At 39.5% G+C, this 57,671-nt stretch carries 56 protein-coding genes and 1 pseudogene (2 of these 57 cut by a window edge); 31 read left to right on the forward strand and 26 right to left on the reverse strand.

The window, feature by feature from the left end:
- The 6 genes from rpsA to GQR47_RS01710 all read left to right on the forward strand — a co-directional run.
- Nucleotides 1-646, forward strand: the end of a protein-coding gene (gene rpsA / locus GQR47_RS01685; RefSeq protein ID WP_002961176.1) for a 30S ribosomal protein S1. It extends 1,022 nt beyond the left edge of the window; only the last 646 of its 1,668 coding nucleotides appear in the window; the start codon falls outside the window, past its left edge; its stop codon occupies nt 644-646.
- A gap of 67 nt (nt 647-713) precedes the next feature.
- Nucleotides 714-1,001, forward strand: a complete 288-nt coding sequence (gene ihfB, locus GQR47_RS01690; protein WP_002961178.1) for an integration host factor subunit beta — start codon at nt 714-716, stop codon at nt 999-1,001.
- A 21-nt stretch (nt 1,002-1,022) separates the two neighbouring features.
- Nucleotides 1,023-1,304, forward strand: coding sequence for a LapA family protein (locus tag GQR47_RS01695; RefSeq protein WP_039489780.1), 282 nt, complete (start codon nt 1,023-1,025; stop codon nt 1,302-1,304).
- A gap of 2 nt (nt 1,305-1,306) precedes the next feature.
- Nucleotides 1,307-2,443, forward strand: a complete 1,137-nt coding sequence (gene lapB, locus GQR47_RS01700) for a lipopolysaccharide assembly protein LapB (RefSeq protein WP_002961182.1) — start codon at nt 1,307-1,309, stop codon at nt 2,441-2,443.
- 44 nt (nt 2,444-2,487) lie between these two features.
- Entirely contained in the window at nt 2,488-3,192 is a 705-nt protein-coding gene (gene pyrF, locus GQR47_RS01705; RefSeq protein WP_002961184.1) for an orotidine-5'-phosphate decarboxylase, read from the forward strand.
- Nucleotides 3,193-3,285: 93 nt separating this feature from the next.
- A complete protein-coding gene (locus tag GQR47_RS01710) occupies nt 3,286-3,660 on the forward strand; it encodes a hypothetical protein (RefSeq protein WP_024595713.1) in 375 nt (124 codons plus the stop codon).
- Nucleotides 3,661-3,699: 39 nt separating this feature from the next.
- Here the strand turns inward: GQR47_RS01710 and GQR47_RS01715 are convergent, their stop codons facing one another.
- Both GQR47_RS01715 and GQR47_RS01720 read right to left on the reverse strand, forming a co-directional pair.
- Entirely contained in the window at nt 3,700-4,533 is an 834-nt protein-coding gene (locus GQR47_RS01715; protein WP_002961188.1) for a S1-like domain-containing RNA-binding protein, read from the reverse strand.
- A 2-nt stretch (nt 4,534-4,535) separates the two neighbouring features.
- A complete protein-coding gene (locus GQR47_RS01720; RefSeq protein WP_002961190.1) occupies nt 4,536-5,864 on the reverse strand; it encodes a DEAD/DEAH box helicase in 1,329 nt (442 codons plus the stop codon).
- Nucleotides 5,865-6,072: 208 nt separating this feature from the next.
- Here GQR47_RS01720 and GQR47_RS01725 point away from each other — a divergent pair, with 208 nt between their 5' ends.
- From GQR47_RS01725 to GQR47_RS01735, 3 genes are all read left to right on the forward strand, one after another.
- Nucleotides 6,073-7,080: a rhodanese-related sulfurtransferase gene (locus GQR47_RS01725; protein WP_002961191.1), complete on the forward strand. Its 1,008-nt coding sequence runs from the start codon at nt 6,073-6,075 to the stop codon at nt 7,078-7,080.
- A 148-nt stretch (nt 7,081-7,228) separates the two neighbouring features.
- Nucleotides 7,229-9,124 (forward strand): DUF294 nucleotidyltransferase-like domain-containing protein, encoded by a 1,896-nt coding sequence (locus tag GQR47_RS01730; RefSeq protein ID WP_154903183.1) that lies wholly within the window; start codon nt 7,229-7,231, stop codon nt 9,122-9,124.
- 3 nt (nt 9,125-9,127) lie between these two features.
- Nucleotides 9,128-9,838, forward strand: coding sequence for a 3'-5' exonuclease (locus tag GQR47_RS01735; RefSeq protein ID WP_154903181.1), 711 nt, complete (start codon nt 9,128-9,130; stop codon nt 9,836-9,838).
- Between the two features lie 64 nt (nt 9,839-9,902).
- Here the strand turns inward: GQR47_RS01735 and GQR47_RS01740 are convergent, their stop codons facing one another.
- Entirely contained in the window at nt 9,903-11,483 is a 1,581-nt protein-coding gene (locus GQR47_RS01740) for a BCCT family transporter (protein ID WP_002961195.1), read from the reverse strand.
- Between the two features lie 894 nt (nt 11,484-12,377).
- Here GQR47_RS01740 and egtB point away from each other — a divergent pair.
- Both egtB and egtD read left to right on the forward strand, forming a co-directional pair.
- Nucleotides 12,378-13,649, forward strand: coding sequence for an ergothioneine biosynthesis protein EgtB (egtB, locus tag GQR47_RS01745; RefSeq protein WP_154903179.1), 1,272 nt, complete (start codon nt 12,378-12,380; stop codon nt 13,647-13,649).
- Nucleotides 13,646-14,620: an L-histidine N(alpha)-methyltransferase gene (gene egtD, locus GQR47_RS01750; RefSeq protein ID WP_154903177.1), complete on the forward strand. Its 975-nt coding sequence runs from the start codon at nt 13,646-13,648 to the stop codon at nt 14,618-14,620. The genes egtB and egtD overlap by 4 nt, the downstream gene beginning before the upstream one ends.
- A 283-nt stretch (nt 14,621-14,903) precedes the next feature.
- Here egtD and GQR47_RS01755 read toward each other — a convergent pair whose 3' ends face one another.
- The 6 genes and pseudogenes from GQR47_RS01755 to pxpB form a co-directional block, all read right to left on the reverse strand.
- A complete protein-coding gene (locus GQR47_RS01755) occupies nt 14,904-15,779 on the reverse strand; it encodes a PhzF family phenazine biosynthesis protein (protein ID WP_154903175.1) in 876 nt (291 codons plus the stop codon).
- Nucleotides 15,763-17,436 carry an asparagine synthase B gene (gene asnB, locus GQR47_RS01760; protein WP_165723420.1) on the reverse strand — a complete coding sequence of 558 codons (1,674 nt, stop codon included), beginning with the start codon at nt 17,434-17,436 and terminating at the stop codon, nt 15,763-15,765. Before asnB ends, GQR47_RS01755 begins: the two co-directional genes overlap by 17 nt.
- A 153-nt stretch (nt 17,437-17,589) precedes the next feature.
- On the reverse strand, nt 17,590-18,258 hold the full coding sequence (gene pcp, locus GQR47_RS01765) for a pyroglutamyl-peptidase I (protein WP_165723421.1): 669 nt from the start codon (nt 18,256-18,258) through the stop codon (nt 17,590-17,592).
- Nucleotides 18,251-18,534: pseudogene (locus GQR47_RS20625) on the reverse strand (DUF979 family protein); the annotation flags it as partial. The gene pcp and the pseudogene GQR47_RS20625, both read right to left, overlap by 8 nt.
- A gap of 44 nt (nt 18,535-18,578) precedes the next feature.
- Nucleotides 18,579-19,505: a biotin-dependent carboxyltransferase family protein gene (locus tag GQR47_RS01775; protein ID WP_165723422.1), complete on the reverse strand. Its 927-nt coding sequence runs from the start codon at nt 19,503-19,505 to the stop codon at nt 18,579-18,581.
- Complete coding sequence (gene pxpB / locus GQR47_RS01780; RefSeq protein ID WP_165723423.1) at nt 19,498-20,163, reverse strand: 5-oxoprolinase subunit PxpB; 666 nt, start codon at nt 20,161-20,163, stop codon at nt 19,498-19,500. Before pxpB ends, GQR47_RS01775 begins: the two co-directional genes overlap by 8 nt.
- 248 nt (nt 20,164-20,411) lie before the next feature.
- On the opposite strand from pxpB, the gene msrA reads away from it, so the two are divergent.
- Both msrA and GQR47_RS01790 read left to right on the forward strand, forming a co-directional pair.
- Nucleotides 20,412-21,701: a peptide-methionine (S)-S-oxide reductase MsrA gene (gene msrA / locus GQR47_RS01785; protein WP_165723424.1), complete on the forward strand. Its 1,290-nt coding sequence runs from the start codon at nt 20,412-20,414 to the stop codon at nt 21,699-21,701.
- 132 nt (nt 21,702-21,833) lie between these two features.
- Entirely contained in the window at nt 21,834-22,610 is a 777-nt protein-coding gene (locus GQR47_RS01790; protein WP_165723425.1) for an amino acid ABC transporter substrate-binding protein, read from the forward strand.
- A gap of 881 nt (nt 22,611-23,491) precedes the next feature.
- Here GQR47_RS01790 and GQR47_RS01795 read toward each other — a convergent pair.
- The 9 genes from GQR47_RS01795 to GQR47_RS01835 form a co-directional block, all read right to left on the reverse strand.
- A complete protein-coding gene (locus tag GQR47_RS01795) occupies nt 23,492-24,373 on the reverse strand; it encodes a LysR family transcriptional regulator (protein ID WP_002961883.1) in 882 nt (293 codons plus the stop codon).
- A 344-nt stretch (nt 24,374-24,717) separates the two neighbouring features.
- Nucleotides 24,718-25,374, reverse strand: coding sequence for a CoA transferase subunit B (locus GQR47_RS01800; RefSeq protein ID WP_039489749.1), 657 nt, complete (start codon nt 25,372-25,374; stop codon nt 24,718-24,720).
- A 14-nt stretch (nt 25,375-25,388) separates the two neighbouring features.
- On the reverse strand, nt 25,389-26,087 hold the full coding sequence (locus GQR47_RS01805) for a CoA transferase subunit A (RefSeq protein WP_165723426.1): 699 nt from the start codon (nt 26,085-26,087) through the stop codon (nt 25,389-25,391).
- Nucleotides 26,088-26,348: 261 nt separating this feature from the next.
- The gene (locus tag GQR47_RS01810; RefSeq protein ID WP_165723427.1) at nt 26,349-27,245 is read right to left on the reverse strand and encodes a hydroxymethylglutaryl-CoA lyase; all 897 of its coding nucleotides are present in this window, start codon (nt 27,243-27,245) and stop codon (nt 26,349-26,351) included.
- Nucleotides 27,245-29,248 carry an acetyl/propionyl/methylcrotonyl-CoA carboxylase subunit alpha gene (locus GQR47_RS01815; protein ID WP_165723428.1) on the reverse strand — a complete coding sequence of 668 codons (2,004 nt, stop codon included), beginning with the start codon at nt 29,246-29,248 and terminating at the stop codon, nt 27,245-27,247. Before GQR47_RS01815 ends, GQR47_RS01810 begins: the two co-directional genes overlap by 1 nt.
- A gap of 8 nt (nt 29,249-29,256) precedes the next feature.
- The gene (locus GQR47_RS01820) at nt 29,257-30,027 is read right to left on the reverse strand and encodes an enoyl-CoA hydratase/isomerase family protein (protein WP_165723429.1); all 771 of its coding nucleotides are present in this window, start codon (nt 30,025-30,027) and stop codon (nt 29,257-29,259) included.
- A gap of 12 nt (nt 30,028-30,039) precedes the next feature.
- A complete protein-coding gene (locus GQR47_RS01825; protein WP_165723430.1) occupies nt 30,040-31,647 on the reverse strand; it encodes a carboxyl transferase domain-containing protein in 1,608 nt (535 codons plus the stop codon).
- A 10-nt stretch (nt 31,648-31,657) separates the two neighbouring features.
- Nucleotides 31,658-32,833, reverse strand: a complete 1,176-nt coding sequence (locus tag GQR47_RS01830; RefSeq protein ID WP_165723431.1) for an isovaleryl-CoA dehydrogenase — start codon at nt 32,831-32,833, stop codon at nt 31,658-31,660.
- 56 nt (nt 32,834-32,889) lie between these two features.
- Entirely contained in the window at nt 32,890-33,324 is a 435-nt protein-coding gene (locus GQR47_RS01835) for a MerR family DNA-binding transcriptional regulator (protein WP_165723432.1), read from the reverse strand.
- 330 nt (nt 33,325-33,654) lie between these two features.
- Between GQR47_RS01835 and GQR47_RS01840 the strand changes: the two genes are divergently transcribed.
- From GQR47_RS01840 to GQR47_RS01870, 7 genes are all read left to right on the forward strand, one after another.
- Complete coding sequence (locus GQR47_RS01840; protein WP_024595699.1) at nt 33,655-34,836, forward strand: acetyl-CoA C-acyltransferase; 1,182 nt, start codon at nt 33,655-33,657, stop codon at nt 34,834-34,836.
- Between the two features lie 125 nt (nt 34,837-34,961).
- Nucleotides 34,962-36,452, forward strand: a complete 1,491-nt coding sequence (locus GQR47_RS01845) for a CoA-acylating methylmalonate-semialdehyde dehydrogenase (RefSeq protein WP_165723433.1) — start codon at nt 34,962-34,964, stop codon at nt 36,450-36,452.
- A 162-nt stretch (nt 36,453-36,614) separates the two neighbouring features.
- Nucleotides 36,615-37,772, forward strand: coding sequence for an acyl-CoA dehydrogenase family protein (locus GQR47_RS01850; RefSeq protein WP_101163877.1), 1,158 nt, complete (start codon nt 36,615-36,617; stop codon nt 37,770-37,772).
- A gap of 10 nt (nt 37,773-37,782) precedes the next feature.
- Nucleotides 37,783-38,574, forward strand: coding sequence for an enoyl-CoA hydratase (locus GQR47_RS01855; RefSeq protein ID WP_165723434.1), 792 nt, complete (start codon nt 37,783-37,785; stop codon nt 38,572-38,574).
- Nucleotides 38,574-39,725: an enoyl-CoA hydratase/isomerase family protein gene (locus tag GQR47_RS01860; protein WP_165723435.1), complete on the forward strand. Its 1,152-nt coding sequence runs from the start codon at nt 38,574-38,576 to the stop codon at nt 39,723-39,725. Before GQR47_RS01855 ends, GQR47_RS01860 begins: the two co-directional genes overlap by 1 nt.
- A gap of 10 nt (nt 39,726-39,735) precedes the next feature.
- Nucleotides 39,736-40,635 (forward strand): 3-hydroxyisobutyrate dehydrogenase, encoded by a 900-nt coding sequence (gene mmsB / locus GQR47_RS01865; protein ID WP_024599747.1) that lies wholly within the window; start codon nt 39,736-39,738, stop codon nt 40,633-40,635.
- Between the two features lie 9 nt (nt 40,636-40,644).
- Nucleotides 40,645-41,415: an SDR family oxidoreductase gene (locus GQR47_RS01870; RefSeq protein ID WP_024599746.1), complete on the forward strand. Its 771-nt coding sequence runs from the start codon at nt 40,645-40,647 to the stop codon at nt 41,413-41,415.
- Nucleotides 41,416-41,663: 248 nt separating this feature from the next.
- Here GQR47_RS01870 and GQR47_RS20405 read toward each other — a convergent pair whose 3' ends face one another.
- Nucleotides 41,664-41,846, reverse strand: a complete 183-nt coding sequence (locus GQR47_RS20405; RefSeq protein ID WP_346776150.1) for a phage integrase N-terminal SAM-like domain-containing protein — start codon at nt 41,844-41,846, stop codon at nt 41,664-41,666.
- A gap of 239 nt (nt 41,847-42,085) precedes the next feature.
- On the opposite strand from GQR47_RS20405, the gene GQR47_RS01880 reads away from it, so the two are divergent.
- The 3 genes from GQR47_RS01880 to GQR47_RS01890 all read left to right on the forward strand — a co-directional run bounded on the left by GQR47_RS01880 (nt 42,086) and on the right by GQR47_RS01890 (nt 43,635).
- Complete coding sequence (locus GQR47_RS01880; protein ID WP_165723436.1) at nt 42,086-42,484, forward strand: hypothetical protein; 399 nt, start codon at nt 42,086-42,088, stop codon at nt 42,482-42,484.
- Between the two features lie 43 nt (nt 42,485-42,527).
- Nucleotides 42,528-43,100, forward strand: a complete 573-nt coding sequence (locus GQR47_RS01885) for a hypothetical protein (RefSeq protein WP_165723437.1) — start codon at nt 42,528-42,530, stop codon at nt 43,098-43,100.
- Nucleotides 43,101-43,209: 109 nt separating this feature from the next.
- The gene (locus GQR47_RS01890; RefSeq protein ID WP_165723438.1) at nt 43,210-43,635 is read left to right on the forward strand and encodes a retropepsin-like aspartic protease; all 426 of its coding nucleotides are present in this window, start codon (nt 43,210-43,212) and stop codon (nt 43,633-43,635) included.
- Nucleotides 43,636-43,740: 105 nt separating this feature from the next.
- Here GQR47_RS01890 and GQR47_RS01895 read toward each other — a convergent pair whose 3' ends face one another.
- On the reverse strand, nt 43,741-44,772 hold the full coding sequence (locus GQR47_RS01895; RefSeq protein ID WP_165723439.1) for a methionine synthase: 1,032 nt from the start codon (nt 44,770-44,772) through the stop codon (nt 43,741-43,743).
- 78 nt (nt 44,773-44,850) lie between these two features.
- Nucleotides 44,851-45,828 (reverse strand): DUF1852 domain-containing protein, encoded by a 978-nt coding sequence (locus GQR47_RS01900; protein WP_165723440.1) that lies wholly within the window; start codon nt 45,826-45,828, stop codon nt 44,851-44,853.
- A 621-nt stretch (nt 45,829-46,449) separates the two neighbouring features.
- Between GQR47_RS01900 and GQR47_RS01905 the strand changes: the two genes are divergently transcribed.
- The 7 genes from GQR47_RS01905 to GQR47_RS01935 all read left to right on the forward strand — a co-directional run bounded on the left by GQR47_RS01905 (nt 46,450) and on the right by GQR47_RS01935 (nt 53,376).
- Nucleotides 46,450-47,199: an ATP-binding protein gene (locus tag GQR47_RS01905; RefSeq protein ID WP_165723441.1), complete on the forward strand. Its 750-nt coding sequence runs from the start codon at nt 46,450-46,452 to the stop codon at nt 47,197-47,199.
- Nucleotides 47,200-47,335: 136 nt separating this feature from the next.
- Entirely contained in the window at nt 47,336-48,349 is a 1,014-nt protein-coding gene (locus GQR47_RS01910) for a DUF5924 family protein (protein WP_138489039.1), read from the forward strand.
- A 72-nt stretch (nt 48,350-48,421) separates the two neighbouring features.
- A complete protein-coding gene (locus GQR47_RS01915; protein ID WP_165723442.1) occupies nt 48,422-48,658 on the forward strand; it encodes a hypothetical protein in 237 nt (78 codons plus the stop codon).
- A 379-nt stretch (nt 48,659-49,037) separates the two neighbouring features.
- Complete coding sequence (locus GQR47_RS01920) at nt 49,038-49,841, forward strand: hypothetical protein (protein WP_024594873.1); 804 nt, start codon at nt 49,038-49,040, stop codon at nt 49,839-49,841.
- Nucleotides 49,842-49,983: 142 nt separating this feature from the next.
- Complete coding sequence (locus tag GQR47_RS01925; RefSeq protein WP_024594874.1) at nt 49,984-50,643, forward strand: NAD(P)H-dependent oxidoreductase; 660 nt, start codon at nt 49,984-49,986, stop codon at nt 50,641-50,643.
- Between the two features lie 267 nt (nt 50,644-50,910).
- The gene (locus GQR47_RS01930) at nt 50,911-51,360 is read left to right on the forward strand and encodes a hypothetical protein (RefSeq protein ID WP_024594875.1); all 450 of its coding nucleotides are present in this window, start codon (nt 50,911-50,913) and stop codon (nt 51,358-51,360) included.
- A gap of 198 nt (nt 51,361-51,558) precedes the next feature.
- Nucleotides 51,559-53,376, forward strand: coding sequence for a serine/threonine protein kinase (locus GQR47_RS01935; RefSeq protein ID WP_165723443.1), 1,818 nt, complete (start codon nt 51,559-51,561; stop codon nt 53,374-53,376).
- A 106-nt stretch (nt 53,377-53,482) separates the two neighbouring features.
- Here the strand turns inward: GQR47_RS01935 and GQR47_RS01940 are convergent, their stop codons facing one another.
- Both GQR47_RS01940 and GQR47_RS01945 read right to left on the reverse strand, forming a co-directional pair.
- On the reverse strand, nt 53,483-54,013 hold the full coding sequence (locus GQR47_RS01940) for a hypothetical protein (RefSeq protein ID WP_024594604.1): 531 nt from the start codon (nt 54,011-54,013) through the stop codon (nt 53,483-53,485).
- A gap of 13 nt (nt 54,014-54,026) precedes the next feature.
- Nucleotides 54,027-55,031 carry a YHYH protein gene (locus GQR47_RS01945; protein WP_165723444.1) on the reverse strand — a complete coding sequence of 335 codons (1,005 nt, stop codon included), beginning with the start codon at nt 55,029-55,031 and terminating at the stop codon, nt 54,027-54,029.
- Nucleotides 55,032-55,237: 206 nt separating this feature from the next.
- On the opposite strand from GQR47_RS01945, the gene GQR47_RS01950 reads away from it, so the two are divergent.
- Complete coding sequence (locus GQR47_RS01950; RefSeq protein WP_024595282.1) at nt 55,238-55,669, forward strand: DUF3859 domain-containing protein; 432 nt, start codon at nt 55,238-55,240, stop codon at nt 55,667-55,669.
- A 98-nt stretch (nt 55,670-55,767) separates the two neighbouring features.
- Here the strand turns inward: GQR47_RS01950 and GQR47_RS01955 are convergent, their stop codons facing one another.
- The 3 genes from GQR47_RS01955 to GQR47_RS01965 form a co-directional block, all read right to left on the reverse strand.
- Nucleotides 55,768-56,184: a VF530 family protein gene (locus GQR47_RS01955; RefSeq protein WP_024595281.1), complete on the reverse strand. Its 417-nt coding sequence runs from the start codon at nt 56,182-56,184 to the stop codon at nt 55,768-55,770.
- A gap of 72 nt (nt 56,185-56,256) precedes the next feature.
- Nucleotides 56,257-57,249, reverse strand: coding sequence for an MDR family oxidoreductase (locus GQR47_RS01960; RefSeq protein ID WP_165723445.1), 993 nt, complete (start codon nt 57,247-57,249; stop codon nt 56,257-56,259).
- A gap of 49 nt (nt 57,250-57,298) precedes the next feature.
- A protein-coding gene (locus GQR47_RS01965; protein WP_024595368.1) for a TetR/AcrR family transcriptional regulator crosses the window boundary here: on the reverse strand, nt 57,299-57,671 show its 3' portion. Its footprint extends 263 nt past the window's final position; 373 of the gene's 636 nt are visible here — the last part of the coding sequence; its start codon lies beyond the right edge, outside the window; it ends in the stop codon at nt 57,299-57,301.

The following is a 57,671-nucleotide window of genomic DNA, read 5'->3' on the forward strand; positions in this document are numbered from 1 at the left end:
TATTTCTCTTGGTCTTAAGCAATGTATTGCTAATCCTTGGCAGGAATTTGCTCGTCTACAAAACAAAGGCGATCAAGTTACTGGTAAGATCAAATCAATCACTGACTTCGGTATCTTTATCGGTCTTGACGGTGGTATTGACGGTCTTGTACACCTTTCAGACATTTCTTGGAATACACCTGGCGAAGAAGCTGTACGTGAATTCAAGAAAGGCGACGAAATCACTGCTATCGTATTGCAAGTTGACCCAGAGCGTGAACGTATCTCTCTAGGTGTTAAGCAAATCGAAGCTGACCCATTCAATAACTACCTTGATGCAAACAAAAAAGGTGCTATTGTTAAAGGTAAAGTGACTGAAGTTGATGCGAAAGGCGCAACTGTTGAACTTATCGAAGGCGTTGAAGGTTACATCCGTGTAGCTGATATCGCTCAAGAGCGCGTTGAAGATGCAACTACTGTTGTTTCTGTAGGCGACGAGATTGAAGTTAAATACGTTGGTGTTGATCGTAAGAACCGCACTTTAAGCTTATCTGTAAAAGCTCTTTTCGAAGCAGAAGAGAAAGAAGTACTAGAGAAGCTTAAGAAAGAAGAGCCAGTGTTTGAAAACGCAATGGCAGCTGCTTTCGCAAATGCACAAAAAGACTAATATATAATTAGTTTTTAGTTGGAAGGGCATTTTTTGCCCTTCCTATATCTCTTTTTAAGGAAACGCTATGACTAAGTCAGAATTGATAGAAATACTTGCGGAACAACACGCACACGTTCCAGTGAAAGATGTTGAGAATGCTGTAAAAGAAATTCTTGAACAAATGGCCGGCTCATTATCTACTTCAGATCGTATTGAGATCAGAGGTTTTGGTAGTTTCTCTTTGCATTTCCGCGCTCCTCGCACAGGTCGTAATCCTAAGACTGGTGATACAGTTGAGCTTGAAGGAAAGCATGTACCTCATTTTAAACCAGGCAAAGAATTACGCGACCGCGTGAATGAAAGCATTGCCTAGTTAACTTAGTGGAGTAGTTACTTGTTCAAGGTATTAAAAATTATTCTGGTTGCACTATGCCTTATCAGTGCATTTGTATTAGGGTCACAAAACCCACAGTTAGTACAAGTAAATTACATTATAGCCAGTAATACACTACCTTTAGCTGTAATAATAAGTATCTGCTTTTTATTAGGTGTTTTGATTGGTTGTTTTATTAGCTTTAAATTGTTTTCGCAATTAAAGTGGCAAAACTACCGCTTAAAAAAGCAATTAGCGCCTGAAAAAGATAAAAAAAAGCTTGCCGCGAATAAAGACACCTAACTATGATTGAGCTTTTGTTTTTACTATTACCTGTTGCCGCTGGTTACGGTTGGATTATGGGTAAAAACAGTGCTAAAAACCAAGCTCATCAACTTAATCGTCAGATCACTTCTGAATATAGCAAAGGCTTAAAATTTCTACTCGATAGAGAAGAAGATCAAGGCTTAGAGCATTTAATCAACTTACTTGAAGTTTCAGCCGACTCTGTTGAACACTATTCTACACTTGCCACCATGTTTCGCCGTAGAGGTGAATTAGACCGCGCAATAAAAATTCACGAACTTCTATTAAAACACCCAAGCTTAAATGAACAACAAGCTGCAACTAGCCGTTTAGAACTAGCCGAAGATTATATAATGGCCGGACTACTAGATAGTGCGGAAGAGCACTTAGTTTGGTTAGTTAAAGCAGGGCATGTAGAAGCGCTGGACCCTATTATCACTTTATATTCGCAAACCCGTGAGTGGGAAAAAGGCATCAACATGTTTGAAGCCCATAGCGAACTATTTTCAAAAGAACAGCAATTTAAAGCAATTGCTAATTTTTATTGTGAGTCAGCTTTAAGTGACAATACACCCCAACTAATGAGAAAAGCGATTAGCTTAAATTATAAAGCCGTGCGTCCGCTTTACGAGTTAGGGTTAGTTGCTTACGCAAAAGAAGATTACGTTAAAGCTATTTATTACTGGCGTGAACTTGTCTCTCAATTTACCTTGTTTGCTCCGTTGTTTATTGATGAGCTGGCACACAGTTATAAACAATTGAATTTGACGCATCAATTTCACGAGTTAGTCAGTGACTTGTTAGAGAAGGGCGGAGTATTAATTAAAATAAAGCATTGCCAAGCATTACTTGAGCAAGGTCACACTAAGCAAGCCTTTGAATTTTTAACTGATAGCTTAAAACGTCAACCTACTATTCGTGGTTTTAGTTTTTTACTGCAATTAATGGGTGACCAAAATAAAAATACTAAAGAAGTACTTAACGAAATTGATAAGCTTGTAACCTCTTATATTGCTACAAAACCAGATTTCCAATGCCAGCATTGTGGTTTTACAAGCTACACCATATATTGGAACTGCCCTTCTTGTAAGCATTGGGAAACCATTGTTCCAAGTCGAGGCTTAGACGGATTTTAATAACCCCATAATTTATAACTTTACTGCCATTCACTAGGATAGTTATGTCTTTCGAACACTCAAAAAAAATTCTTATTGCATTAGATTACGATGATCAAGAAGTTGCTTTAAACTTTGTTAAACAACTTTCTCCTGATACTTGCCGTCTCAAGGTCGGCAAAGAAATGTTTACCTATTTTGGACCTGCATTTGTTAAAGAGTTAATTGATTTAGGTTTTGATGTTTTCTTAGATTTAAAATTTCATGATATTCCTAATACAGTAGCTAAAGCGGTTACTGCAGCTGCTAAAATGGGGGTGTGGATGGTAAACGTTCATGCTTCTGGTGGCTTTGAAATGATGAGTAAAGCTAAATCGGCTCTAGAGCAATTTGGTGACAAAGCGCCATTACTTATCGCTGTGACTGTATTAACAAGTATGGATGAAACAGAACTTAAGCGTTTAGGTGTTGATAAATCAGCTCAAGAGCAAGTTATCTATTTAGCTAAGCTTGCAAAGGAAGCTGGGCTTGATGGTGTTGTGTGTTCTGCACAAGAAGCAAAAGCTTTAAAAACAGAGTTAGGTGATAGCTTTAAGCTTGTTACGCCTGGTATACGCCCTGAAGGGAGTGATGCGGGTGATCAAAAGCGTATAATGACTCCTAAGCAAGCTATAGATTCAGGAAGTGACTATTTAGTTATAGGCAGACCGATTACTCAAGCAGATAATCCTGTAAAAGTGCTTAGTGATGTTAATAACTCTATAGCTTAATTTAACAATAAGCAGTCATATAGTGCTAAAACCCCTTACCTTATGTGAGTTTTATGTTACATTAATAAAATCAAAATGTAGTAGGGGTTTGTTTTGAAGTTATTTTTTGGTTCTATAGTAATTGTTATTGCGGGTTTTTCAGTAAATAAGTACGTTTTTTCTAATAAAGCATACGATGGTGTAACAACCGTTACAGATATAATTCCAACGTACCCAGTCGATATGTTTGATTTTAAAAAAACAATGCAAGATTATGCTCATCATCTGTGTTACAAAAATGAAGATACACTCATATCTCAGCATGTAAGCGTTAGTGAATGTATATCAAAGCTTGATGATAAAAAAACAGAATGTGAAAAAAAGGTTTTTCGTTTGGCGCCGCTCAATCTTGAGTCGGAAGTTGAAGTGCTTGATTATTCAAGGCAATATACGCAATGTACATTGCCTTATAAATATATTTTAGGTTAATTACAAACAGGTATTATTAGTAATTACAGCCAATTATAATTAAGATCTTAAGCGAATGGATTTCGCTTCAATATCTATTAACTCTTGTTTAAATAAGCCACCAATTGCTTTTTTATAATTAGCCTTACTTGTAGAAAACATCTTTTTTATTGCTTCAGGATCAGACTTATCACCAAGTGGAATAACACCGCCTTCGTTTTTAAGCTTTTGCATAATAGTTTCACCAAGGTCACTTACTTTTCCCATACCTGGCTTTTCTAGTACAACATCAATTTTTCCGTCGTCACGTACTTTTTGAATATAGCCTTTAAGCTTTTGACCCACAAATAAGCTTTTAAATACCATATTGTAAAAAACAACACCGAAGTGCGACTCTTCAATTAATACTTTGTAGCCAATATCTGTTTTGCCAGCAACAATTAAATCCACTTCTTGTAAGTGAGTATATTGCGGCTCATCTTTTGATAAGAAACGATTAAAATTGTTTGAGGCACAAATACGTTGGCTTGCATTATCAAGGTACAGGCGTACTAAATAAGAATGGCCTTCTTGCATGCGTGGCTTTTGTTCATTAAAAGGTGCAAGCACATCTTTCTCAAGCCCCCAATCTAAAAATGCCCCAATACTATTTATTTCTTTAACGCGTAGTAGGGCATACTCGCCAACTTGAGCATGTGGTTTCTTTATTGTTGCTGTGGCTAAATTAGCATTGTCTAAAAAGATAAATACACTAATACTATCGCCCGCTTCAAGCTCATGTTTTATTTCTTGTTTTGGTAAAAATACTTCACCTAAATCATGGCCGTCTAAGTAAGCACCTTCGTTACTCACTTCTTTTACAAATAATGTTTGTGTGGTTCCTAGGTAACTCATAATTATTCCTGCTCAGGCTTTTTTTTACGGCGCATTGGTGTATCGCCATCAATGTTCATCGGTGCTTTAATTGGTGCTGTAGGCTTTTTAGGTTTAGCTTTGCGTTTAAATGCAGGCTTTTTAACAGCGGCGGCTTTTTCTTTAGATTTGTCCCACGCTGCCTCAGGTTTTTTCTCTTTTAAACCTTTAAACTTAGCTTTTAGGCTCTCTACGCTCGCAAATTTTAATTCGTCATTTAAAAATGCTTTAATAGCTAAATAACTTGCCCAATCTTTTGGGCCAACTAATGAAATTGCATTTCCTTTAAAGCCAGCACGTCCTGTACGACCTATGCGGTGTACATACTCTTCAGCGTGTTTTGGTAAATCAAAGTTAATAACGTGCGTTACGCTTAATAAATCTAAACCACGAGATGCAACGTCGGTGGTGATCAATATTTTAAAGTTTTCGCGACTAAACGAATCCATGATATCTAAACGTTTGTTTTGCGTTAAATCACCAGCAAGCGCTACAGATTTGAAGCCTTTAGCATTAAGGGCTTCACTCAAACGGCTCGTGTCAGAACGCGTTGCTGTGAAGATAATACATTGACCAACATCATCTTGGTTTAAAAAATGCTCTAATAACGCTTCTTTATGATCAAGGTGATCGGCAAGGTATAACGTTTGTTTAATATCACTATGTTGCTCATTTGCTGCACTTAGCGTAATTTGCTTTGGTTTTTTTAATAGGTTACGTGATAGTGCATCTACTTGTGCATGGTCAAGTGTTGCAGAAAACAATAACGTTTGGCGTAGACGGTGATTAGCTTGCTCGTTAATCATTTTTAACTGCTCGGTAAAGCCTAAATCTAAAATACGATCGGCTTCATCAAAAATAAGCAGTTCTAGTCCGCTCAATTGTAATGAACGTTTTGTAATGTGATCAGCTAAACGCCCTGGTGTAGCAACTACGAATTGTGGGTCGTTTCTAAGAGCTTTTATTTGGTCATTAAAGTTTTCGCCACCAAGTATTTTTACGGCCTTAATGGCTGTGCCTGCAATTAATAAACGTAGCTGAGTAAATACTTGCGTAGCAAGCTCACGCGTAGGAGCAACAATAAGTACACGAGGATCGCGTTTACTGAGTGCTTTTTGTTTCATAACCCTTTGTACAGCAGGTAATAAAAACGCCAAGGTTTTGCCCGACCCAGTTTTAGACTGAGCGAAAATGTCATGCCCTGCAAGTGCGGTAGGCACTGCATGCGCTTGAATATCGGTGGGCTGGGTGATCCCTTGATGTGCTAGTTGTGTTTCAAGGCGTGTATCAATCCCAAGATCAGTAAACTGCAATGTGTGTTTCTCCAAAATGAGCAAATTAACTCTATAAATTTATCAGCGCATTATAGCTTACACAGCTAGGTCGCTAACAGTAAAAACCAATCTATAGCGCTATTTTTTGCAATTAAACTAAAAAAGCGTAAAATATGCGCCCCATATGCGCCGGATTTACGATTCGGTAGACGCCAATATTGGCTAACAAGGCAAAATAGGAAATATAATGACTGTTGTTCATAAAGATAATGTAACGGGCGATCACTTTGTAGTGTGTGCGCTGTATAAGTTTGTAGGTTTACCTGAATTTGAAGCTATCCGTAAGCCATTACTAGAAGTGATGGAAGCAAATGAAGTACGCGGTACTTTATTGCTCGCTGCCGAAGGTATAAACGGCACTGTTTCTGCAAAACGAGAAGGGATAGACAACTTATTAGCATGGCTAGATGAGCAACCAAATTTAAAAAACATCGTTACAAAAGAATCTTACGACGATGAATGTCCGTTTTACCGCACTAAAGTAAAACTAAAAAAAGAAATTGTAACGATGGGCGTTGAAGGCGTAGATCCGCTTAAAGTTGTGGGTAGCTATGTAAAGCCAAATGAGTGGAACGCACTTATATCTGACCCTGAAGTAATTTTAATTGATACACGTAATGATTACGAAATTGAAATTGGTACATTTCAAAATGCGGTCGATCCAAATACTAAAACCTTTCGCGAATTTCCACAGTGGGCAAAAGAAAACTTAGACCCTGAGAAACACAAAAAAGTGGCGATGTTTTGTACCGGCGGTATCCGCTGCGAAAAATCGACAGCCTACATGAAAGAGCAAGGTTTTGATGAAGTTTATCACCTTGAAGGCGGTATCTTAAAATACCTAGAAGAAGTACCAAAAGAAGAAACCATGTGGGAAGGCGAGTGTTTTGTATTTGATAATCGCGTTGCGGTTGATCATGACCTACAAAAAGGCTCTTATGATCAATGCCACGCGTGTCGTATGCCAATTACAGAAGACGAAAAGTTAAAGCCTGAATACATGGAGGGCGTCTCTTGTCATCATTGTATTGAAGAAGTAACGGACGAACAACGCGCACGTTTTGCAGAGCGCCAAAAGCAAATAGAATTAGCGCAAGCGCGTGGTGAGGGCCATATTGGTAATGAAGCACAAGCTGTTTTACAGCAACGTAAAGAAGCTAAAAAAGCCCAAAAAGACGCTCAGCGCGGTAAATAAATTTATACAATAAGTATTACATTTAAAGAGTCTATTTAGGCTCTTTTTTTGTGCCTAAATTTGTACAGTAATTGTTTTCACACCCCGATGATAGTGTTAATCTGCAAAACAGATTTAGTCATTTTAATGCGCATACAGGAAGGGATTTATGCAAGCCGAACAAGTTGAAATCGCACAATTTTTAGCACAACATCCTCCTTTTGATGACTTACCTCAAAAAGCGCTTAATGAGCTAGCTCAACAAGTAGAAGTGGCTTATTTTAGAGCAAAAACAGATATCTTGAGTTTTGGACAAGACATTTCTGATTTGTATGTAATTAGAAGTGGCTCTGTAGAAATGTACCGCCGAAATGGCGAGCTGTATAATCGTTTGGCTACCGCAGGTATATTTGGTCAAATGGGTTTATTGATGAACCGTAAGGTACGTTTTCCTGCAACTGCTCTTGAAGATACGTTAGTATATTGCATAAATGTCGAGCTATTTAATCGTTACTGTGATCAGTTTGATGCGTTTGCTGATTACTTCGAAACAGACGGTAACGTGCGTTTGCATCAAGCTATTGTCGAGCAAGCCGATGGCAATGACCTGACAACCGCGAAGGTAAAATCATTAATTCACAGAGATGTAGTCACCGTAGATGCAACCTCTACGATACAAGATATCGCTAAATTAATGACCGAAGAGGCGGTATCATCAGTGTTGGTAACCGATGTAAATAAACCCATAAATGATGACCCAGAAGAAGATGATGGACAAGTAGTTGGTATAATAACCGATAGGGATTTACGCACTAAAGTAGTGGCTAAAGGGCTTGCCTTTAACACGCAAGCAAAAGACATTATGTCCACTAACTTAGTACTATTAGATGCTAATGACTATATTTTCGAAGCTGTATTGGCCATGCTTAGAGATAACTTACATCATTTGCCAGTAGTACAGAAAAGACGCCCAATAGGCGTTATCTCCCTCTCTGATATTTTGCGTTATGAATCCCAAAGCAGCTTATTACTTGTACGTGGCATACTGGCTCAACAAACAATAGAGGATTTGGCGCATTATGCACGCCAATTGCCCAATGTGTTTGTTCGTATGGTGAATGAAGATGCAAACTCACACATGGTTGGTACAGCCATGGCTGTTATAGGGCGTACATTTAAACAAAGATTACTTGTACTAGCAGAAGAAAAGTTCGGGCCACCTCCTGTGCCTTACTGTTTTATTGCTCTGGGCTCAATGGCTCGAGACGAGCAACTTATTGTAACCGATCAAGACAACGCGCTTATTTTAGATGACTGTTACGACGATGAGAAACATAACGCGTATTTTCAAAACATTGCCGATTTTGTGTGTGATGGTTTAGCGCAGTGTGGTTACACCTACTGTGATGGAGAAATTATGGCATCGTTTAAAAAATGGCGTAAAACTCGCTCACAGTGGTTCGATCAATTTGCAGATTGGATAGCGCAGCCAAAACCACAAGCACTGCTTAATAGTTCTATATTTTTTGACTTAGACGGTGTGTGGGGTAAAACCAAGTGGGCCGACGAGCTTAAAATATTTATAGCAAAACAAAGTAAAGTAAATCGCGTATTTTTAGCTAATATGGCAGCAAATGCTAGAAATAGAACACCTCCACTAGGTTTCTTTAAGGGCTTTGTTATGGAGCATAATGGCCAACATAAGCGTTCAATGAACTTAAAGCGAAGAGGGACTGCACCTCTTTCTGATGTTATTCGCGTGCACGCATTGGCTATTGGCTCACGTAAACAAAATTCGTTTGAGCGGCTAGAAGATATTATTGAAGCGAAACTTTTACCACAGGGTAAAGCGCAAGATTTACGTGATGCACTTGAGTATATTGCCATGATGCGAATTCGCCATCAAGCGTGGCAAATAGAGAAGGGCGAAGAGCCCGATAACGACTTAGATCCACATTTACTTTCTCCGTTCGAGCAACGAAACTTAAAAGAGGCATTTGCCATTTTAGAAAAAGCACAAAGCTATTTAAAATTTAGCTACACAGCAAACTCTGGTGTGAAGTAGCCTATGAATCCGCGTAATCATAAAGCAATTGATTGGCAAGCTAGGTATAACGAGCTTGCCAATAGCACCAAAAATAAACTCTTAAAACACTTTTATGCGGGTGCTTATAATCAAGACAAAGCTGCAATAAAAGACGTGCCTTTTGTAGCAATGGATTTTGAAACAACAGGCTTAAATAGTCAAAACGACGATATAGTGAGTGTTGGTTTGGTGCCGTTCAATTTAGAGCGCATTTATTGTAAGCACAGTCGGCATTGGGTTGTGCAGCCTAGGCGCAACCTTCATGAAGAGTCTATTTTAATACATGGAATAACGCACTCTGAGGTGGACGACGCCCCCGACTTTAATCAAATTATAGAGCCTTTACTTGAAGCGCTCAGTGGTAAAGTTGTCGTGGTGCATTATGCCGCAATAGAACGTCACTTTTTAAATAATGCGTTATTGTTAAGGCTTAAAGAAGGTATTGAGTTTGCACTTGTTGATACAATGGAAATAGAAAAAAGAGCACTAAAAGTAAGGCAGGGTTTATTAGGGCGATTGTTTAACACAAAATTAGGTTCTCTTAGGCTAACAGATTGCCGTGCGCGTTATTCCCTACCAGCATATCAAAATCACAATGCGTTAACGGATGCACTTGCTACAGCAGAACTTTTACAAGCGCAACTGAGTTATCATTATCGTGTAGATACTCCAATCTCAGAGCTGTGGTTCTAGCTTTTAATGACCAAACAAAAAAACGCCGCAAAAATTGCGGCGTTTTCGTTACTTACTAAAAGTATTATTTAACTGGGCGAGGCTCAGTTCGTAAACCTAAAACTAAACTTAAACACATAAATAATAATACAATAGTAAATGGCAAGCCTGTAGAGACAGCGCCTGCTTGTAGTGCTTCAATTGCTTGTGTGCCACCAATCCAAAGTAAAGCAGCTGCAATTGCGCCCTCAACCGATGCCCAAAATATACGTTGTGGTACCGGTGCATCAATTTTACCGCCAGCTGTAATTGAATCAATTACTAATGAACCAGAGTCAGATGACGTAATGAAAAATACCAACACTAATAAAATTGCAATAAACGATAAAATATTAGATAAAGGTAATTCATCAAGCATTTGGAACATAGCTAAAGGTACATCAGTTAAACCATTAGTGCCTAACGCACCAACACCATTAACTACTTGATCAATCGCAATACCACCGTAAATAGACATCCATAAAACAGTAACTAGAGTAGGAATAAGTAAAACCGCAATTAAGAATTCACGAATTGTACGACCACGTGATACACGCGCGATAAACATACCTACAAACGGTGACCAGGAAATCCACCAAGCCCAGTAAAACACAGTCCAACCATGCATCCATGTTTCGTCTTCACGACCGTGAGGATTACTCAATGGAATAATATTTTCTACATAGCCCATCACGGTAGTGGGTACATTACCCATTGCTACAGCAAAGCCTACTAAACATACAAACAATAATAATGAAAACGCAATTAGCATATTTACATTACTTAGTAGCTTCACACCACCGTCAATACCACGAACCACAGAGACAATGGCTAAAAGTGTTACACCCGCAATAACTAAAATTTGAGAGCCAATGCCACCTTCTGTACCAAATACATGGTTAATACCTGCAGAAGCTTGCTGCGCACCTAAACCTAAAGATGTTGCAAGGCCAAATAACGTAGCAAGTACAGCTAAGATATCAATGATATGGCCAGGCCAACCCCAAGCTCTATCACCTAATATAGGGTAAAAAATAGAACGAATTGAAAGCGGTAAACCTTTGTTATAGGTAAAAAACGCAAGAGATAAACCAACAACAGCGTAAATAGCCCAAGGGTGAAGACCCCAATGAAACATAGTTGCGCCCATTGCTAATTTTGCAGCTTCTGGTGTATTAGCGGCTACATTAAGCGGTGTTTCGTACCAACCAGTAAAGTAAGCAACTGGTTCAGCAACGCCCCAAAACATAAGGCCTATACCCATACCCGCAGCAAATAACATAGCAAGCCATGAAACGCGAGAGTGAGAAGGTTTAGCGTCATCACCACCAAGGCGAATATTACCGTAAGGAGAAACAATAAGTGCTAAACAAAAGAGTACAAAGAAGTTAGCAGCCCACATAAATAGGGCATCAAAATTATTAATAATATCGGTCTTGATACTATCAAGCGCTGTTTTTGCAGTTTGTGGGTCGGTAACAAGTATGGCGATTAAAAAGATGACAATCAGGCCCGCACTAGTTCCAAAAACAGGGTTGTGAATATCAAACCCCCACTTTTGTACGTTGTCCTGACCTACGGTGTAATCCGTGTTGTCAATACTATATTTGTCATGATTTTCCTTCATGCAATACCTCTTTAGTTGTCCTAACAAGCCAAAATAAATTCGGCGTCATATCGAATTACATTAGTCTTTAAATATTAAGTAAAAAGTAATACCGTAATTATTTGAAGACTAACTAATTTGAAGCGTGATCATACAGCTAGTAGTGTATGAGTTAAATATTAAATGTAAATGAATTTGTATTTAAAACGCTGTTTATATGGCCAAATTCATGATTCTTTCATTTAAAAGCCCTAAATTTAAAAATTCAGTGAACGTTAAAATTTAGTTTGCTATTAAAAGTATTAATTTACTTGATTAAGTAAAAAAAGATCATTTTTAAGTAGCTTAATTAATGCTTAAATATTAGGACTTGTTAGTCTTTAAGGATTGAAATTTGTTAAGTCTAGTCGCGATTTAATCGCTCCTAGATTTATAGCTTAGCGGTTCGGTAACAGCTTATGCGTTATTTTTCATGCTTGCATGCACGTAAGAATAATCAAAAACCGGCTAGCAAAGAGCAAATTTCTCTTCAAGGCTATTATAAATTTATAAGCCGATAAGCATCTTTAATCAAGTTGTAATATGAATATGATTTAACACAACATTAGGGCATGTTGAATTTTGGCGATTGAATTTACAGTAGTATGTTTGGTTTTTAGGCAAGGCAGAGCCTATGTAGTGTGGTCATTCCCCATAAATCGGCGATAACGCAGCATAAATACCAAACATACACTGCCCTTTGGGTTCTTTCTAGGGACGATTAACTCTTTGTTACTCGGTTTTTACTTAGCCAACTAGGTTACAAACCTCGTGCCGCGATTTAATCGCCCCTAGATTGAACAAATTTCAATCCAAAAAGCTCAGCATGCCCTAAGCTATATTTTATAAATAGATAGGCAAAGGATTAATACTATTATGCGTGAAAGCGTTACAAACGATACCAATCAAAATGTACTTGTTAAACGCTTTTGCAGCGTTAGAGACGAAAGCCTAGCTATTATTGAGCCACTCACTGTAGAAGATTGCCAATTACAAGCTATGGCTGATGCCAGTCCTACTAAATGGCATTTAGCGCATACCACGTGGTTTTTTGAAACATTTTTACTTAGTGTTCATTGTAAACAGTACGCAGTGTTTAACCCTCACTATAAAATGCTTTTTAATTCTTACTACAATGGGATTGGAGAGCAATTTAAACGGGCAAACAGAGGAAGCTTATCTAGGCCAGGTTTAGACGAAGTGCTAGCTTACAGAGAACATGTAGATAGCCGCGTGATTGAATTACTTAAGACTGACGTTAACCCGCACATTAAAGATATTATTGAACTTGGGTTACACCACGAGCAACAGCATCAAGAACTAATGCTTATGGACATCAAATATAACTTTTCAGTAAATCCATTATTTCCTCAATATAAAACATCGCTTTTAAATAGCCAAAAAAAATCAGCTGATATTAAACCCCTTAATTTTATCAATTTTGAACAAGCCATTATTAATATTGGCACAAATGCCGACGATGAATTTGCATATGATAACGAGTGCCCCAAACACCAAGTACTAATTCATCCATTCAGTTTTGCTAATAGATTGGTCACTAATGGTGAATATTTAGACTTTATAAATGCCGGTGGATATAGCAATCCACAATATTGGTTAAGCGACGGTTGGGCGCATATTCAAAACACTCGTTTAACGCATCCATTATATTGGCATTACATAAATAACGAATGGTTTGAGTTTACACACTATGGATTGCAGCCTTTAAATTTAAGTGCTCCCATCAGCCATGTTAGTTATTTTGAGGCCAGCGCCTACGCTAATTTTGTAAAGGCTCGCTTGCCTACAGAGTTCGAGTGGGAATATGCAGCTAAAAATACACCTTCAACAGACACTAATAATAACTATCTAACACCACAACAAACAAAAGATGATACTGAAATAAACCAGTTAACGGATTCATGTTGGCAATGGACAAACAGTGCATATTTGCCATACCCCGGTTTTAAGCCTATTGAAGGAGTAGCAGGGGAATACAATGGTAAATTTATGAATAACCAAATGGTGTTACGGGGCGGGTGTGTGTTTACCCCTCAAGACCATTTACGACAAACATACCGAAATTTTTATTACCCACATCAAGCGTGGATGTGCAGCGGGATAAGACTAGCTAAGGATATAGTATGAGCCAAGTAACAGCGATTAAACAAAGTAACATAACCGACACTGAATTTTTAAACGACGTGATAAGCGGATTAACTCAACAACAAAAAACGCTTCCGTGTAAGTATTTTTACGATGATAAAGGTGCTGCATTATTCGAGCAAATAACATCCTTACAAGAGTATTATGTTACACGTACGGAGTTGTCTATTTTAGAGCAATACTCGCAGTCGATTGCTCAAATGCTACCTGAAAATCTCTCTATTATTGAGCCTGGGTGTGGTTCGGGTAAAAAGGTCGCGTATTTATTAGCGCTCATAGCAAACGTAAAAACCTTCGTACCGTTTGAAATTTCTGAGGAGATGCTCAGTTATTCACTTGCACATTTGTCGCCATTATTTCCAGATTTGGCCATTTCGCCATTACTAGGAGACTTTACACATAGCCAAATGGTTAAACAGCTAACCAAAGACACCGCTTTAGATAGTCAAACCAATTTGGTGTATTTTCCAGGCTCTACTCTTGGTAATTTTGCCCCAGTTAAAGCTATAGAAATTATGAATAATTTCCATCGCTTATGTGGTTTAAACGGTTATGTATTAATTGGGATTGATTTAGTAAAAGAGCGCCAAGTGCTACTCAATGCATATAACGATAAAGCGGGAGTCACCGCCGCATTTAATAAAAATTTACTACAACGTATTAATAACGAGCTAAACGGCACATTTAATTTAGATAACTTTAGCCACGAGTCACGCTTTAACGAGCAACATAGCCGTATTGAAATGCATTTAGTAAGTAACTGTAATCAAAGCGTGGTTATAAATGATCAGCAAATAGACTTTATTGAAGGCGAAAGTATCCATACAGAAAACTCTCATAAGTACACGCTCGAATCGTTTAAGCAGCTTGCAGCGCAAGCTAATTTAAAGTTAGAGCAAACATGGCAAGACGATAGTAACTATTTTGCATTGTGCTTATTACGACCGCTATAAACGTTTACTTAATATGTTTAGGGCGTGTTGATCTTTGATAGTTGAATTTGCAGCAATATGTTTGGTTTTTAGGCAAGGTAGAGCCTATGAAGTGTGGTTATTCCACATAAATAGGCGATAACGCAGCATAAATGCCAAACATGTGCTGCCCTTCGGGTTCTGCCTAGGGGCGATAAACTCTTTGTTGCTCGATTTTTACTTAGCCCACTAGGTTACAAACCTCGCGCCGCGATTTAATCGCCCCTAGATTGAACAAATTTCAATTCGCAAAGATCAACACGCCCTAGTAAATGACAACTTTAGCATTGTTAAGCTCATAGCTTAGCAATGCGCCATTATTTGATTGCTGTATAAGCTTAGCTTTATTTAAACCATGTAGTCTAAATAGCAGGGGGGCAATAACAGATACCGCAGAGCCTGTAGCACTGTCTTCATTTACACCAAACTGGGGTGCAAAGTATCTAAAATGCGCTATGGCATTTTTCTTGTCTTTATTTTTTATACTAAGGGCAATTACTGCATTTTTGTGGAGTGCACACAAAGCTTTAAAATCAATGCGTATGCTTTTTAAATCGTCTTTTTCGAATTCTTTACTAAATTCCTTATTAAATTCATCATTAAATAATACAACCGTATAACCGTTTTTGTCGCCGGTACTGTAGGCTGCTTTTATTGCTGATGAAAACACACTTTTTAACTCACCTTCAGCTAACTCGCTTTTTTTAGGCTCTATGCTTTTTAGTAACAGCTGAGCGCGTTGTTTTTTTACTCTTATAGTAAAGCGCTCATTACTCATTGAAGTAAATGCTTCAGGGCAATAACCAAAATACTTTATTAAAAAATTAGCGGCTGCTAAAGTACCATGCCCACAGCGTTTAATTTCACTCGTTTGATTAAACCAGCGAATTTTACAATGGCGTTTAGTTATCTCATTTTGATTTAAAAATACGGTAGCAGGGTAAGTTGATTGTGATGCAATATATTGCATTGTTTTTGAAGTTAACCCATTTTTATAAATAACAATTAAAGCACTTGAGCCTTTTAAGTTATTTGCAGGGCTATAAAAAACAGATTCGGTGGAAGTGAACTCTATAAAGCGAAGCGTAAGCCATTTAGGCTTACGCTTCGCTAAACAAAGAATATTAACCTTTGCTTGCATATGCGTCGTTATGAACGCCTGCAGCACGACCTGATGGATCAGCATTGTTTTGGAACGATGCGTCCCATGCAAGTGCTTCAGGAGTCGAACACGCTACCGATTTACCATGCGGAACACATTTAGCTGATGCATCACCAGGGAAATGCGATTCAAAAATAGTACGGTAGTAGTAAGCTTCTTTTGAATCTGGTGTATTAATAGGGTATTTAAATTTTGCATTTGCAAGCTCTTGATCGCTCACTTGCTCGTTTACAAACTCTTTTAACGTATCAATCCAGCTGTAACCAACACCATCTGAAAATTGCTCTTTTTGGCGCCATAGCACTTCATCAGGCAGGTAGCCATCAAAACCTTCACGTAAAATGTGTTTTTCAATTTTGCCATCTTTACACATTTTGGCTTCAGGGTTGATACGCATAGCAACATCAACAAATTCTTTATCAAGGAACGGTACACGTGCTTCAACGCCCCATGCTGCCATTGATTTATTAGCACGTAAACAGTCAAACATATGCAGTTTTGATACTTTACGGTTTAGCTCTTCATGAAACTCTTGTGCGTTAGGGGCTTTATGGAAGTATAAGTAACCACCAAATAGCTCATCAGCACCTTCGCCAGATAACACCATTTTAATGCCCATTGCTTTAATTTGGCGAGCCATTAAGTACATAGGTGTAGAGGCACGAATCGTTGTTACATCATACGTTTCAATGTGGTAAATCACTTCACGCAGTGCATCAATACCTTCTTGAATGGTAAAAATGATAGGGTGGTGAATAGTACCAATCATGTCAGCTACTTTTTGGGCAGCGGCTAAATCAGGTGAGCCCTCAAGGCCTACTGAAAAAGAATGCAGCTTAGGCCACCATGCATCGCTTTCGTCGTTATCTTCAATACGTTTTGCAGCAAAACGCTGGGTAATAGCAGAGATAACCGATGAGTCTAAACCACCAGAAAGTAATACACCGTAAGGCACGTCACACATTAGCTGGCGTTTAACGGCCGCTTCTAATGCATCTTTAACGTCTTGCGCTTGTGCGCTGTTATCTTTAACTGCATCAAATGTTTCCCAATCACGCTTGTAATAAGGCGTCATTTTGCCGTCTTTGCTGTACAGGTAATGCCCTGGTGGAAATTCTTCAATATGCTTACAAATTGGAGAAAGAGCTTTTAGCTCAGAAGCAACGTAAAAGTTACCGTGCTCGTCGTGACCAGTGTAAAGCGGGATAATACCAATATGGTCACGGCCAATTAAGTAAGCGTCATTTTCTTCATCATATAAACAAAATGCAAAAATGCCATTTAGATCATCTAAAAAGTCAGGCCCTTTTTGTTTATAAAGCGCTAAAATAACTTCACAGTCTGATTGAGTTTGAAAAGTAAAATCAACATCTAGCTCTGCTGCAAGTTCTTTATGATTATAAATCTCGCCATTAACCGCTAAAATATTTGTTTTTTCAGGATTGTATAAAGGCTGTGCACCGCTTGATACACCAACAATAGCTAAACGCTCATGTACTAAAATAGCTTGTTCAGATGCATATACACCAGACCAATCTGGGCCACGGTGTCTAAGCAGCTTTGACATTTCAATTGCTTGGGTACGCAATTGAGCGGGATCAGATTTAATATCTAATACCCCAAAAATTGAACACATAGTAACTCCTCATTCCTATTATGTGTGCAGCAAAGCCAATTTGCTGTGCTGCGAAACCTTGTTTTATCAGAAAAAATTACTCAAGTCACATAGCTTTTACAATTAATTAAGAATAATTTATGCACCAAGTTATATATAACCGCACCAAAGTGGTCAATGCGTGGTGCCCGCGGCTATTTTTACGTCGTTATTATTGTTCAAAGCTTGTGCAATCATCACTTTTAGCGCGTTAATAACAGTGTCTTCACACATGCTTGGTGCGCCATTGTGGTGCACAGCTTGGCTTGGTAAATAAGGAATATGCACAAAGCCACCTTTCATTACAGCGCAGTGATCATTTATGTAATGCATAAGGCCATACATAACGTGATTGCATACATACGTACCTGCCGTATTGGAAATGGCAGCAGGAATATTGCTGTTGTGCAGTGCTTGTAACATACGCTTTATGGGTAAATTAGTGAAATAGGCATCAGGGCCATTTTTTTCTATTGGTGAATCGACAGGTTGCTTACCTGCATTGTCTTTAATGCGTGCATCGTCAACGTTTATTGCAATACGCTCAATTGATATTTCGCTGCGCCCACCAGCTTGACCTATACATAAAACAACCGCCGGATTATGTGACTCAATGGCGTTTATAAGCTGACTAATAGACGTATTAAACTCACAGGCAAGTTCTAGTGTACATATTTTGTGTTTCATGATGATAGTTTCATCAAGTTTTTGCACTGCTTGCCAAGAAGGATTGATAGTTTCGCTACCAAAAGGCGCAAAGCCGGTTATTAATACACACGCCATAGAAGAAGTTGATTTAGTCATTACACACCAAGCTATACATTAAAATAATATTAACGGCGAGTAAGGTAACTGCCGTCTGAATTTCAACCTTAATTACATAGTACTTATCTTTTAAGTCAAAAAGAGTTGCAGGAAGAATATTAAATTTGCTGTCATAGGCGTCATTAACGCACTGCAATAGCCGCTATACATGCCGAGCGCAACTAATGGAGCAGGGCTTGCGCCATGACCTTCAATTAAAAATGCCATACCTACACAATACAAAAAAAACAGTATAAAACGATTATCAGGGCCAATAATTTAAGTCGAACATAGTTTTCCTATTTATTTTTAGAATATTTTTATAGGTTATTTTTAAGTGCAAGGCTCAATTGATGTAGGTGTCCGTCAAGTTTCTGCTTCGCCTTCGCTGCTTCTTCAAACGTTACATATTTAAACTCAACAGTATCTAAAGGTCTAAACTGTGCAAATTGACGTAAGTCGGCTTCAATAACAGTCCCTAGCAGAGGGTAGCCCCCTGTAGTTTGGCCATCATTTAGTAACACAATTGGCTCTCCACTTGGTGGGAGTTGAATACTCCCAGGGCTCACCCCTAATGATGGCAAAGAGTGCGAATGCCCCAAATTATTTTTATGCTCAAGCCTTACACCCATTCGGTTACTATTATTGCTGACTTTAAAAGCGGTAGACACAAAGTTACTAAGTAAAGGCTCGCCTAATAAGTCGGCATGAGGGCTTGGATGCAGGCGTATAAGCTTGCGCTGGGCGGGAGCAATTGCGCCTACCTTTTTAAACTCTCCATAATAAGGAGTAATAGGTATTTCATCGCCAGTGGTGAGAGATCTACCTTCAAAACCACCAAAACATGCGTTTAAATCTGTAGATTTAGAACCCATAACCTCAGCATTTTGTATACCGCCTTTCACTGCTAAATAAGCTCTTAAGCCCGCTCTACCAGTAGCAAAACTTAGGATTTGTTTGTTTTTTACTGCGTATGTCCAACCAGGATAAATTGCATGTCCATCAAGGGTTGCTTGCAAATCTGCACCATGAAGCGCAATTACTGTGTCGCAGGTAAATTCCAGTTCGCACAAACCCACAGTTATTTCTAAAACGGCATCATTGTCGTTATTGTTAAGTAATCTATTAGCAATGATTTGTGCAATAGGGTCTAAGCTACCCGCTTTGCTTACACCTAAATGGCGGTAGCCCTCACGGCCAAAATCTTGAATTGTAAGTAATACACCACTTTTAAGTACTTTAATCATGATTTGCTCCTTTATTAACGAGCGGAACAAATTCAAGCGTATCGCCTGGTTGAATTAAACAAGGTTGCTCAGAGGTCGAATCAAACAAAGCAGTATCTGTATGACCTATTATATGCCAACCACCTGGGGTATCTGCGGGGTAAATTCCGGTTTGTGCAGCACCTATCGCAACAGAGCCTTTAGGAACTTTAATGCGTGGCTCATCACGTCTTGGTGTATGTAATTGCTCATTTAAGCCATGTAGGTAAGCAAAACCGGGCTGAAAGCCTAAAAATAAAACGTGGTACTTGGTTTTACTATGAATATTAATAACTTCATCGGCACTTAAATTATGATAGCGAGCCACGTAATTAATGTCCTCACCCTTGTATGTGGTTTTGATTAAGTGATGCTGCCCCTTAAAAGTACTCGTTTTAATATCATTCCACAGCGAAGGTAGCACTCGTAACCACTTATTTAAGTGTTTATCTGATTTTAAATAAAGAGTGAGCGAGTTCATGGCCGGCACCAAATCGCTAAATTCATCAGTGCTTTTACAGTGGCTAGCTAGAGCCCAAATTTTCTTTTGAATAGAGAGTATACCTGTAGCGTCTAAATGCGATGCATCAAACAGTAAACTACTGTTTGTTAATGCATAAATATGAGGAGCTGGCTTCATTAAATAAACCTATTTGTACAACATAATTTAAACGTAACACAGTTTTATTAATTTATTTACACCATTGCGACTAAGTGGTTATGTTTATTGCCCAACTTACTTTAAGAGTAGTTTTATATTCAATTAATCGTATTTAACTTATTGAAGACCAAAACTTAATACGCTTCGTACTAAATAAGTAATTAGGTTGAAATGAAAATTAGGATAAGGAGGTCTTAGTTAGCACGCACTTGTTTAAGAGGTACTTTATGAAACACCAGCATTTATTATATTTATCAGGCGCTGCTATTATATTTAGCGCAGGCAGCTTTGCTTTATCTATGGAAAAGGTTGAGCACAGTAATGTAGAAGCCACCATGCATGTAGAAACCATTGTACTTGGATCGGGTTGTTTTTGGGGAGCCGAAAAACGCTACGAAGCGCTTAATGGCGTTATTGATGCTGAATCGGGGTACGCTGACGGCAATGGCTTTAAAGCTACCTACAGAAACATTACTGATCAGTCTCGTCGTTTTGACGAGAACAATTATGCTGAAGTTGTACAAGTTATGTATAACAGCAATATAATTTCAGCAGAAGATCTCTTAAAAAACTATTTTGAAAGTCACGACCCTACGCAAAAAAATCGCCAAGGTAACGACATTGGTACGCAATACCGCTCAATTGTATTAACGACCACTGATGCGCAAGCTAAAGTAGCTGAGCAAGTTAAATCGCAATATCAGCAGCTTTTAACTGATGCGAGCTATGGCAAAATTGAAACAGTTATTAAACCGCTTCAAGGTTTTGTAACGGCAGAAGAGTATCATCAAAATTATTTAGAAAAGAACCCTAATGGCTATTGCCCAGATCACTCTACCGGTGTTGTTTTTAATAAAACACCTGTAGAAAAAGTAGATAACACGGCTTTATTATCAGGAAAGCAAATAGTGGTACTTGATTCACGTGAATACTGCCCATACTGTGAAAAGTTTAAAAAAGCAGTCGCAAATGATTACAAAGGAACAATACCAATGTCGTTTCGCCATGCTGACCAACTTGATGATTTAACTATTAAGTCAGCCACGTGGGCAACACCAACCATTTTGTTTTTAGAAAATGGCGTTGAGGTATATGGTCGTCAAGGTTACGCAGCGCCCGAAGAGTTTTATAAAGCATTAGGCGCTTTTAAATTAGGTAACAGTGATGCTTATAAAGTTGCATTTGATGCACGAACAGATAGACCTTACTGTAAAGAGTACAAAGAGTTTAAAAACACACCTGACGGTACTTTTGTTGATAAATTAAGTGGCGAGCCACTATTTGATACAAGCGATAGGTTTAACTCAGGTACTGGTTGGTTGTCCTTTACTCATCCTGTAAAAAACAACGTAACACAGCACGACGATAGCAGCTGGGGCATGACACGCATTGAGCTTCGCTCTAAAAGTACAGGCATACACTTAGGGCATTTATTTCCAGGTGAAGGTCCAAGAGGTCGCGATCGTTACTGTATTAATGCAACAGTCCTTGATTTTGTACCGAGAGATAAAAGCTAAACCTTTTCTTTACGTAGCCTGATTCTAATCAGGCTTTTTTTGCATAAAACAAAATATGCTTATCATAATCTTTGCAAATTTGTTAAAATTAAAGCGTACAGCTAATCGTCATTAATATTACTTAGGTTATTAATGAATCAATTAAAAAAAATAGCAACGCAGTTAATATATTTGCCATTCGCTTTGCTGCTTTTAATAAACAACGCTAAATCAGCGACTCATTACGTAGTAGGCTTAGAGAATATAGAATACCTTCCATACTACGATGGTAGTGGGGCTGATAACCGCGACTATTATGGTTTCAGTCAAAAGTTACTTACCTTGTTTGCCCAGCAGCATGACTTTAAGTTTGAGTTTTACACACTACCTATTAATCGACTTTACAAAGAATTTGTGGAACATCGCCATGTCGACTTTAAGTATCCAGATAACCCTAGCTGGAAACAAAGCTACAAAGCTTCATTTATTGATGTAAATAAAATTATTTATTCGCAGCCAACCGTTGTGACTAAAACGGGCATTGCGAGTTTAAATAAAAACATCACTATTGGTGAATGCATTAGTTTTGCAACGGTAAGAGGGTTTACGCCTCAAAGCTTTAAACCGTTAATGAATAATGAAAACGTTGAGTTAATAGAAACAGCTAACGTAATTGAATTAATAGAGTTGCTTTTAAGAGAGCGGGTGGAGTGTATTTACATATCTAACGATGTATTAAATTATAACCTCCTAAAATACTTTAAATTAACCAGACCTGTTTATTTTCAAAACGAATTGCCGACAGATTTACAAGCCTTTTTATTATCGTCGATTGACTACCCTGACATAATCAAGAAATTTAATACCTTCTTGATTTCACATAAAGTGCAAATAAGTAAATTAAAAAAAGAGTATCAAATAAAAAATTAACTAAAAAAGCCCCGTAAGTTATAACTTACGGGGCTTTTTAAAATGTATTAATCTGTATATAGCTATATTATGTATGTGCTTAATAATAAAAACAGTCCAAGCCAAGTCACCACCTAACTTGAACCGCTTTTCACACTGACAACATCTTCACACACGATATAAAGATTCTGTTTGCTACGCTTTAGTAGCCTTGTAATGCATATCATGTGGTTTGAGCCAAGAATAAAAACAGTTCAAGCCAAGTCACCACCTAACTTGAACCGCTTTTCACACTGACAACATCTTCACACACAATATAAAGATTCTGTTTACTACGCTTTGGTAGCTTTGTATTGCATATCATGTGGTTTGCGCCAAAAATAAAAACAGTTCAAGCCAAGTCACCACCTAACTTGAACTGCTTTTTCACACTGACAACATCTTCACACACAATATAAAGATTCTGTTTACTACGCTTTGGTAGCTTTGTATTGCATACCATGTGGTTTGCGCCAAGAATAAAAACAGTTCAAGCCAAGTCACCACCTAAATTGAACCGCTTTTTCACACTGACAACATCTTACACACACAATATAAGATTCTTTTCACTGCTACGTTTGAGTTACTAGAACTCTAAAGGTTGCATTTATTGCTCTTAAAAAACAAATTAACTAAGTTGTTTTGAGCTGATGAAGTAACTTTAATATTTAACTTTATTTTCGACAAACGATAAAAATGAAACCAATGAGTGAAAAAAATTAAACTATAGACTTTAGTCTAATGCTCGGCGTTAAGTTTATGTATTTAAATAAAAAATATTATTAAAAATTGCAGAGTGGTTTAGACGAGTTCAGTAATACAACACAGAGTAGGTTGTATTACTGAACTCGTCTAATAGGGGATTATTCTTGGATTTTTCTAAACGTATTTACAACCCACTTCGCAAATAAATCAAGCGGGTGATTAGGCGTGCTTGATTCGTGCTGCACTAAATAGTATTTATCTTTAGTTGTTAAAGGCTGTTCGAATAATTTGTAAAGCCATTGCTCATCTAGCCAGCTTTGGCTAATAGGCAGTGGGATAAGTGCAATGCCCATGCCTTGCTGCGCTGCACGCGCTACACCAAACATGCTATCTATTTGAATAATCTGCGAAGGAGAAAAGTCATCAATCCCTGCTTTTTCGGCCCACTGATGCCAAGCCCAAGGGCGAGCTTTGTGCAAGATTAGCGGAACTTGGTTAAGCGCTTGACGATGATCGTCCCTCCACTGATCGAGCAATTTTTTATTACATGCAGGAATATATTCAAGGTTAAACAACTCAGTCGCTAACCCTTCAGTAGGTTTACCAGAGGACAATACAATAGATAAATCGCTATGACGCGTTAATTCTTTGCGTGTTTTAAGCGTGTCCATTTGCAGGTTTATATTAGGGTGTTCTGACGTCCACTCACTTAATTTAGGCATGAGTAGTTCGCTGGCAAAAAATTCAGGCAGGGTAATCGTCAAATTTGTATTTTGCTGCATCTGACTAAACTCATTAATGGTGCTCTCTAACATTGTGATGATAGGAGACACAGCATCAAAAAAGTTTTTACCCGCTGTGGTTAAGCTAATTGAACGCGTTTTACGTTGAAAAAGCTCAATACCAAGTTGTTCTTCAAGTTGTTTTATTTGATGGCTTACCGCAGACGGCGTTAAGTACAGCTCATTAGCTGCATGCTTAAAACTTAGGCTTCTTGCGGCAAAGCAAAAAGAGCGAAGGCCACGAATAGGAGTTTGCATGTTTTCCAGAATTATTTAATTTATTGAGACGCCTTACTTAGGCAAAATTTGAACCAACTATTTAATATATAAATATCAGTAGGTTAAAAATAAATTTAACGCTAGTTCACAAAAAGGGTGCAGACTATCCACAAAATAGTGCAAAGAATCTAAGCGCTTACATTTAATTTATATTTGTATTATAGATAAAATTTACTACAGATGTATGAATGACGGTAAAAATAATGGCAAAAGATAAAAAAAATCCCTCGTGAGAGGGATTTTGGGTAACTCAGCGCCATTGGCACTGGGAATGAGGTCGGTACAAGGTAAAGCGATATTTTAATTAAACTTTTTAAAAGTAACTAAAAAACCATTTCTGGTACTTCACCATCAACAAGTAGTTTACCTGCTGTTTTACTAATAATTTCATCAACTGATACACCAGGAGCGCGTTCTAATAGATGAAATGCGCCGTCTTTCACTTCTAGTACGGCTAAGTCTGTCACTATTTTTTTAACGCAATTAACGCCTGTAAGCGGTAAAGAGCATGCCTCTAATAGTTTAGAATCACCATGCTTGCTCGCATGAGTCATAGTAACAATAATATTTTTTGCGCCAGCGACTAAATCCATCGCGCCGCCCATGCCTTTAATTAGCTTTTTAGGGATCATCCACGATGCGATGTTGCCGTTCTGGTCAACTTCAAATGCACCCAGAACGGTTAAGTCTACATGACCACCCCGTATCATGGCAAAACTATCTGCACTATTAAATATGGCTGCACCTGTGGCTGCTGTCACGGTTTCTTTACCCGCGTTAATCATATCGGCATCTAGTTCTGCTTTAGTAGGGTAAGGGCCCATGCCTAAAAGACCATTTTCGGACTGTAACATAACTTCAATATCATCCGGTACATAGTTTGCGACGAGTGTCGGAATTCCTATGCCCAAATTAACGTAGTAACCATCTTGTAGTTCTTGTGCAACGCGCATTGCAACTTGTTCACGTGATAATGCCATAATTTTGCTCCTGCTTAATCTCGTGTTGTTACACGTTCAATGCGTTTTTCAAAGCTGCCTTTAATAACGCGATTTACAAAAATACCCGGGGTATGAATTTGGCTTGGTTCAAGCTCGCCCGGCTCTACAATTTCTTCTACTTCAGCAACGGTAATTTTACCAGCTGTTGCCGCCATTGGATTAAAGTTCATGGCGGTGTGTCTAAACACTAAATTACCAAAGCGGTCGGCTTTCCACGCTTTAACAATAGCAAATTCACCCGTTATAGATTCTTCTAAAATATACGGGCGACCATTAAACTCTTTTACATCTTTACCCTCAGCCACAGGAGTACCGTAACCGGTAGCGGTGTAAAATGCAGGTATACCCGCGCCACCAGCACGCATTTTTTCAGCTAATGTACCTTGAGGCGTAAGCTCTACATCAATTTCGCCACTTAATAACTGCTGCTCGAATAGGGCGTTTTCGCCAACGTATGAGGCAATTACTTTTTTAATTTGCTTGTCTTGTAATAAAATACCTAAACCAAAGTCATCAACACCACAGTTATTAGATACTACGGTTAAGTTTTTTGTTTGCATGTGCTTAATTTGTTTAATTAAGCCCTCAGGAATACCACATAAACCAAAACCACCGGCGATAATGGTATCGCCGTCTTTTAATCCTTCCATTGCAGCTTCGTAGCTATAAACTACCTTATCAAAACCGGCCATGAGTCTCTCCTCATTGTGTGCTATTTGTTGTTAACTATCTTTAATCATCATTTCATAAGATAGCTATTTAACCTGAACTCTGGTTAATAGATTTACTAACATATGAATCAGGGTGATATTTAAATTTATTTTCTCTAGCCAGAGATTTTCAGTGAAAACAAGGCGAATTTACGCGTCAATAGCTGGCCTATTGCAAGTAAATTCAACGCAGTTAGTGCTGAAAATAGCTGCTCGAGATAGATTTATTATCCAGAGCTCAGGTTATTTTGTGTGCAGTGCCACAGATACTTTGCTCACAGGTTGCTTACCAAGTGCTTTGGTTATTTCCCAGCCAGCGTCACTTAACCTTTGTAAATCAATTGAGTGTTCAATGCCAAGCCCTTGCAGTAAGTAAACTACATCTTCGGTGGCAACATTTCCTGACGCCCCCTTAGCATAAGGACAGCCACCAAGGCCCGCGACTGCCGCGTCAACCGTTGCAATACCTAGGCTTAAAGCTGCGTAAATATTTGTGAGCGCTTGGCCGTATGTATCATGAAAATGCACGGCCAACTTGGCTTTATCAATGTGCGTTAAAAGTAACTCGATTAATTGCGTTACTTTTTTTGCGGTGCCAACACCTATGGTATCGCCAAGGCTTACTTCGTAACAGCCTAAATCTAATAGCTTTTGCGATACACTTAGTACTGCTTGCGGGTCAATATCACCCTCATAGGGGCAACCGAGTACACAGCTTACATAACCACGTACACGAATATTATTAGCTTTAGCAAACGCCATTACTTCGCTAAAACGTTCAATACTTTCGTCTATTGAGCAGTTGATATTTTTTTGACAAAACGACTCACTCGCAGCTGTAAATATAGCAAACTCTTTAATACCAACAGCGTGCGCTGCTTGTGCACCTTTTAAGTTAGGTGTAAGGGCGCTTAAATTTACATTGGGTAAATCTAGCGCTGATATTACATCCGCTGAGTCTGCCATTTGTGGCACCCACTTAGGGGAGACAAACGCGCCAGCTTCAATATCTTTTAAGCCAGCAGCACTTAGGGCGTTAATAAGCGCTACTTTATCGGCTGTGCTTACTGTTTTTTCGTTTTGTAGGCCGTCTCGCGCGCCAACTTCAACAATACGTACTTTATTTGGAAAGGCACTCATTATGCACCTTCCTCTGTTGTATCTTCGACAATAGCAAGTAAGGCTCCATGCGTTACTAATTCGCCTTCACCAAAACAGTAGCTTCTTAAAATGCCGTCGTGTGGTGCGTTAAGCGTGTATTCCATTTTCATGGCTTCGATAATAACAACCGCATCGCCTTTGGTAATTGTGCTACCAATGTCGATTAAGTGCTTAACTACTGTGCCATTAAGCGGCGCGGCAAGTGGCAAAGCTTCGCTTTTGTGCGAACTAATATAATGTTTATCAACTAGTTCAAGCTTAGTTTGCAGTGCTTTATTCATAACAGTGACAATATTGCCCGCAGTACTATTACCAACCGTAGTTACGTGCGCGCTATGTTTTTCACCATTAATAAATACAGTGCACAGATTATTATTTAATGTGCCTTGTAGTTTAAATACATGCTCGTTATGCGTAATACTATAGCCCGCTGTCGTTTTTATAGCGCTTAGCTGTAAATCGGCAAAAGGGACTTTAATTGCTTGTGGTGAATTGAGTGTAAATCCAGTTAGTTGTTGCCACGGGCTTGCACTGTTTTGCGCATTTTGGGTGTTAGTTAACGATTCTAAATACGCAAAAGCAGCAATAAGCTGGCTTGTTTGCAATAACGATTCGTCAACAGCAACTAACGAATCACCTTGCTCAGCAATAAAGTGTGTGCTTGGCGCACCTTGTTTAAACGTGGGGTGGCTTGCTAAATTATGTAAAAAGCCAATGTTAGTGCTAAAACCCGCTAAATGAAATTGCTCAAGGGCTTGTTGTAAGCGGCTCAGTGCTTGTTCGCGATTGTCGTCATGCACAATAAGTTTTGCAATCATCGGATCGTAAAACGGGCTAATTTCGTCGCCTTGTGCAATGCCTGTATCAATGCGTACAAATTCACTGTTAAGGGGTGTGTGTAGTGCTTCAATAGTGCCCGAGCACGGAATAAAGTCGTTGGCTGGATCTTCTGCGTATATACGCGCTTCAAAGCTATGACCCTGCAATTGAATATTACTTTGTGTCATTGGCAATGTTTGCCCACCCGCAATATTAATTTGCCAATTGACTAAATCTACACCGGTTACCATTTCGGTCACTGGGTGTTCTACTTGAAGGCGCGTATTCATTTCCATAAAGAAAAATTCATCGCCACAAAGTAAAAACTCAACCGTACCTGCGCCTCTATAATTTATAGCCAGTGCACAACGTACAGCCGCTTCGCCCATTTCTTTGCGTAGTTCGTCAGATAAACCCGGAGCAGGGGCTTCTTCAATTACTTTTTGATGACGACGTTGCAAAGAACAATCACGATCGCCTAAATAAACACAGTTGCCATGGTTATCTGCAAATACTTGCACTTCTACATGGCGAGGTTGGTTTACATAGCGCTCTAATAACACTAAGTCGTTACCAAAACCGGCAATCGCTTCACGTTGCGCACCTTGTAGTGCGCTCGTAAAGTCTTGTGCTTTTTCAACCACACGCATGCCTTTACCACCGCCACCAAAGGCCGCTTTAATGAGTACAGGGTAGCCAATTTTTTCAGCTTCACTTTGTAAAAAAGCAGGGTCTTGCTTATCACCGTAATAACCAGGCACTAACGGTACATTAGCAGCTGCCATTATTTCTTTAGCGCGGGTTTTAGACCCCATTGCTTCAATGCTACTTGCTGGTGGCCCTATAAAAGCAATGTTATTAGCTTCGCAGGCTTTAGCAAATTCGCTGTTCTCAGATAAAAAACCATAGCCTGGGTGAATACAGTCAGCGCCGCAGTCTTTGGCAACTTGTAAAATTTTGTCTGCTACTAAATACGAATCTTTACTTGGCGCGGCACCAATATGGTAAGCCTCGTCAGCCATTTTTACGTGCTGGGCATGTTTGTCTGCATCAGAGTAAACCGCGACCGTGGTTAAGCCCATTTGTTTTGCGCTGCGCATTACACGGCACGCAATTTCTCCACGATTGGCAATTAGTATTTTTTGTAATCGTTGTGTCTTCATAATCAATCCTACAGTTGCCAAGCGGGTGGGCGTTTATCAAAAAAAGCACTTAGCCCTTCTTGACCTTCTTCAGATACGCGAATTTTTGCAATACGCTCTGCGGTAAGCTCAATGAGTTCATCGGTTATTGGTTTATTTGCTACATCGTTAATTAATGCTTTTGCGGCTTTTACTGCAACAGGTCCGTTATCAATCAGTGTTTGCAGCATATTATCGAGCGCGCAGTCTAAATTACCGGTTACTTGATGAATTAAACCAAGTTGCTTAGCAGTATGGGCATCAAACACATCAGCCGTTAAAAAGTACCTGCGAGCAGCGCGCTCACCAATGGCTTTAATTACATACGGGCTAATAACCGCCGGAATAAGACCCAGCTTTACTTCACTTAAACAAAATTGCGCATCGTCTTTACTAAGGGCTATGTCGCAACAGGCTATTAAGCCCAGAGCACCACCAAAAGCGGCACCTTGCACAGCACAAATTGTAGGATGCGGGGAGCTTGCCAATACCTGCATTAATTTAGCTAATTGCATTGAATCAGCTAGGTTATCGGCGTAATTGTTATCAGCCATTGATTTCATCCAGGCTAAATCGGCACCGGCTGAAAAGTGTTTACCCTCAGTTTTTAAAACCAAAGCACGAATATCAAGCGTATTTGCATGTTCAATACACTGAATTAGCTCGTGTATTACTTCACTGTTAAATGCGTTTCTTTTTTCTTGGCGGCTTAACACAAGTACAGCCACATTAGATTTTGTTATTTGTAGTGTTACTGACATTTTGCGCTCCGGTTACATTCTAAATACGCCAAATTTCGAATCACGTTTTGGTGCGTTATTCGCAGCCGTTAACGCAAGCCCTAATACATTACGCGTATCGGCAGGGTCTATAATGCCGTCATCCCACAAGCGTGCACTTGCGTAATACGGATGACCTTGCTCTTCGTATTGATCAATAATTGGCTTTTTAAAATCACTGATTTCTTGCTCGCTCATGCATTGGCCTTTACGTGCTAAACCATCTTGTTTAACTTGCGCCATTACACCCGCAGCTTGCTCGCCGCCCATTACCGAAATACGAGCATTAGGCCACATCCACATCATGGTTGGTTCAAATGCGCGGCCACACATACCGTAGTTACCTGCGCCGTAAGAGCCGCCAATAAGTACAGTGAATTTAGGCACATCAGCACACGAAACCGCCATCACCATTTTAGCGCCGTGCTTAGCAATACCTTCGGCTTCGTATTTTTTACCCACCATAAAGCCGGTAATATTTTGTAAAAATACTAAAGGAATATTGCGCTGAGCACACAGCTGAATAAAGTGCGCGCCTTTTTGCGCCGACTCACTAAATAAAATACCGTTATTAGCTACTATGCCAACAGGATTGCCGTAAATACTGGCAAAACCGGTGACCAGCGTTTCACCAAAGTAACGTTTAAATTCATCAAATGATGAGTCGTCCACTGTGCGCGCTATTACTTCGCGTACATCAAATGGCTTTTTAAGGTCGGTGCCCACAATGCCGTAAAGCTCGTTTATATCGTAACGGGGTGGCTTTATATCCTCTAGAAGAGGGGCCGTAGGGCGTGTATAATTAATACGCTCAATACATTGGCGCGCAATAGACAGCGCATGAGCATCGTTTTCAGCGTAGTGATCGGCAACACCCGAAATTTTACAGTGCACATCGGCGCCGCCTAACTCTTCGGCTGTTACTTCTTCGCCGGTTGCTGCTTTTACAAGGGGCGGACCTGCTAAAAATATAGTGCCTTGATCTTTTACAATAATACTTTCATCGGCCATTGCAGGTACGTACGCACCACCTGCGGTACATAAGCCCATTACTACAGCAATTTGTGGAATGCCTTTACCCGACATACGGGCTTGATTGTAAAAAATACGACCAAAATGCAACTTATCTGGAAATACATCATCTTGCTCTGGCAGATTTGCACCGCCCGAATCCACCAAATAAATACACGGTAAGTGGCAGCGCTCGGCGATATCTTGTGCGCGTAAATGCTTTTTAACGGTAAGCGGAAAATATGTACCGCCTTTAACCGTGGCATCGTTTGCAATAATCATGCATTCAACGCCTTTAACACGGCCAATACCGGCTACAACGCCTGCACAAGGTATTGCTTGTTCGTACACACCAAAGGCAGCAAATTGCGAAATTTCTAAAAACGGTGAGCCTTCGTCAATTAATGTATTTATGCGGTCGCGTACAAATAATTTACCACGGCCTTCGTGGCGCTCTTTTAATGCAGCGCCTCCGCCTTGGCTAATTGTTGCTACTTTACTGCGTAAATCATCCACCAGCGCTGACATATTTTTATGGTTTTGCACAAACGTTGGGTCGTGAGGATTAACGCTCGATTTTAAAATAGTCATGGTTTAATCCTTAACGGCTTTCTGTGAAAAGTTCGCGGCCAATAAGCATGCGACGAATTTCGGAAGTACCTGCACCAATTTCGTATAATTTAGCGTCACGAAGAAGACGACCCGTTGCGTATTCGTTTATGTAGCCATTACCACCTAAAATTTGAATTGCATCTAGCGCCATTTTAGTTGCAAGCTCTGCGGCGTATAAAATGGCACCGGCGGCATCTTTACGGGTGGTTTCGCCTCGGTCACACGCTTTAGCTACCGTGTATACGTATGAGCGCGCAGCATTCATTTGTGTATACATGTCGGCTATTTTGCCTTGAATTAACTGAAATTGACCAATAGGGGTATCAAACTGTTTACGCTCATGAATGTACGGTACCACTATGTCCATACACGCTTGCATTATACCAAGCGGGCCCGCTGCAAGTACTACGCGTTCGTAATCAAGGCCACTCATAAGTACTTTAACGCCTTCGTTTAAGTTACCTAAAATGTTTTCCTGGGGTACTTCGCAGTTTTCAAATACTAGCTCACAGGTATTTGAGCCGCGCATACCCAGTTTGTCGAGCTTTTGTGCTGTTGAAAAACCAGGAAAGTCACTTTCAACAATAAATGCGGTAATGCCTTTAGCGCCAGCGTTTAAATCTGTTTTAGCGTAAATAACGAGTGTGTGTGCGTCTGGGCCATTGGTGATCCACATTTTATTACCGTTTAAAATGTACTTATCTCCTTTTTTTTCGGCTTTGAGTTTCATCGATACAACGTCAGAACCCGCATTAGGCTCGCTCATTGCAAGAGCACCAATGTGCTCACCACTAATAAGCTTAGGTAAGTATTTTTCTTTTTGAGCTTGTGACCCGTTACGGTTAATTTGATTAACGCACAGGTTTGAATGTGCTCCATAGCTTAACCCTATAGAGGCACTGGCACGGCTAATTTCTTCCATAGCAATGACATGTTCTAAGTAACCTAAACCGGCGCCGCCAAGTTCTTCAGATACGGTCATACCTAGTACGCCCATTTCGCCCATTTGAGACCAAAGTTGATTTGGAAAAGCGTTATCTAAGTCCGTTTTTTCAGCAAGCGGGGCAATCTCCTGACTCGCAAAACTGTTTACGTGGTCGCGGATCATATCGGCGGTTTCGCCAAGGCCAAAGTTCATTTCTTTATATAGTGAAATAGTGCTCATGATTCATTCCTGTGTGACGTGTGTGTTGTCAGTGTGTTTTTATTTTAAAAATAAACTTACTCGTCTATTTTGTTAAGGGTGTCGCGGCAGCGGCGCTCGGCCGTCACCAACTCCATAAGAACAACTTTAATGTCGTCCATTTGTTGAGATAGGTCTGCTTTTTTTTCTGATATAAGGTCAAGCATAGTAACCAACTGCTTAGCGCTTGATTTATCTGCGTCGTACAGTTCAAACAAACGTCCGGTTTCGGCCAATGTAAAGCCAAGGCGCTTACCACGTAATATTAGTTTTAAACGCACTTTATCGCGTTTTGAATAAATACGGGTTTGACCATTACGATCAGGCGTTATTAACCCTTGGTCTTCGTAAAAGCGAATAGAGCGGGTTGTAATGTCAAATTCTTTAGCGAGTTCGCTAATGCTAAATGTTTGTTCATTACTGGCCGGCATTTTGGCTGAGCTTGCAAAGTTTGTTTGATTATCTGGTTTCATAATTGTATTTACCTCATTCGAATAACTCCAATATAAGTGAAGTTTACGTAAAGGTAAAGCTTGGTGTGATTTGAAACTATTTATAAAGGGATGTTTAAGCGAGGTGTTGATTTATGTTGTTAATATTCAATGGGTTATTTTTATTTTATCAGTGTAGTCTAACCGATGGAAAATAATCCTTACACTTATAAAACTAAAAATTAAGCTGTTTTTAGTTGACGTTGGCGTAAACGTTAGTATTGTGTAAGGGTATTAAATAATAAATGAATACTAAATTAATAGAGCAAATATACTAACAACTATTTGCATATAAATACAATGGAGTTAGTTATGACTTTAGAATCAGTGGTAATTGTAGCAGCAAAACGCACCCCAATGGGTGGTTTTATGGGAGCGTTAAGTGATGCGCAGTCTACCGAGCTTGGCGCTACCGCCATTGCAAGTGTACTCACACAAACTGGTTTAGCTAATGATGCAATAGACGAAGTAATTATGGGCTGTGTATTACCAGCAGGCCTTGGACAAGCACCTGCACGCCAAGCAATGTTAAAAGCAGGCCTTGCACTTAGCACTGGCGCTACAACAATTAACAAAGTATGTGGCTCTGGTTTAAAAGCAGCCATGCTTGCAAACGATTTAATTAAAGCGGGCTCAATTCAATCTGCTATTGCTGGTGGCATGGAGAGCATGACAAATGCACCGTACTTTATACCAAAAGCGCGTGGCGGTATGCGCATGGGACATGGCGAAATAAAAGATCACATGATGAGCGATGGCCTTGAAGATGCTTACGACAACAAAGCAATGGGTTGTTTTGCACAAGACACCGCCGACGAATACGGCATTGGCCGCGAGCAAATGGATGCGTTTGCATTAGGCTCATTAAGTAAAGCAAAAGCAGCAATACAAAATGGTAGCTTTGATAACGAAGTTGCACCCCATACAATGCAAACACGCAAAGGCGATGTAACAGTATCGATTGATGAGCAACCAGGTAACGCCCGCCCAGAAAAAATCCCTACCTTACGTGCAGCTTTTAAAAAAGACGGCACTATTACAGCGGCTAATTCATCGTCAATTTCAGACGGTGGCGCAGCGCTTATATTAATGAGCGAATCAAAAGCAAAAGAGCAGGGCTTAACACCGCTTTGTAAAATTGTGGCGCACAGCACGCATTCTCAAAAACCAAGTGAATTTACAGTAGCGCCAGTAGGGGCTATGAACAGCGTGCTTGAAAAAGCAGGTTGGGCTGTAAACGATGTTGATCTTTGGGAAATTAACGAAGCATTTGCCATGGTAACCATGCTGGCTATTAACGAGTTAAAACTTGATGAAAGCAAAGTAAACGTTAATGGCGGTGCATGTGCATTGGGTCATCCAATTGGTGCAAGCGGCGCGCGTATTTTAGTAACGCTTATTCATGCCCTTAAAAACCGAGGCCTTAAAAAAGGCATTGCGTCTTTATGTATTGGTGGCGGTGAAGCGGTTGCTATGGCCGTAGAAGCGTATTAACTAGGTATTTAATAGTTATAAGAAAGCTGTACGAATAACTATAAAAGCGCTGCACTAATAATACTAACAAAGCGGCGCTACCAATTTTAAAAGAGAACACACAACTCACACACTAGGATTTAATCATGCACCAAGTACCACTACTTATTAATGGCGAATTTATTCAATCAGCATCAAAAGAGCTTATCGATGTTATAAACCCAGCAACTCAAGAAGTACTTGCACAAGTGCCATGTACCACAGAATCAGAAATGGACGCGGCAATTGCCTCAGCTTCTGAGACGTTTAAAACATGGAAAGACGTACCTATTACTGAACGTGCTCGCATTATGATGAAGTACGCGGCGCTATTAAAGGAACATCATGATGAGCTTGCTACCATTATTTGCCATGAATTGGGTAAAACATTTGAAGATGCAAAAGGCGATGTTTGGCGCGGTATTGAAGTAGTAGAACAAGCAGCAAACGCACCATCATTAATGATGGGTGAAACAATGGAAAACGTAGCGCGTAAAATCGATACGTATTCTTACATGCAGCCACTTGGCGTATGCGCGGGCGTAACCCCGTTTAACTTCCCAGCAATGATCCCTCTTTGGATGTTCCCGCTCGCTATTGTGTGTGGTAACACCTTTATTTTAAAACCGTCAGAGCAAGATCCACTTACACCAATGCGCTTAGCTGAGCTATTTATTGAAGCCGGCGCACCAAAAGGCGTATTACAGGTTGTTCATGGTACAAAACCTCAAGTAGACCGCTTACTAGAAGATAAAGCAGTGCGTGCTATTTCGTTTGTAGGCTCGTGTGGTGTAGGTGCTTATATTTATTCTAAAGGCACACAAAATCTTAAGCGCGTGCAAGCGTGTGTTGGCGCTAAAAACCACATGGTTATTATGCCTGATGCAAGTAAATCGCACGTTGTAAACAACCTAGTAGGCGCATCTGTCGGTGCTGCTGGCCAGCGTTGTATGGGTATTTCGGTTGCTGTGTTTGTAGGTCAAGCAAGTCAGTGGGTAGATGAAATAAAAGCAGGCTTTGAAAATGTACGCCCAGGCGTGTGGGATGATGCAAACGCGGCATACGGTCCACAAACATCAAAAGCAGCAAAGGCACGTATTTTATCACTCATTGCTGGTGGTAAAGAGCAAGGCGCTACCTGTTTAATTGATGGCTCTGACTTTACGGTTGAAGGGTATGAGCAAGGTAACTGGGTTGGTCCGACGTTATTTACCGATGTAACCAAAGAGATGAATTTATACAAAGAAGAAATATTTGGTCCAGTACTAGCGTGTATGTTTGTAGACACGCTTGAAGAGGCAATCGCCCTTATTAATGACAGCCCTTACGGTAACGGTACCTCGTTATTTACGTCAAGCGGCGCAGTGGCTCGTAAATTCCAACACGAAATTGAAGTAGGCCAAGTAGGTATTAATGTGCCAATTCCGGTGCCACTTCCGTTCTTTTCATTCACTGGTTGGAAAGGCTCGTTTTACGGCGATACTCACACGTACGGTAAGCAAGGTATTCGCTTTTACACAGAAACTAAAACAATTACATCACGTTGGTTTGAAGACGACATTGCGTCGGGCCCAAACATGAGTATTAACTTAAAATAATCGTAATTAAAAAATGAGTAAATAAAAGAATAATTAATAAAAAAGATGGGCGCGAAGGCTACTTCACACACAACACACACATAAGCCTTCGCCGCTCGTCACAAACTATCCCTGTAACGGGAAACACTAACAACACAACTAACACAATTAAAGAGGTCTACCATGGACTTTAACTTATCTGAAGATCAACAAGCCTTTGCACAAACTGCACGTCAATTTGCCGAGTCAGAACTTGCGCCCCATGCCGCAAAATGGGATCGCGAACATATCTTTCCTAAAGACACGATTAAAGCTGCGGGCGAGCTTGGTTTTTGTGGTTTATACACGCCAGAGGAAGCAGGCGGCCTTGGTTTATCTCGTTTAGATTCGAGCATTATTTTTGAACAACTTGCTATGGGTTGTACCGCAACAACGGCCATGTTGACCATTCATAATATGGCCACCTGGATGGTAGCAAGTTTTGGTACCGATGCCGTAAAAGACAAATACGTTGAGCAATTAGTAATGGGCGAGTTACTTGCCTCTTATTGTTTAACTGAGCCAGGGTCGGGCTCAGACGCCGCATCACTTAAAACCAAAGCCGTGCTTGAGGGCGATGAGTACGTTATTAACGGCTCAAAAATGTTTATATCGGGCGCTGGCGAAACTGAAGTGCTAGTTGTAATGGCACGTACAGGCGGCGAAGGCGCTGCGGGTATTTCGGCATTTGTAGTGCCTGCCGACGCTAAAGGCGTTGAATACGGCAAAGCTGAGGAAAAAATGGGTTGGAACGCACAACCAACACGCCTAATTAGCTTTGAAGATGTACGCATTCCTGCGCATAACTTGTTAGGCGCAGAAGGCGAAGGCTTTAAATTTGCGATGCAAGGCCTTGATGGCGGCCGAATTAACATTGCCACATGTTCAATTGGTACAGCGCAAGCGGCGCTTAATACCGCCCGTGAATATTTAAAAGAACGTACACAATTTGGTAAACCATTGGCTGCGTTTCAAGCGTTGCAATTTAAAATTGCCGATATGAACACCGAGCTTGTAGCTGCGCGCCAAATGGTTAGGCTTGCTGCATTTAAACTTGATAATAACGACGTTGAAAAAACCACTTACTGCGCCATGGCTAAACGCTTTGCTACCGATGTTGGCTTTACCGTGTGTAACGACGCACTGCAAATTCATGGTGGTTACGGTTACATAAAAGAATACCCGCTTGAGCGCCATGTACGCGATGTACGCGTTCATCAAATTTTAGAAGGCACTAACGAAATTATGCGTGTGATTATAGCGCGCCGAATTTTAGCTGAGTCTGCAAACGACGTTTTATAAGGAGCAATGTATGTCAGAATCTAAATCTAATCCGAGTATTGAACTTACAACCGAAGGTCATGTTGCTATTTTAACTATGTCTAATCCGCCAGCTAATACCTGGACAAAAGACACCCTAGTTGATTTAAAAAATACCGTTAACGCGCTTAATAATAACAAAAATATTTACGCCTTAGTACTGACTGGTGAAGGTGAGAAGTTTTTTAGCGCGGGTGCCGACCTAAACGTATTTGCTGGTGGCGATAAAGGCGTAGCCGCTGATATGTCGCGTGTATTTGGTGAAGCATTTGAAGCACTTACTAATTTTAGAGGTGTGTCGGTTGCTGCCATAAACGGCTATGCAATGGGCGGCGGGCTAGAAGTCGCCCTTGCGTGCGATATACGTATTGCGGAAGAGCAAGCGCAAATGGCGCTGCCTGAAGCTAAAGTAGGGTTATTACCCTGTGCGGGTGGTACACAAAATTTAGCATGGCTTGTCGGCGAAGGCTGGGCAAAACGCATGATTTTATGCGGCGAGCGCTTAAAAGCCGATAAAGCCCTACAAATTGGCTTAGTAGAAGAAGTAGTACCACACGGTGAAAGCTTTGCGGCGGCATTAAAACTAGCTAATCAAGTAAGCGAGCAAAGCCCTACCTCAGTTGCAGCATGTAAAACATTGATTCAAAAGGGGCGCCATCAACCAATGGCAAGTGTATTGCCTCTTGAGCGTGAATTGTTTGTTGGATTGTTTGATACACAAGATCAACAAGAAGGCGTAAATGCCTTTTTAGAAAAACGCCGCGCTAACTGGGTAAACGGCTAATGAGTGCTTTAACAGTATTAAATAGCACCGACGAGCCCGTGATATTTGAAACCGCAACCGCAGAAAATGGCAGTTTAATTGGGCTTATTACACTCAATGCGCCAAAAGCATTAAATGCGCTTAATTTTGAGATGATCAAATTACTTGAGCCGCAATTGCGAGCTTGGCAAGACGATGATGCTATTGCAATGGTGTTGTTAAAAGGCGCAGGCGATAAAGCATTTTGTGCTGGTGGCGATGTTGTGAGCCTTCATCATGCGATGGCGCAGGGTAAACCAACAAGTTTAGTTGAAGATTTTTTTACACTTGAGTACAAGCTTGATTACCTTATTCATACCTTTGATAAACCAATCCTTGTTTGGGGTAACGGCATAGTGATGGGCGGCGGTTTAGGGCTAATGGCCGGTGCTAGCCACCGCGTTGTAACCGAAACATCTCGTATTGCCATGCCAGAGCAAACCATAGGTTTATACCCAGATGTAGGCGGGAGTTACTTTTTACATAAAATGCCACAAAACGTCGGGTTATTTTTAGGGCTAACGTCAGCATCAATTAACTGCGACGACGCGCATTTTGTATCGCTTGCCGATCACTTTATCGATAGTAATAAATATGATGCCATGCTTGCGCAAATTTTAACTGCAAAGTGGGGCAAAACTGTGAGCTTAAATCATGAGCGATTAACCGATTTACTCACCGATTTAGACAACCAATCTGCGCGTATGCCTAAAGGCAATATAAAAGCTAACCTAAAAACGATTCAAAAACTGGGTGAGTTTAAAACCTTGCAAGAGCAGGTTAATTATATTTTAGGGCTAACCACTAATGACAAGTGGCTACAACGCGCTCAAAAATCACTTAAACACGGATGCCCATTAAGTTGTGCACTCGTTAGTGAGCAATTAAAAACCAGCAAAGGCAAAAGCTTATTAGCGTGTTTTAAAATGGAGCTAGGTATGTCGGTTCGCGCTGGCGAAGTAGGTGAGTTTCAAGAAGGTGTAAGGGCGTTATTAATAGATAAAGACGGCGCGCCTAATTGGCAGTACAAAACACTTAGTGATGTACCACAAACAATAATCGACAGTTTTTTTGCTAATCGCTTTGGCGAAAACCACCCTCTCAATGGCTTAGACACGCCATCACACAAATAAAGGAAAGACGATGACTAAACTCAATATTGGTTTTATCGGCTTAGGTAATATGGGCGGCCCAATGGCGGCTAACTTAATTAAAGCAGGCCATACTGTTAGCGTGTTTGATTTAAACCAGTCGGTCGTAAATGAGCTTGCAAGTAAAGGCGCAAAAGCAGCAGTTGATGCAAAGCAGTGCGCAACTAATGCTGACGTACTTATTAGTATGTTACCTGCGGGCAAACATGTTAAGTCGCTTTACTTAGGTAATAACGACGACAGCGGTTTAATTAACGGGCTGAGCAACAATACATTAGTAATTGATTGCTCAACAATAGATGCAGAATCAGCACGTATTGTAGGCAGTACACTTGGTAAACAAGGCATAAGCTTCGTTGATGCACCGGTATCGGGCGGCGTTGCAGGCGCAACTGCTGGCACTCTTACCTTTATTGTAGGTGGCGAAAAAGCAGCGTTCGATAAAGCAAATACAGTGCTTAGTGATATGGGTAAAAACATATTTCATGCAGGCGATATTGGCGCAGGGCAAGTAGCAAAAATATGTAATAACATGCTACTTAGCATTTTAATGGCAGGTACCAGCGAAGCACTGCAAATGGGTATTAACAACGGCCTCGATCCTAAAGTACTTAGCGACATTATGACCGCAAGTTCGGGCCGTAACTGGACGCTTGAACTTTACAACCCTTGCCCAGGTGTAATGGATGCAGCCCCTGCAAGTAACGATTACAAACCTGGCTTTATGGTCGATTTAATGGCTAAAGATTTAGGCCTTGCTATGGAAGCCGCGCAGCAAAGTAATTCATCAACCCCAATGGGTTCAATGGCTAAAAATTTATACACTATGCTACAGCACCAAGGTGCGGGTAGTGATGACTTTAGTGCCATTTTTAAACTGTTTTCAAAGTAGGAGCAACGCGTGGAAATTAAAAATAACACGGTAGTAATAACCGGCGGCGCACAAGGTTTAGGCTTTGCAATGGCGCAAAAGTTTGCACTTATGGGTGCTAACATTGCTTTAATAGATATGGCACAAGACTTATTAAACACCGCATGCGAAGAACTCACACAGCTTGAAGGTGTAACCAGCAACATAAAAGGTTATGCCGCAAACGTAACCACTGAGAGCGAAGTAGAAAACGTATTTAATACCATTAACAGCGATTTTGGCCATATTGGCGTGCTTATAAACAACGCCGGTATTTTACGCGACGGCATGTTTATAAAGGCTAAAGACGGTAAAGTCGTTAAAAAAATGTCTCTTGAGCAATTTCAATCAGTAATTGATGTAAACCTGACAGGTGTGTTTTTAGCAGGCCGTGAAGCGGCAAGCCACATGATTGAATCTGGTAAAGGCGGCGTTATAGTCAATATGTCGAGCGTAGCGCGCGCAGGTAACATAGGCCAAACAAATTATGCGGCATCAAAAGCAGGCGTGGTGGCACTTACCACCACATGGGCTAAAGAACTTGGCCGATTTGGTATACGTGTAGGCGCTATTGCACCAGGTGTAATAAGCACCGCCATGACCGACGCCATGAAGCCCGAAGCCAAACAACGTATGCTTGCAGTAACGCCAGTAGGGCGCTTAGGCGAAAGCGACGAAATTGCCCATACTGCACAATACATAATCGAAAACGACTTTTTTACCGGTCGTGTTGTTGAAATAGACGGCGGTATTCGTTTGTAAAACAAGCGGGATTAAGATTGATTTAAAAAGCATGGCGCTTGTGGGCTGTGCTTTTTTGTTTTAAATCGGGGAGTTTATAATCTTGAAAAAGGGCTGATAACGGCGTTGGAAATTTGTTGTGAAATTAGTTGCTCGTTTGCTCTTAATAAAACCTAATGAGAGTGGCTTTTTAATCACTTTTTTAAATAAAAAGCTCTACGCATTTAAGGCTTGTGTTTGAGTATTAGGAGCAACATTTTGTTGGTTGACTAAACGAGTTTAAAAAAGCTAAAAAAAAGTTCGACCTCATTATGTCCCATCGTTGTTGGGTGCCTCATAGAGTTAAATCGAATAAACGAAGCTATCCAGTATAAATACGCTTTAATGGTACTTTTAGCATAACGCTTTAGATACATTTGTTCGGCTATCATAGTTAAAAAAGGTGACTTCATGATATGAATCTCTAGCAAAAGTTAACTGTATATATAGACAGTGCTTGTTGTTTTGTCCAATATTACTGATCTCCACCATTTCGGTGCATTTGTGCATTGATTAAAAATAATTTCCAGTTAACTAATTGTTTACAGGTGTTTATTTGATGTTTAAGATAAATGCAATGTAATATATGGACATTTGTCGGTTTATAAAACGATAAATGTCGTAGACAAAATTGTTATGTGTTTTTCAAACTATGAGTAAATTTAAAGTTTTATTAATCCCATTAGCTACTTTACTAGGAGCGCTATTAGGTTATTTTCTAGCACCGCCACAACCACTTTATCCTTTTGCAGGTGAAAAGCATGAATTTGAACTCATTTACTATATTGAGCTTCATATAATCATTTATTTAGGTTTCTTTTCAGCATGCTTTACATTTTTATCTTCTAAGCTCCTCAATACTTCTATAAATTTAGCCATCGGTTCATTAATTTCAGTTGGTTTATTTATTGGCGCAATAGATGATTTAAGGAGCGGAGCTATACCTTATTATAGTTTTCGCGAAATAGTTGTATATGTTGTTGGTTGTATTTCTTGGTATGGTATAGTTTATTTGTTCAGTAGCTTTTCCAATAAAAACAAAGTGGTATAAACACATAACAAGCCAACTAAGCTGGACTATAGCTAGGGAAAGTATGCAGAAAATTTTAGTTTTAGCGGTTATTTTAGTTTCTGGTTTTGTGAAAGCAGAATCTGATCCTTGTGAGTCAACCCAATACCTAGTTAAATGGGAATCTGAATTAGTGCATCCCGAATCTTATGAGCTTCCAGCCATTTTCTACAAAACTAATTATTCAAAGGTAATTTTACCTGTATCAAAAGCGATAGACTTTGTTAAAAATAATATGGCAAACCATAAGGCATATTTAAAAGACGCTAAAGCTTACATACTTGAAAGCTTATCTAAAATGCCAAAAAACAAACTTATAGACCACTCAAACCTCTTAATTCCAACAGATGGCTTGCAAGGACGAGAGTTGAGTAAAGCCATTCATGTTATGGCTGGATATCAAGGGCTATTCGAGGGATTACTATTAAAAAATGAGGCGTCAGTTAGTATTAATGGTAATTGGGTAAATTCATCAAGCGTTACTTACATGGTAGGCAATGATCCTGCTCTCTTGGATGACTTGAGTTTTGTTCATAAGTTAATTGTTTCTAACTCAAACCAAGTAGTGTTTGAAAAATGCTGGTTAGATAGAAAATAGCCATATAACAAAACGCGCTGAGCTGGGCGACTAGAAAAATTTGGCTATTAATTGTGGGAAGCTGAAAATAGTAAGTAATATTTTAAAAACTCTATAACAAGGAACGTATATGAATTTATCTGAAGGCAAAACTGTAATTGAGTTTGAAATATCAGAAACAGGCCACCAAATTGTTGAAGCTAAAATTAACGGTAAATTGTTACGTTTTATTTTAGATACTGGCGCTGGGGCATCTGTTTTAGACAGGGGATGCCTAAGTGAGTTAGGCATTGAAGAAAAACTCAATGATGAGAATGCAGCAGGCTTAGGCACTTCGGATCACGCTATGGGAGATATAGAAGTTGATTCAATTGAGTTTGGAAATGCCTTGTTTGAAAGTCCTGACTTTGTGTCACTTAATCTTGACCATGTACAGGTAGCGGGTGGTGAAAAGGGAGAACATGGCTTGTTAGGCTCTCCTTTTTTTACTCAATACCAAGCAGTTATCGATTTTTCAAAAAACAGGCTAGAGCTTTTTAATAAAAAAATTAAGTAACTAACCTAAACTTGGTGCTTTAAATTTTATCTAACGCACCATGTTTATGGATTTTAATATGACATGGTGCGACAGCTGTTATTGTTTACAATTTGTATTTCAAAGCTACTTTTCTAATAACTCTTTTCTTATAATTTCAGCTCCAGCGCTCAAGGCATTTAGTTTACCTCTGGCTATATGGTGAGGTAGTGGAGCCATGCCGCAGTTTGTACACGGGTAGAGTTTGTCGGCATCTACAAATTGCAGTGCTTTACGTAGCGTACTTGCTACTTCCTCTGGCGTTTCGATAGTGTGATTTGCTACATCAATTGCGCCTACCATTACTTTTTTACCGCGAATGAGTTCTAGTAAATCCATTGGTACATGGGAGTTATGGCACTCTAGTGAGATAATATCGATATTAGATTGCTGAAGCTTAGGGAATGCTTCTTCGTACTGTCGCCATTCAGATCCTAGTGTTTTTTTCCAATCTGTATTTGCTTTAATGCCGTAGCCATAGCAAATATGCACGGCGGTTTCGCATTTAAGACCTTCAATTGCGCGCTCTAAACAGGCAATTCCCCAGTCGTTTACTTCATCAAAAAATACGTTAAACGCGGGCTCATCAAATTGGATGATATCAACGCCGGCGGCTTCTAATTCTTTTGCTTCTTGATTAAGAATGATGGCAAATTCCCACGCTAGTTTTTCGCGGCTTTTATAATGATCGTCGTAAAGCGTGTCTATCATTGTCATTGGGCCTGGCAATGCCCATTTAATAGGTTGTTTGGTTTGCTTGCGTAAAAATTTAGCGTCTTCAACAAACACAGGCTTTTGACGGCTCACAGGGCCAACAACAGCGGGTACGCTTGCGTCGTATCGGTCACGAATTTTTACTGTTTTACGTTTTTTAAAGTCAACGCCATTTAGGTGCTCTATAAATGTAGTTACAAAATGCTGCCTTGTTTGCTCACCATCGCTAACAATATCAATGCCTGCTTGTTGTTGGTCGAATAATGACAAGCGTAGGGCGTCGTGTTTTCCTTGGGTTAATTCATCACCTTGTAATTTCCAAGGTGACCAAAGTGTTTCTGGCTCTGCAAGCCATAAAGGCTTAGGTAAACTGCCAGCGGTAGATGTAGGTAGTAATTTTTTCATAATAAATAATGCCGTATATTTTAGTTAATTATTAAACGTAGCGTTAAGCGTGTTATTACTGGTTGTTGCTATTAGTTGTTATGACAGATAGCGAGTAGAGAATTGCTCAAGGACCGTTTGGTACGGCTTGATAAAATGCTCTTGTGCAAACTTGCCTTGCTCACTGGCTAACTTGCCGCGCTCTTCTCGGTCATACACAATTTGAGTTAGTGAGTGATCCAAGTTTTTTAAGTTTGGTTTATATGATTTACCCGCTGTTGCGTTGGCATTATAAATCTCTGGTCTGTAGATTTTTTGAAACGTCTCCATCGTACTAATGGTGCTTATAAGCTCAAGATTGCTGTAATCATTAAGTAAATCACCAAAGAAAAACAATGCTAAAGGCGCTGCACTATTTGGCGGCATAAAGTAACGTACCTGCAAGCCCATTTTTTTGAAGTATTGCTCAGTTAAAGATGATTCATTTGGCTCGTATTCAACGCCAAGTACCGGGTGTTGGTTTTCAGTGCGGTTGTAGGTTTTGTTATCTGACACACTTAGGCATATAACCGGTGGTTTTTTAAAGTTTTGTTTGTATGTATCCGAATTTACGAATGACTGAAATAGCTTGCCATGTAATACCCCAAAGTCATCTGGAATGCTAAATTGAGACTTACCTTTATTATGCTCTTGTAGAAGTACGCTAAAATCGTAGTCGCGCACATACGATGAAAAGTTGTTTCCTACAATACCTTCAATGCGTTTATTTGTTTTATGATCAACAATATTTGTTTTTAATATTTCGATAGAGGGGAAGCTTTCGCCGCCATCTTCAATACCTATTTCAACAGAGATAATTTCAAGCTCAACAGCATAACGCTCACCTTTGGTGTTATCCCAATGGGCTAGGGCATTAAAACGGTTGTTAATCATGTTTAAGGCGTTACGTAAGTTTGCTTTGCGGTATTCACCTCTGGCTAAATTAGCAAAGTTGGTTGTGATACGCGTATTAGTTGATGGATGATAATTTTCGTCGAGTGAAACGCTCTTAATATTAAATGTAAAATCTTTTTTCATCGTGTTTATATCCAATTTTATAATTTAAACCTGATTGATGCTCTGCGCTTTATTAGTCTTGCAACTTACTTAGCTGGCTTAGCTGGTTTAGGTATTCAGCGGCTTTAAGTTGTTAGTAATAGTGTTTAGCGCTAAGGGATGAGTAATTTATACGTTGATTGGTATATGAAGAAAAACGGTTTAATTTCACATAAAACATGAGTCATATTCATTAATCATTATTGTTAGATTCGATTACGTAGCAATTGACGAAAAAAAGGCACAAATCAGTAAAAATAAAGGATGGATGTTTAGCCGTTTAGACTTCTTTAGTGGTGGTGTGCACTTTATTCATGTTGAACATGAGGAATATTCAAAGGGGTTTTTTATAGCTATAACAGTACATTAGTCAAATTTTTAGTAGGTTAAGTCGTTGCTTGTACTAAGAGTCATCACTGGGAAAGTTTTAATTCACTATAAAAGCAGATACTTCAGCTCATCTAACCTAAATGATAAACCGACTTTTTTGAGTACGTATAAATGCTTGTAAATTAATAAAAGCGTTATGAGCCATATTAGTAGCAATGGTAGTACGTTAACTAAGTTATACTCGTTTTTCATCACCTCACTTATTGAGTATTCGTGGATATCAAAGGCACTTGTATTGCATCAACTATTGATGAGCATGGCCCTGTTTATGTATATCAAACAAAAAAGAATCTTATTCTCAGCTTTGACGGAAAAATTTATCAAAGCTGTATTAAGTTAAATAATATTAATGGGTTAAGCTTAGCTTATACGCAAGCTATGATGGCTGCGATTTTTTTTATACCAAATTTAAAAACCGCGATGATAATGGGACTTGGGGCGGGCTCTATAGCAAAAAGTCTTTATCATGCGTTTCCTTCACTGACCATACATACCGTTGAATACCGTAAAGCCGTGGCTGATATGGCTATAAAATATTTTGAACTGCCTGTGTCAGAACGTTTGTTTATTCACATTGATGATGCGGCAAACTACATGAAAAAAACGCAGATAAAAACGGATGTTATTTTTTCTGATTTATATAGCTCAGAAGGGATGGAATCAGATCAGGTGCAATCATCCTACTTACGCGATTGTAAAAATGCGCTCACTTTTGATGGTGTTTTAGTACTTAATATTTGCCATACCAAAGTTGGGCAAAGAGAAGCGTTCGATCAACTACTTGAGAAAGAATTTTCAGGAAAGATTTTTAGTTTTATTATTGAAGGCGGGAATAAAATTGTTTTTGCTTTTAACAATAAAATGCCTGTACTTAGTGAGGATGAATTACTTGCTAAGGCTCACGCGTTACAAAAATTAATAAACGTACCAATGACGCGCTATGCCGAGCTTTTATTTAATTAAAAATGGTTAGTTTGATGTACTGTTAAATGACGCGTTTAAATCCATCCGTCTATCTGTTGTTCATTTAAAAGTGGTTAAACTAACCTTACTCTGAATAAAAATAATAAAGTACGTACCCGTACGGAAACACTCATACATGGATTACTGTAAAAATATAATCGCCAAATTTATAAGCGCGATGCAAAAGCGGCCTGGATTATTGGCTGTATTGGCGTTTTTGTCGGGCGTTGCCAGCTTTGCACTTGTAGATAGAAAAGAGTCTTTTTCGCAAGTTATTGCGATATTTTTACTTATTAGTTGGTTGTGGCTAATTATTGATAATTGGCTACGAGACAAAGTAGAAGAAAAATTTGGTGTGGCTGTATCTCCTAATGTAATGCGTTTTGCTCTACAAATGGTGCAACAAGAAAGTCTATTTTTTGCTTTGCCGTTTTTTTTAGCGGTTACGCAGTGGGACCATCCTCAAGCATTTTTTACCTCCCTCATTGTTTTGTGTGCGGTTATATCGGTAATCGACCCCTTCTATTATAAGAAGCTTGCTAAAAACCGTACGTTATTTAGTGTGTTTCATAACTTTGCTTTATTCGTTGTTTTACTTGTTACCTTACCTATTTTGTTAAACCTTACCACGAGCCAAAGTTTAGCTGCAGCCCTTGTAACGGCTGTAGTGGTTACTCTTCCGAGTTTAAACAATTTAATGCCTAATGCACGCTGGTGGCGCTTTCCTATTCTTGTATTGATTTTATGTGCTTTGAGCACTGCTGTGTGGCAGTTAAGAAGCTATGTGCCTCCTGCTGCGCTGCGATTAACCGATATTACGCTAGCTCATGAAGTTGATTTACAGCATAAAAAGCCAGTAGGGAGTATTAAACAGTTAGACTCTTATACACTGCATCATCAAGGTTTATATAGTTGGACCGCTGTTAAAGCACCAAGAGGCTTAAATGAAAAAATATTTCATGTGTGGCTTCATAATAAAAAGGAAGTTGATCGGATCACGTTAAATATAAACGGCGGGAGAGAGCTAGGTTACAGAGCATGGACCCACAAGGTAAATTTTCCTAGCGACTCTGTTGGTAAGTGGCAGGTAAAAGTAGTCACCGAATCAGGTCAGTTAATAGGTTTAACGAAATTTACTGTTACACCTTAATTAACTAAGCCGGCTGTATTTTAAACACATAGCTGATATAGTTTTTGTATTCCAAACTAATGGACATAGTTAATGAGTATTGCATTTGAGATTTTTATTTGGCTAATAGTTGATACTGGCTTGAGCTTTTTATTTTACTCGACCGGTTGGCTACTATTAAAAGTGGTTACGTTTGGGCTGTATAAAAGCGAGTTTAAAGACTTTGCATCTTATAAAGGGAGTAAAGCTAGAAGAGTCGACTTTACCTTCTTACTAGGTTTTGGTTTTTATGTTGCACTCATTGCCGTTATGGCTTATTTAAGTCATTAAATTTGCTAATAAATTAGGTTAAGAATAATCAGCCTATTGAGTTGTTGCTGCTTATGTTTGTCCCGTTACCGCACTTTTTACACTTCCTACTTATACTTTTCCTGTTTTTGCAATAGGGAACACCTCACCGTGAGTACTATAACTATCATTTTACTATTAAATTAAGTACCTGCTAGAGCATTGCTCGGTGCGTATATAGCTTTGGTTTGCTGGTTAAAACCCGAGCTAATTGCAACTTGTAGTTTATGGGTAATACTTAGTAAATACTTCAAATCTAATAAATAAAACAATATATATGCATCTATTTATTTCGCTAACACGTTTTATAACAATACTATGCGCCACTTTTTACCATTTATGATGGTTTTGGACTTAATAAATGACTCACTATTTAAAATATGTATTTGTTATTACGACTCTAGCGGTAGCAAATACAGCTTACGCACAAGCAAAAACACAAGAGCACTACCAAGAGCTTGAAGTGGGCGTAGGCGGAAATATTAAGCATACCCATACTGACGTAAATTATAAAAATAAAGAGTTTGATTTACATATTCATCCATTATGGGAGAGCCGATATGTTACCGAAGGTCGAGATAACCTTGCCGGTAATGGTATTGCATCAATTGCTACTGAGGTTAACTATAAAAACTTTGCGGTGATCCCTTGGGCGGCAAAAGGTATTAGTAGTGATTATTCAGAGCTTAATTTAAATGCTATTTATACCGCTCACTTATCTGAGCGGATAGAGATGTATGTAGGCTATAACTATATTAAAGCTCGCGAAGAAGGCATTGATGCTCACGATAATGAGCTAAGCCTCGACGTTGCGTATTTTTTTGCGGACGGTATTCAGTTATTAAGTAGTGTTTATTATTCATTTGATGCCAGCGGTACATTTTTGGAGATGGCAGTAAAAAAAGGTTTTTATATTAACGATTTACTATCAGTAGATATTCAATCAGGCGTGGGGGTTAATGCGGGGTATGTTAGTGATGGGCACAACGGAGTAAACAACGTTAAGTTTACTGCAAACTTGTCGTATCAGCTTTTTAATCAGTTAGCCCTATACACATATACAAGCTATAGCATTGCAGTTAATAAGGATGAAAAACGCTTTGCAGGTGACGAGACACTTCGAAATATATTTTGGGGTGGTGTAGGGCTAAGTTATCAATACTAGGGCGTGTTTGCTTTTTGAGGGTGAGTTTACAGCTTTTAAATTATTCGTATGCTTTGAATCAATAAACAATGCGTATGTGTAATACACAATAACTAAAAAATGTTAGTGTTTAGCTATCGTTTAAAAAAGTTGAGAATTACATATGAAGTTTTTAGTATTTTTAGGCACAGTACGCGATAGCACTCCACCAAAACCAGCTCGCTTAGGCTTAAGGGTTTCTCGGGCTTGTATAGAATGCTTAACAGAGCATTTTGGCGATCATGAGTTTGAGCTAATTGATGCGTTGGATTTTCCTAGCGAAAACGTATTTAAACCACACTTTGCATACGCTAAAAGTAATGCACCTACCGAGCTCACTCTATTAGCTGATAAAATTAAAGCCGCAGATGGATATATAATGATTAGCCCTGAGTACAATCACAGCATGAGTCCAGCCCTCGCTGACTTACTTAATCATTTTGGTAGCTCACTATTTTCATACAAACCAAGTGCAATAGTTACTTACTCAGCAGGACAGTGGGGTGGTGTAAGAGCGGCCATTAGTATGCGCACGTTTTTATCTGAACTTGGCTGTTTGCCAGTATCGGCTATGATCCACGTGCCAAAAGCGCAAAATGTGTTTAGTGAGGATGGCAAACCTGTTGCAGGAGAGAGTCAATCATCGTGGTTTAATTATTTCTCACGCACGTTTGGCCAACTAATATGGTGGGCGCAGGCTGCTAAAGAGTATACAGAGGTGGTTGACCCACAAAGTTTGCTAAAAAGCTTTAAAACAGATCCTTCTCAGCGCAATGCGCCTTAATATCCGCTAATTAATTGTTTGGATTGATTATAGAAACACAGCTGCATATAGTGGTATCATTAACACTACATATTTTTAATAATGCATAATACCAATTCGCAATAATAGTTAATCAATTTAAGGGATTAAATCGCTAACTGCATTAAAAGTTTCTGATATAGAACAACTCAATAACGAAATTTTTGCTGTGTTTTCCACACGATTTTATTGTCTCAAAATAGATCACTGAATTATGCGAATTGGTGTAAGAAACAAGGAAATTGTGTCTTGAAATATCTAGCCTTACTAAGTGTGCTTACGCTTAGTGCATGTAGTTCTGTTCCCCATAAAATTGAAATAAGCCAAAGTACGGCAGCAAATATGAACCTTATCGCTTTAACTGAGCAAAGTGCACCAAAGGGTGTTGCTGGCACTTACCAGTTTCATATTAAAGCGGCGAGAGCTCAGGGGAGTTGGTTGTATTTAAATACAGAAACTGATTATCGTGATAGGCGTGCTATTACGATATCAATACAGCCTAATGTGGTAGCCGAGCTTCAAAGTAAATACGGACAACCAGCAGACACCTTTTTTATTAATAAAACAATAGAAGTAACAGGCGAAGCTAAACGAGTAACTATCGATTTTATGAGCCGTGGTAGAGCCACTAATAAATATTATTATCAAACGCACATAGCTGTGTCATCAATTAAGCAGCTTCGTGTTATAGAAAGTTAGCAAAAAGCAATGCACTGTATTTATATACAGTTCATTATGAAAGCTTACTTTAAGCTTTAACGTTTACACTTAAATTTACTGCTATGGCGCTACTTTAGCGCTGTTTTATCCCACGATTTCAAAACTCTTATTTAACCTATTGTAATCTCATTACATAAAACTAATAATTGGTTAGTTTTATAAGTTTGAGTACCTGCATTGAAAGCCAAAGAAATCCGCAATTTTTATATCAACGAAGAGCAATCTGTTTATTTGCTTTCGCACCGCGATGCTAAAAAACACCGCCAGTGGCTTAATATTTGTATTAAGCAGCTAACACTGCTGGGCTACAAAAACGTTGAAATGATTGGCTCGGGTGCTTTTGGTTTTGTGTTTGCAGGTGATGACGATAACTGCTTACCTTGGGTATTTAAGTTTTCGCGTATTACGCTTGCCCAAAGTGTACGCGACCGCCTAGAAGACGAAGCGTATATGCTTTCGCAAATTAATAACCCCTTAGTGCCTACCTTTTATGCATTTGAGCGAATTAAAAAACAAGGGATTTTAATGATGGCGCGCGCCATTGGAGAGGACCTTGAAAAAGTATCGCTTAAAACAGGGCGCTTTAGTGCCGCGCAAATAATGGCGTTAGCTGTTAGGTTACGTACTGTATTAATTGATTTACGTAGTCACAAAAACGGCGTTAACCCACAACCTATAGTGCATGGCGATATAAAACCTTCAAACCTTGTTTGGGATGCAAACACTGACGCGCTTTCATTAGTGGATTGGGGCAGCTCTGTGTATGCACAGCTCGATAGTGATGGTAACCCTGTTGCCAGTAACTTTATGGATTTAATGTCGGGCGATTTAAGCACAACGAATGCCCGTATGGGCGATGTGTACTTTATTGGTGAAGCGCAAATGTCGGGAGAGCAATCATCCCCACGATTTGACGAACAAGGTGTAGCCGCTACGTTGTATGCGTTAGCGTCGGCGCAGTCGTGCCGCTTTGGTGCACAAGCCATTCCTGCAAGCAGCTTAGGGCTCCCAAAAGAGCTGGCTAAGGTGATTGATGGCATGCTGTCAAAAAGTAAGGCCATACGTGATGGTGCTGGTGATTACTTTATGCGTAACATTACAACTATGGCCAAAATGTATTTACCTGAGCTTGATAAAAAACAAAGAAAAGCAGATATCCCTTTTTGGTATGGCAACGACGAGCAGCCCGACACGGTGGTGTATAGTTCACGAAAACAGTTTTTACGCCAAGCCGATCTTAACCAGCAATTACTTGATATAAATGACGCGCAACTTGACCGCTATTATAAAGAGTTTTTGTTTGATACAGGCGATACCGAAAAAGCATTTTTAGCATCAATAAGCCGATTAGCTAAGTACCCTGTAGTAGGTGGGCTTAGTTTTCATTGGAAGGATGAGTCAATGTTTGTTGAATCGTCTTTAATTATGCATGACGAATCATTGGGTGATGCCTTTAGTGATGCGATTAATAACACAGTGATGCTAGCCCAAGCGATTAATCAAAAGGGGTTATTTAAGTGTTGTTTGTTTGACGCCCGTAAAACCATTCAACTAGAGCGAGATGGCACCGGTGCATTTAAGTTTGATAGCCTACCAGAGCTTGAATACGAAGTTGTAAGCATGAAAGCAAACGACATAACCCGCCCGCATTCATACTTTGAAGACGGTAAAGACCCTGATGAGCAACTACAGCTACCAAAAAAAGTTATTAAGTGCGTATTTGAGCTTAACCAAATTCATCATACGGGGTGTATTATTTTTGAAGCACTGCCGGACAGAATGAAAATTCACCATTACTACCGTTTACTCGATTCGAGCAAAGAGGTTGAGTTTAAACGCCTTCTTAATAAACTAATGCAATACGCGGTAAATATTACGGACGTGGGTGTTGCGGGCTTTATGAAGTTACCATATAAAAACACCCGTGAGTTTAGTTTATGTGAGCAGCAACAAGAGCATTATTTTCCTAAAAATCCCAAGCTTGTATCTTTATAGAAAGAACCCTTCACTAAAGAGTGTTAAATAAGACGACAAAAATAAAAAAGAGAACAAATTGGTTTAACTTGTACTCTTTGCTACTTAATTATTTGGGTAAGTATCACTAATTAGTAAACACCTTACTAAAGGGCGACATTGGTGATAGCTCAAATTGATGAGTTAGCTTTTGCGTTTTATTAACCGCTGTAATTTGATAATGCTGCTTGTGCTCATTGTTACTAAATAGCTTAACGTTAAAGTTAACCTTGGTTAGTTTACTATGCAAAGAGTAGCGCCCAGTAATGGTTATTTGGTCTATGTTGTTGCTTTTATGTGTATGCGACGCTTCTGGGTTTAGCAAAAGTCCATCAATAGTAAATTTATACTGATGATCCGCTAAATAAACGTTCTTTTTAACTCGCTTAGTTATTAGCTTTTTATGAGCGTTAAACTCAACTATTGACACTTTGCCATCCTTGTTTTCATCAACCCCCTTAAAAGCCGACATAGGGATTGAAAGCACAATAAACACGTTATTATCAACAAAATTCAGCGTACCGTGCTCTGCAACCATTAAATGCGCGTTTGCTAATGTTGATGTGCTCAATAAGCCCAATGTGGTCACACTTAGCAGATAATTTTTTATATAAGGCATAACTTACTCCTAACTAAACTTCGCCTTTTACACAGCGTTGAAAAAACGGGTAAGTGTCTGTTGCGTAGTAGTGGTATATCCCTTGAGGAAACTCAGGTGTTACGCCAACGCGGCCATTACATTCGTCTAAATCACCAGAGCCTGCTACGTATTCCCAATCTTGTGCAAATGTACCTAATGGGTATATATCGGTAGAAGGGCGGTTTGCGCTTACGGTTGTTATATGTTGGTAGCTACCGGTCATTGCGGTTAGGGCTGAAGTTGCATCACTTGAGTCTGAGTAGCCGTAACGTGCATATATAGGAAAGCCGTCTGCTGCCCAGCCTATTAGAGTCATAGTTGAGCTATTGCCACCTCGCATTGCTACAAAGCCTTCTGGCATACCATGATAGTGATATGTGCCATCGGGTTGTACGTGTGCATTGTTGTCGTCTGTTCCAAAACTAAACGTGTCTTGGCTTAAGGCTTCTATATTCCAATTACCGCTGTTGTCGCCTAAATCGCAATCGGTGCCTGAATCACCGCAACTTCCGCCTGTGCCGGCGTCTATTTTAATGCCGTTAAGTACAACACCTATCACTCCACGAGGGCCACCAAGCATGGTTGCTTGTGTTGTCTCTACAGGCTCAAGTGTGTAGCTTTCATTTACTGATTGTTCAGAAATAGTATTTGGGTTATCGGCATTAGGGAATGTACCTACTTCGTGATCAGGTATGCCATTAGCGACTAAGTTGCGTGTAGTTCCTGTGCATGACCAATCTGCAGCGCTGGTGGCTTGTACTGATTCTGACTCGTTATATTCACTGTAGTTATATTCACAAAACACGCCTTGGGTTGAGCTACTCGTACCTGTACCGTTATCTGAGGTTGTTGGTGATGAATCTGTAGTTGTTGAGGTATCAACTATGCCTTCTCCATCTCCGCAAGCAACTAACGATGAAACAACTAAAGCCAAGGTGCTTAGCTTTATAGCATTTACCCTATTTGAGTTTTTAATATTAACTGCGTGTAGTTTCATTGCTGCTTACCTGTTCAATTAAGTTACTCAAACAATAATCAGCAATTGTGCAAATAGTGTGTAAACAATGATGACAAATTAGCAATGATGTAAATAGACGAAGTATTAAAGCTAAGTTGAGATTTAACTTTATTGGATTGTGTTTTATTTTAAAATTTCAAAAAGTTAAACTAATGCAAAAATAGCTAATATAAAAGGTTACCTTAATGGCTAAAACAAAACCTGTAGTGACGTTACAAAGTCACGGTATTTACTCTAAGTGGGATAGCGAAAGTAAAGCATTGCCACAAATAGAGCAATTTACAACAAATGTAATAGCTGAGGTAGATGTTGAGTTTGGCTTAATCGTAAATATTAAAAAGGGCAAAGGCGAAAAGCTTCACTACTGTATATACCATCCAGATATTCCAGACAGTGACGGTGATGTAATGGACCCCTTTGAAGGCGATGTATACGTTAAAAACAGTGATTGGAACTTTTACTTAGGCGATACGCTTTGGCTGCCAATAGAAAACAAGTTGGGTAATTGGCGTATGACGATTGAGCTTAATGGAAAAATCATTGCTGATAAAACATTTAAGGTGGCATTAGAGGCAGAGCGTACTGAAACTGATTTTTGGAAAAACCGAGGGTATTGATTTCTATTTTTTAGCTATATGGCGGGGATGTAGTAAAAATTAATAAAAGAGAGTTGTAGAGCCATTTAAAATAGCTCTACAAAAGTAAATTAGCGTGTTTAGTTACCCCAAGGGTTACTAGAATTAGAGCGTTGTTTGCGATCACGAGCACGTTGCTTTGTTGCTTTTTTTTCCATAATGCGTTTCGCATCGCTAAAACTTAATTCACATGGCTCACCAGGTTTATGATCAGCTGGGATCACACGATCGCGTGGCGGTAATTCGTATTGCACATCATCAGGCTTAGGTAAGTTTTTAAGACGATAAAGGTAAAAGTTATCTACTTTTTCTTGTGCCCATTGTGTTTTACGTAAAAATTTAACCGCTGACTTTATATCAGGATTGTTTTTAAAGCAGTTAAGTTGTAAATAAGCGTGTAGGAGTTCCCACCCGTATTGTTCAACCAGCTCTTCAACCACTTGTTCTAATTTAACGCCTTGCAGTGGATTATTACTGAAAAGTTCTTGGTTGCTCATAGGTGTTGCCTCGTAATTAAAATACAAATTGCATTATAAATTTAATAACGAGGCTTTAACAGTGTAAATAGCTTAACTTTGACAATTAACTACAACACGACCGCGAATTTTGCCTTGCATAAGTAGCTCTGCGTTATCAATTACGTGTTCTAGTGATATTTCAGTCGAAATTTTATCTAAATAATCGGCGCTTACTAATTTAGCTAAACGATCCCACGCTTCAATTCTGTCGGCTTTAGGGCGCATTACGCTATCAATGCCTATTAGTGACACACCACGTAATATAAATGGGGCAACTGAGGCAGGTAAATCCATGCCTTGGGCAAGTCCGCAGGCCGTTACTACACCCCCATACTTTAATGATGCACAAATATTAGCAAGTGTATGGCTACCTACTGAATCTATTGCCGCTGCAAAGCGCTCTTTTTGCAAAGGCTTACCAGGATTTGAAAGCTCGTTTCTGTAAATTACTTGTTTAGCACCTAACTCTTTTAAATATTCACTTTGATCTAATCGACCCGTAGCTGCTGTTACGTTGTAGCCTAGCTGGTTTAATAAATAAATAGCAAAGCTGCCTACACCACCATTGGCACCTGTTACCAGTATTTCGCCAGATTCAGGCGTAATACCTTGTTTTTCAAGAGCTATAACACTTAGCATAGCGGTATAACCGGCTGTACCTATTTGCATCGCTTGTTTTGGAGAGATACCTGCAGGCAAGGGGATTAGCCAATCGCTATTAAGTGCCGCTTTTTGAGCAAGCCCGCCCCAATGTTTTTCGCCTACACCAAAGCCATTTAATATTACGTTATCGCCACTTTTAAATTCATCGCTGGTGGAATTTGTAACCGTACCCACTAAATCGATACCTGGCACCATAGGAAAACTGCGTACAACGGGGCCTTTACCTGTAATTGCTAAACCATCTTTATAGTTAAGTGTGCTGTATAGCACGTCGATAGACACGTTTTCGTTTGGTAAATCACTATTTTCGATAGTCGATAATGAGGCGCTGTAGTTATTATCTTCTTTATTAATAACAATGGCTTTAATTGGGTTACTCATGGGATATCCTTTTAGACCGATCGTCTTTTAATTGGTAAATAAAAACGCATTAGGTTAATAATGCGCGTAAAAACATTTCTGTATACAAAGTAAGTGGAGTATTTGATTTTGTGAGCTTGGCGCGCATAACTGCACCTTCCCAGCCAATCCAAAAGTACTCACTCATCAATTTTGTATTTACATGGCTTGCAATAGTGCCTTGTTGCTTAGCTTGGTTTAAGCAAACCTCTACATGGTTTTGCCAAGCGGTGTAGCTTTGCATTAATCTGGTTTTAAACTCATCACTTAAATGGTTAAGCTCTTGATTTAAGTTACCTACTAAACAGCCACGTTTGTAATCGTATTTTTTCATTCCTTTAATTGCGCTTTGGGTAAAATTAACGATTCGCTCAAGTGGGGGAACATCTTCTTGCTGTATGTAA

The organism is Pseudoalteromonas sp. Z1A2 (genome assembly GCF_011378755.1).
Lineage (GTDB): Bacteria > Pseudomonadota > Gammaproteobacteria > Enterobacterales > Alteromonadaceae > Pseudoalteromonas > Pseudoalteromonas distincta.

What these genes read in the sequence shown, in the direction of transcription:
- GQR47_RS01950 (WP_024595282.1), top strand. Translation starts at nt 55,238, where the DNA reads ATGGCTAAAACAAAACCTGTAGTGACGTTACAAAGTCACGGTATTTAC.
- GQR47_RS01925 (WP_024594874.1), top strand. Translation starts at nt 49,984, where the DNA reads ATGAAGTTTTTAGTATTTTTAGGCACAGTACGCGATAGCACTCCACCA.
- GQR47_RS01795 (WP_002961883.1), bottom strand. Translation starts at nt 24,373, where the DNA reads ATGCAAACTCCTATTCGTGGCCTTCGCTCTTTTTGCTTTGCCGCAAGA.
- GQR47_RS01800 (WP_039489749.1), bottom strand. Translation starts at nt 25,374, where the DNA reads ATGGCATTATCACGTGAACAAGTTGCAATGCGCGTTGCACAAGAACTA.
- GQR47_RS01820 (WP_165723429.1), bottom strand. Translation starts at nt 30,027, where the DNA reads ATGTCAGTAACACTACAAATAACAAAATCTAATGTGGCTGTACTTGTG.
- GQR47_RS01915 (WP_165723442.1), top strand. Translation starts at nt 48,422, where the DNA reads ATGAGTATTGCATTTGAGATTTTTATTTGGCTAATAGTTGATACTGGC.
- GQR47_RS01900 (WP_165723440.1), bottom strand. Translation starts at nt 45,828, where the DNA reads ATGAAAAAAGATTTTACATTTAATATTAAGAGCGTTTCACTCGACGAA.
- GQR47_RS01880 (WP_165723436.1), top strand. Translation starts at nt 42,086, where the DNA reads ATGAGTAAATTTAAAGTTTTATTAATCCCATTAGCTACTTTACTAGGA.
- GQR47_RS01960 (WP_165723445.1), bottom strand. Translation starts at nt 57,249, where the DNA reads ATGAGTAACCCAATTAAAGCCATTGTTATTAATAAAGAAGATAATAAC.
- GQR47_RS01725 (WP_002961191.1), top strand. Translation starts at nt 6,073, where the DNA reads ATGACTGTTGTTCATAAAGATAATGTAACGGGCGATCACTTTGTAGTG.
- msrA (WP_165723424.1), top strand. Translation starts at nt 20,412, where the DNA reads ATGAAACACCAGCATTTATTATATTTATCAGGCGCTGCTATTATATTT.
- GQR47_RS01735 (WP_154903181.1), top strand. Translation starts at nt 9,128, where the DNA reads ATGAATCCGCGTAATCATAAAGCAATTGATTGGCAAGCTAGGTATAAC.
- GQR47_RS01790 (WP_165723425.1), top strand. Translation starts at nt 21,834, where the DNA reads ATGAATCAATTAAAAAAAATAGCAACGCAGTTAATATATTTGCCATTC.
- GQR47_RS01835 (WP_165723432.1), bottom strand. Translation starts at nt 33,324, where the DNA reads ATGAAACCAGATAATCAAACAAACTTTGCAAGCTCAGCCAAAATGCCG.
- GQR47_RS01805 (WP_165723426.1), bottom strand. Translation starts at nt 26,087, where the DNA reads ATGGCCGGTTTTGATAAGGTAGTTTATAGCTACGAAGCTGCAATGGAA.
- GQR47_RS01775 (WP_165723422.1), bottom strand. Translation starts at nt 19,505, where the DNA reads ATGATTAAAGTACTTAAAAGTGGTGTATTACTTACAATTCAAGATTTT.
- GQR47_RS01940 (WP_024594604.1), bottom strand. Translation starts at nt 54,013, where the DNA reads ATGCCTTATATAAAAAATTATCTGCTAAGTGTGACCACATTGGGCTTA.
- GQR47_RS01730 (WP_154903183.1), top strand. Translation starts at nt 7,229, where the DNA reads ATGCAAGCCGAACAAGTTGAAATCGCACAATTTTTAGCACAACATCCT.
- ihfB (WP_002961178.1), top strand. Translation starts at nt 714, where the DNA reads ATGACTAAGTCAGAATTGATAGAAATACTTGCGGAACAACACGCACAC.
- GQR47_RS01825 (WP_165723430.1), bottom strand. Translation starts at nt 31,647, where the DNA reads ATGACTATTTTAAAATCGAGCGTTAATCCTCACGACCCAACGTTTGTG.
- egtB (WP_154903179.1), top strand. Translation starts at nt 12,378, where the DNA reads ATGCGTGAAAGCGTTACAAACGATACCAATCAAAATGTACTTGTTAAA.
- GQR47_RS01845 (WP_165723433.1), top strand. Translation starts at nt 34,962, where the DNA reads ATGCACCAAGTACCACTACTTATTAATGGCGAATTTATTCAATCAGCA.
- GQR47_RS01830 (WP_165723431.1), bottom strand. Translation starts at nt 32,833, where the DNA reads ATGAGCACTATTTCACTATATAAAGAAATGAACTTTGGCCTTGGCGAA.
- pxpB (WP_165723423.1), bottom strand. Translation starts at nt 20,163, where the DNA reads ATGAAGCCAGCTCCTCATATTTATGCATTAACAAACAGTAGTTTACTG.
- GQR47_RS01755 (WP_154903175.1), bottom strand. Translation starts at nt 15,779, where the DNA reads ATGCAAGCAAAGGTTAATATTCTTTGTTTAGCGAAGCGTAAGCCTAAA.
- pyrF (WP_002961184.1), top strand. Translation starts at nt 2,488, where the DNA reads ATGTCTTTCGAACACTCAAAAAAAATTCTTATTGCATTAGATTACGAT.
- GQR47_RS01740 (WP_002961195.1), bottom strand. Translation starts at nt 11,483, where the DNA reads ATGAAGGAAAATCATGACAAATATAGTATTGACAACACGGATTACACC.
- lapB (WP_002961182.1), top strand. Translation starts at nt 1,307, where the DNA reads ATGATTGAGCTTTTGTTTTTACTATTACCTGTTGCCGCTGGTTACGGT.
- GQR47_RS01945 (WP_165723444.1), bottom strand. Translation starts at nt 55,031, where the DNA reads ATGAAACTACACGCAGTTAATATTAAAAACTCAAATAGGGTAAATGCT.
- GQR47_RS01860 (WP_165723435.1), top strand. Translation starts at nt 38,574, where the DNA reads ATGAGTGCTTTAACAGTATTAAATAGCACCGACGAGCCCGTGATATTT.
- GQR47_RS01840 (WP_024595699.1), top strand. Translation starts at nt 33,655, where the DNA reads ATGACTTTAGAATCAGTGGTAATTGTAGCAGCAAAACGCACCCCAATG.
- GQR47_RS01810 (WP_165723427.1), bottom strand. Translation starts at nt 27,245, where the DNA reads ATGAGTGCCTTTCCAAATAAAGTACGTATTGTTGAAGTTGGCGCGCGA.
- GQR47_RS01955 (WP_024595281.1), bottom strand. Translation starts at nt 56,184, where the DNA reads ATGAGCAACCAAGAACTTTTCAGTAATAATCCACTGCAAGGCGTTAAA.
- GQR47_RS01890 (WP_165723438.1), top strand. Translation starts at nt 43,210, where the DNA reads ATGAATTTATCTGAAGGCAAAACTGTAATTGAGTTTGAAATATCAGAA.
- GQR47_RS01910 (WP_138489039.1), top strand. Translation starts at nt 47,336, where the DNA reads ATGGATTACTGTAAAAATATAATCGCCAAATTTATAAGCGCGATGCAA.
- GQR47_RS01920 (WP_024594873.1), top strand. Translation starts at nt 49,038, where the DNA reads ATGACTCACTATTTAAAATATGTATTTGTTATTACGACTCTAGCGGTA.
- GQR47_RS01895 (WP_165723439.1), bottom strand. Translation starts at nt 44,772, where the DNA reads ATGAAAAAATTACTACCTACATCTACCGCTGGCAGTTTACCTAAGCCT.
- egtD (WP_154903177.1), top strand. Translation starts at nt 13,646, where the DNA reads ATGAGCCAAGTAACAGCGATTAAACAAAGTAACATAACCGACACTGAA.
- GQR47_RS01815 (WP_165723428.1), bottom strand. Translation starts at nt 29,248, where the DNA reads ATGAAGACACAACGATTACAAAAAATACTAATTGCCAATCGTGGAGAA.
- GQR47_RS01855 (WP_165723434.1), top strand. Translation starts at nt 37,783, where the DNA reads ATGTCAGAATCTAAATCTAATCCGAGTATTGAACTTACAACCGAAGGT.
- GQR47_RS20405 (WP_346776150.1), bottom strand. Translation starts at nt 41,846, where the DNA reads ATGAAGTCACCTTTTTTAACTATGATAGCCGAACAAATGTATCTAAAG.
- GQR47_RS01715 (WP_002961188.1), bottom strand. Translation starts at nt 4,533, where the DNA reads ATGAGTTACCTAGGAACCACACAAACATTATTTGTAAAAGAAGTGAGT.
- GQR47_RS01885 (WP_165723437.1), top strand. Translation starts at nt 42,528, where the DNA reads ATGCAGAAAATTTTAGTTTTAGCGGTTATTTTAGTTTCTGGTTTTGTG.
- GQR47_RS01850 (WP_101163877.1), top strand. Translation starts at nt 36,615, where the DNA reads ATGGACTTTAACTTATCTGAAGATCAACAAGCCTTTGCACAAACTGCA.
- asnB (WP_165723420.1), bottom strand. Translation starts at nt 17,436, where the DNA reads ATGTGTTCAATTTTTGGGGTATTAGATATTAAATCTGATCCCGCTCAA.
- mmsB (WP_024599747.1), top strand. Translation starts at nt 39,736, where the DNA reads ATGACTAAACTCAATATTGGTTTTATCGGCTTAGGTAATATGGGCGGC.
- pcp (WP_165723421.1), bottom strand. Translation starts at nt 18,258, where the DNA reads ATGACTAAATCAACTTCTTCTATGGCGTGTGTATTAATAACCGGCTTT.